The organism is Methylocaldum sp. GT1BB, assembly GCF_051027545.1.
Taxonomy (GTDB): Bacteria; Pseudomonadota; Gammaproteobacteria; order Methylococcales; family Methylococcaceae; genus Methylocaldum.
The window spans coordinates 925,001-982,671 of record NZ_CP194902.1 but is presented as its reverse complement, the minus strand read 5'-3'; the positions used below and the strand labels follow the sequence as shown (position 1 = coordinate 982,671).

Below are 57,671 nucleotides of genomic sequence, written 5' to 3'. Positions count from 1 at the left end.
ACAGCGATCCGGTGAAGTATGAGATCGATAAAGAAACCGGAGCGCTTTTCGTCGACCGCTTCATGGGCACGGCGATGCAATATCCCTGCAATTACGGTTACGTTCCGCACACTTTGTCGGAAGACGGCGACCCCGTGGACGTACTGGTGGTCGCTCCCTGGAAACTATTGAGCGGATCGGTGGTTCGCTGCCGGCCGATCGGTCTATTGAAAATGACCGACGAAGCCGGCGGCGACTGCAAGATTATCGCGGTTCCCCACGACAAATTGACCCCGCTTTACAGCAAGGTCAACTCCTTCCGCGACATTCCCGACAGTCTGCTCGCCCAAATCGCACACTTCTTCGAGCACTATAAGGACCTGGAACCCGGCAAATGGGTCAAGATCGACGGCTGGTACGACGGCGAGGAAGCGAAGCAGGAAATCACCAGCAGCATCGAACGTTACAACTCGGCCAAGAAAAAGCCGAATTTCTGATCAGTCTCCGACCGAGAGCCCGTCTTCCCATTAAACGTCGTAATCCATGCTGAGCTACCGCCACGGCTTTCACGCCGGCAATCATGCCGATGTATTCAAACATCTGGTTTTGACCCTGCTAGTTCGCTCGCTGCTGCGCAAGGAAAAGCCGTTTTTCTATCTGGACACCCATGCCGCGGCCGGGCGTTACGATCTCGGCTCGGCGATAGCCCGCAAGAATCGCGAGTACAAAACCGGTATCGGTCCATTGTGGGAGGTTAAAGACGCGCCCGAGGCGATCCTGAACTATCTCGGAGCCGTGCGCGCTTTGAATTCCGACGGCAAACTGCGCTTTTATCCCGGCTCTCCCCATATCGTCCGGTACTACCTGCGCCCAGGCGATCGGATGACGCTTTCCGAACTTCATCCCAACGAAGTCAAGGTACTCGGCGAGGAATTCGCCGGCGACAAGCAAGTCAAGATCCATCATCTCGACGCCTATCAGGCGCTCAAGGCGTTGCTGCCGCCTTCCGAACGGCGGGGCCTGGTGCTGATCGATCCGGCCTTTGAGCTCAAAGACGAGTGGCGGCGTCTGCTGGACGCCGTGAAGGAGGCTTATCGGCGTTGGGCGACCGGTATTTTTGCAGTCTGGTATCCGATCCAGGATCGCGCCACGGCGGACGATTTTCTACGCCGTTTCAAGAAATCCGGCATCCGCAAGGTGTTGGTCGCGGAATTCTCGATACTCGACCCTGACGAAACCCTCCGCCTGAACGGCAGCGGCATGGTCATCATCAACCCGCCCTGGAAACTGGAAGAGGAACTGCGCAGTCTGTTGCCTTGGCTGTGGGAAAAACTGGCGGTGGATGGCCAAGGGACGTGGCGGGTGGAGTGGTTGGTTGGGGAGTGAGCCAAGGGCGAAATATCGTGCACCGTATGCAGACGTTCCATTCGGCGCATTACGTCAACGCTAATGCGTCCTACGCGGTCTGTTGGGCGGTCAGGTTGAGGGAAGCGTCAGACCGAATTATGAATCCGGGTGCGTTTCAGCCCAAGGCCGAATATGTGCGAGGGTTTCGGCCATCGTCTCGCGCGCGATCATAGTGTCGTAATGAGCTTGGGCGCGGAGCCAATAACCATCGGACAAGCCGAAAAAACGACACAATCGAAGATCGGTATCCGCGGTAACGGAGCGTTTTCCAGCGACTATTTCTCCGATGCGGCGTTGGGACACGCCGATCTCCTTCGCCAACCTGTACTGGGTGATACCCATCGGATTCAGGAACTCTTCGAGGAGCAGTTCGCCGGGAGAAACAGGAGCAATATCGCGCATAAGTATCCTCTCAATGGTAATCGACTATCTCGACGTCGAAAGCCTTGCCGCTCTCAAAGCGGAAACAAACGCGCCACTGGTCGTTAATGCGAATGCTCCACTGATCCTTTCGGTCACCTTTCAAGGCTTCCAGCCGATTTTGGGGAGGTACTCTCAGGTCCTCCAAGCGCCCCGCGACATCAAGCTGCGTCAGTTTTCGGAGCGCCACTCGTTCGATATTGACGAAACGTGGAACTCGCTCACCTCTGAACAGGGCCTCCGTTTCGCGGCATTTGAACGATTCGATCATGACAACAATGCTGACGAGAGGCGTTAGTATTGTCAAGCGCCACTATTGCTGGGTTGGATCTCGTAAGATTCGTAAGATAAGAGCACCAGTTACCCGGAGCCCGCGTAGGATGTGCCGACGTAGGAGGCGCATCGATCGCGAATTTGAACGATGCGGTTCCTGCGTCACGGCATCCTACACGTGCTATGCGGACTGATATCCATAAAAAACGTCCATGACGTATCACGACTCTGGAATGATGGGTTTCGCTTGGCTCTACCCATCCTACATGGGCTGCAATCCTTGCAGGTAAGTTATGCACCTATCAGCGACATTGCTGCTTTTGATAGGGCGACGACACCGCCAGCGCAGGCAAGGAATGCAGAAAGCCCAACAACCCAGTTGAACACCCTCAGTGGCATAGGCGCGTTCATAATTTCAGCGCCGGCCCGGCTGTTCCTAAGCTTGGCAGAGAACTTCAAGCCGACAGCGATCATCGCAAAAACCTGCCCGAGCATAAACAAGAGTGAAAAGACTATGCTTGCCGACAAGAGCAACCATCCGTTTTTCAGAAGCGAGATAGCTTCCGATGGGAATTGCGGCGGTATTCCGTTCAGAAATGCACCGATAGTGATTGCCTGAACGCCGCCGCTTAGGAAAAGAACTTGTCTTACCAAAGCATCGATCTTAGATCGGACTTCGACTGAGTATGTATTAAACATGCCCAGTGATTCGGTGAGCGGAATTTTCTCTTCGTTCATCCGACTCTCCCCCAGCCTAACTAGAATTGGGCGCCCCGAAAGGGCAAGACCTTACGCCTTGAAGGTGTATAAACCGCGTTCCTAAAGCCGACGCGCTGTTTGAAAACCATGAAGCCATTTTTACAGCTCAAATTTCAAATCGACTGCCCCTTTTGTGCCCGGATTGGGACGCTATGCCCGAGGCTGTTACTCCAGAAAGGCCGGATTTCGAGCATACGGAGAACCGAGGCGGCGCGATGGTGAATCGTTATTGCGACATACGTCAAGTCAGCTAAAGCTTACAAATCGGGCCGGTATTTGATCCGATACGACATTGGGAATCCGGCGCCACACATCTTCGCGTCTAGTCTAGGTCGGCGGTGGCGAGGAGATGCATCGGGCGGCGAGAAGTGTCCTGGCCTGAAAGCTCTTCCAGGATTCGCGATCAGGAAGACTCAATGGGACTCCTCGGTCTTCTCGCTCTCATCGCCGACGGGCTCCAGGCTCAGATTCATCGTGCCGAATGGCGACTCGCCGGTTTGAGCGCTCTCGGTTTTTTCGCTGCTCTGATCTTGAGGAGACTCCGTATTTTCCGGCGATGTGTCCTTGGGAGCACGCTGCTGGCCCAGGCTGATTTTCAATCTGACGTTGTTGGCCGAGTCCGCATTGCGGATGGCTTCTTCGGCGGTAATCCGGCCGGCCTGGTACAGCTTCACCAAATGGCTGTCGAAAGTTTGCATGCCCAAACCTTCGGATTTCTCCATGACTTCCTTGATCGCGTGGACTTCGCCCTTCCGGATCAAATCGCAGACCAGGGGCGTTCCGAGCAGAATCTCGATGGCGGCGGCTCGCTTGCCGTCCACCGTCGGCACCAGGCGCTGCGAGACGAAAGCCCTCAGGTTGAGGGACAAATCCAATAACAGCTGATTCCGCCGCTCTTCGGGGAAGAAATTGATGATTCGGTCGAGCGCCTGATTCGAGTTGTTGGCGTGCAGGGTCGACAGGCACAGGTGGCCGGTTTCCGCGAAATTGATGGCGTACTCCATCGTGTCCTGGGAACGGATTTCGCCGATCAGGATGACGTCGGGCGCCTGCCGGAGCGTGTTCTTGAGAGCGTCTTCGTAAGTCTGGGTATCGACGCCGACCTCCCGCTGATTCACCAGGCACTTTTTGTGGGGGTGCATGAATTCGATCGGGTCTTCGATGGTGATGATGTGCCCGGCGGAGTTGCTGTTGCGATAGTCGATCAGTGCCGCCAGCGAGGTCGATTTGCCGGAACCGGTGGCGCCGACGAAGAGAATCAGTCCCCGTTTTTCCATGATGACGTTTTTGAGGACTTCCGGCAGACCCAGATCATCGACCTTGGGAATGTTGACCTTGATATTCCGCACCACCATCGCATGGGCGTTGCGCTGCTTGAAGATGTTCACGCGAAAACGCCCCACGCCTTCCTCGCTGATGGCGAGATTCATTTCCGGACGCCGCTCGAAATCCCGCCGCTGGCCTTCATCCATGACCGAATAGGCGGTCTCTTTGATCATGTCGTCGGTCAGTTCAATGGTATCGACAGGCGTCAGCTTCCCCTGAAATTTGGCTGCGGGGGGAGCGCCAGCGGTGAGATAAAGATCCGAGCCGTCCTTGTAGACCAGGAGCTTGAGGTAATTCTTGAACTTCATAGGCATTCTTCCTCGGCTGAAAGGGTAGTTTGATAACGACCGCGGATTTGCGTCCCGCATCATCGAAACGCTGTCGTTACGCCGAGAACCTCGTTTCATGTATCGCAGTCCGGCGCCGACACTCCAGTGATCCAAGTATAGATACCGAATCCTGCCCGACCGTGAACTGAGCCGCACAAATCAAGCGGCTTCGCGCCTTGTTTCAAAAATCAATTCGTAACCGGAATACGGGGGTTGACACCGAAATGAGAACGATTATCATTTGTGGCGTGTTCATTAGTTTCGGGAGTCGTGCCGTGAACTCCGTCGACCGTACGGTTTTTCAATCAGTCCGCCGACGGCATGCGGCTGCAAAGTCCGCCATCAAACTGGTCAGACTACTCGAGAACGGAAATCGGCACGCCGAGGATTTCCACTGTCTGGATCTGCCTTCGAAAGATTTTTCCAGACGCCTGTTGCAGTCGGCCGGCTTGAATACGGGTCGGCACATTTGTTGAAACGCCGGGGAGAGATACATGATCGTCGAAAGTCGCGCATGCGCCGATGCGGCGCCATCACCCGATTTGCTGGAGGAGAGTTTGCGTTTTCTGCTGATGCGGTATGCGAGAAATCCGTCGCCATCGACAGCCGGGCATATCGCCGCCTGCTTGGACGGACTGCTCACTCATCCCGAGTTTAAAGCGGCTCCGGACGACCGCTGCACGTATCGTCGGATGCGGTGCTATTGGCGGTTGGTCGAGCGCCTGGGTTGAGACAGGCGATACCCTTTTGGCGGACTGTAACGAACGGTGTTATCGGCTTAGATAGGACCGATTTCGGGGGTCCGAGATTTTTCCGCTACGGTGGCCAATAAGCCGGCCAGCGCATCGGGATCTACGGGTTTGACCAAGTGGCAGTCCAGGCCGGCTTCCTCCGAGGCGCGGCGATCGTCTTCCGTGCCATAGCCGCTGATTGCTACCAAGAGCGCCTTTTCCATGCCGGGCAAGCTCCTAAGACGCCTCGCCAGTTCATAGCCGTCCATTCCGGGCAATCCGATGTCCAGTAACGCGACCTCGGGTTTGAAGTTTGCCGCGATATTCAGCGCCATGGGCCCGTCGTAGGCGACCTCGACCGTATGTCCGGAGGCGCTGACGATCAGCGCGGTACTCTCGGCGGCGTCGTGGTTGTCGTCGACGATAAGAACCCTGCGCGGCACCAATACCATTTCGGATTGCAGCGCGGTGATGTCTTGGGGGCTTTCGTCGATTCCCTGCCATAACGGCAGATACACCAAAAATTCACTGCCGAGGCCGAGTCCGGCGCTTTTGGCTTCCACCCGGCCGCGGTGCAGTTCGACCAGCCGGCGCACCAGCGTGAGCCCGATTCCGAGCCCTCCCTCCATGCGGTCCAAGCCTCTCTCCGCCTGCACGAAAAGGTCGAAGATATGCGGCAGCGCCTCGGGGCCGATGCCTCTGCCGTCGTCGCGGACCCGCAGCACGGCTTCATCGTTGACGATATGGAGACTGACCTCGATGTGGCCGCCCGGCGGAGTGTATTTTGCGGCGTTGGCGAGCAGGTTTTCGACGACCTGCTCCATGCGGGTGGGGTCCACTTTGACGAACAACGGACGCCCCGGCAGATCCAGGGCGAGCTTGTGCTGGCGCGAGTCGAGCTGATATCTGACGATTTCCAGAACATGAACGATCAGAGGCACGAGATCGATCGTTTCTTCGCGCAGCTCGATTTGGCCGCGGGTAATGCGCGCCACGTCGAGCAGATCGTCCACGATGCGGGTGAGCTTGGTGAGCTGCCGGTCCATCATCGCGTGGATCTGCTTGACGGGAGTCTTGTCGGGGTTGGCCCTCTGCAGGATGTGAAGCCCGTTACGGACCGGCGCGAGAGGATTGCGCAGTTCGTGGGCGAGCATGGCCAAGAATTCGTCCTTTTGCCTATGGGCTTCGCGCAAGGACTCCTCGATATCCTTGCGCTCGGTGATGTCGCGATTGGTCTCGAGCACGAGCGGCGGCTTGTTGCGCTGGACGACGACGGTGTTGCGGCTGTCGACGATGATGCGTTTTCCGGTGCGGGTGGTATGGACCACTTCGCCGACCCATTGCCGGTCCCGGGCGAGTATGCGTTCGAATTCCTCGGAGCTGATGCCGCGTTCGGTTTTCAGCAAGGTGTGGCTGATTTTCCCTATCGCCTCGGAACGCTTGTAGCCGTACAGTTCCTCCGCGCCCCGGTTCCAATACCGGACCGTGCCGCCGAGTTCCCACATCAGGACAGCTTCGTGGGCCTGGTCCAAGATTTCGCTCCGCTGCCTCAGGGCCGCTTCGATACTGCGACGCTCGGTGACATCCTGAATCGTCAGTAGGATCAGATCGTTCAGATGATCCTCTCCGAGCAGTTTGTAGGCGCTCAGGTTCAGGATGCGTTCGCCGATTTCGGGATGCGCCTGGATGATCTCATAATCCTCCAGGGTTCTCCCGCCCTGCGACACGATCTGGAGCGACTCTTTGATCTCCCGCCTATCCCACAGCCCGTTGCCGGTGTCGTAGAGGCAATTGTTCTGGATGGCCTCCGGTTTGGTCCGGAACATTTCGAAATAGGCCCGATTGGCGCGTTTTACCCGGAGATCCCGATCGAGCACCACCAAGGCGTCGCGCATGGTTCCCAGAATGGCCTCGTTGAATTCCTGCGCGTTCTTCAAGGTGAGATTGACCTGGCTCAACTCGTGATTGCGGACCCTCAGCTCTTCATTCGCCGTGGCGAGTTCCTCGTTGGCCGACTGCAATTCCTCCTTGGCGGTTTCGAGCTCTTCGTTCGTGCTCTGGAACTCCTGGTGAGCGGACAAGAGTTCTTCTTCCAGCGACCTCAGTTTTTCCTGGCCGGCTTTGTGGGCCTCGATAACGGATTGCAGATGGCGTTGCGTGGCATCGAGTTCTCGTCTCAACTCCGAGAATTGGAACTGCCCTCCAGCTTGCGCGGACTTGAAAAGCAGGCCCACTTGTCGCGTCAGAACGGAGGAAATTCGCCGAAGCCAATCGGCCGGGGCATGGATTGGAAGCCGGGACGGCGAATTTTCGAAAAGAATCAGGAAGAATTGCGCGGTGCCCTCGGCGTCGTTGAGCGGCAGGACCTCGAATTGAACATACCGTTCTTTCCCGTCGGTGCGGATGCGGATGTTTTCCCGTCGGACGGATTGTCCGGTCGACCGCGTCTCCTGAACGGCCTCCGACAGTTCGATGAAGAGATAGGTTTGGGTCAGGCTTTTTAGGTTCAGGCTTGCCGAACCCTGTTGATGCTCGAGAAACTGTCCGGTATGGCCGCGAAACTGGAGAACGTTCAGATCGTCATCGATCAGCACGCCGGCCGGCGCGTAACGTGCGAGCAGGATGTTGTCGGCCTGTCGCTGAACCAATCCGGGGTTTTGCAGTGGCGCAGCCGTTTCTGTCAGCGTTTTTTCAGGCTGAAGTGTCCTTTGTTCCTTCCCGCCGAAGTTCAGCAACATTCGGCCGGGAACGTTCTTCCTCACGTAGATGCTCCAATTTTTGTTTAAAGGTTCGAAGAGATGCGAACCTTGGGGACCGATATTTTCGGATGGCCCGAGCGCGAGAAATTTACCCGGATTGAGCGCGTAATGAAAGGTCGACATGACATGTCTCTGCAGTTCCGGATCCAGGTAGATGAGGAGATTGCAGCAACTGATCAGATCGAGCTTGGAAAAGGGGGGATCTTGCGCCACGTTATGTTCGGCGAAGACGCACGATTCCCGGATCGCCGGAATGACTTGATAATGAGCGTCGGCTCGGATGAAGAAGCGTCTGAGCCGCTTTTCCGAGATATGAAGCCTGATGTTTTCGGGATAGCGGCCGGCCCGTGCCAGGCTGATGGCCTGCGAGTTGATGTCGCTGCCGAAAATCTGTATCGGGATACTGACCTTCTTCTCGTCCAGAAACTCGATGAGCGCCATGGCGATGGAATAAGCCTCCTCGCCGGTCGCGCAACCGGGCACCCAAATACGAATCGGATCGTTCGGAGACCGGCCTTGCAGCAGCCGCGGAAAGACTTCTCTCGTCAATCCACGGAATGTCTCCGGGTCCCGAAAGAACGCGGTAACGCGGATCAGGAAATCCTGGCACAGCGCCTCGACTTCGGTCGGTTGATTCTGCAACAGGGCGAGATAATCGGAGAGGCTATGGATCTTGTTAAGCGCCATTCGGCGCATGAGCCGCCGTAAGATGGTCTTGCGTTTGTACTGGCTGAAATCGAGCCCGCAAGTGACGAGAACGACACGGAATATCTGCTTCAGATCCTGTTGCCGGATGGCCAGGGTCTCCAGATCGCCGGCGGCGGTCCCGGCTCGCTGGCCGAGGTTTGTGAGCTCCCGTGCGATCTCCTTGGGCGGCAATACGTAGTCGACGCATCCCATGCTGATGGCGCTGCGCGGCATCCCGTCGAATCTGGCCGAGGACGGATCTTCCGCAAACGCGATTCCGCCGCCGGTCTTGATCGCCTTGAGCCCCTTCGCTCCATCCGACCCGGTCCCCGACAGCACGATTCCGATTGCCTTTTTCCCCAGCTCGCGAGCCAGGGAAAGAAACAGATGATCGGCCGGCAGATGAGGCGACGGACGTCCGTGCCGGCGCTGAAGGTTCAGGCAACCGACCGAAACGCTTATATCCGCATCCGGAGGAATGACATAAATATGATCCGCCTGTATCGCCATCCCCTCGCGTGCCTCGATAACCGGCAATCTGGCGGTATTGGCCAGGATTTCCGCCAGCTTGCTGTCATGATCGGGCGATAAATGCTGGGCGATCAGGAAGGCGAAGCCGATGCCGGGCTCGATGGCTTGGAAAAGATCCAGCAGCGAGTTCAGACCTCCCGCCGAAGCGCCTATACCCACCATGGCCGGAATAGTCTCGGGCGATCTCAAGCAGCCACCGTCCGGTCTTGTCGTGTCGTGTCGTTTCCGGCGTTCATCCGTCGTATAGCGCACTCACTCACGGCCTAGAGCTTGTACAACGGCTCCAGATCCGCGGCTACGGACGGTTTGCCCGCCTTGGACGAGATCATCGGGTCGGATCGAAAAGCCGCCCAAAGGGCCTGCCCTTGCCAACCGGGTTCCGGGTGTCGGTAAAGTGTGCGGTTCAGCCGCTCGATTTCACGACCCAATTCGCCTTTGCAACGCCGCTCCAGGTCCTCCAAACCCATAACGCGAGCCGAAGGCCAACGCTGTCTCGCCCAATCCAAGAGAGCCTGCCGCGCCGCGGCGGGGTCGTTCTTCCGGCAGGCTATTCTCAAGGCGTTTGCGGCCGAGCGCTCGGACCGACCGTCGTCGTATGACTGCGGGACCGGCGTCTTCCGGGGCCTGCCGCTGAGCCACCAGGCCGCGGCGGTTCCAATCCAGCCCAGCCCGAATAACAGAGCCAGCCAAAACCAGAGCCCGCTTGCAGGACCTGCAGGTAGCGCCTCGCTCGGCAGCGAAGATTCCGGTCGTGCCGGAGCGGCGGACGATCCCGAACGTGTCGTGGGCAAAGCGGGTGGGGTGGATTCCGGCGATTGGGCTCCCGGCAGCACGGTCAGGGTGCGCTCGGGAACCCGCGCGGCCTCCATCCGCTCGGTCTTGGTGTTCCACCAGGGGATTTCGATCGGCGGAATCCGGTAGGTTCCGGAACGCGCGGGAATCAGGGCGATTTTTTCCTGCCGGACGCTGGCCAGTCCGGTCGTCAGTTTTTCCTCGTTCAGCAGCGGTTGATCCGGGTAACGCTTGATGTCCGCCGGGGATCGTCGAGAGGCTTGCGGCTCCAACTCGGGCAACAGGCCGACCGTCGTTCCATCGGCCCGCACGGTGATGGTCCGGGTGATCGGTTCGCCAACCGTGGTTTGAGGGGCATTCTGCGACCAGGAATCGTCGATTTCCAGGTGTTCCGCCGGCAGCCAGTGTTTGCCGGAAAAAGCCGCCGGAATCGGCCGGACGTCCAATCTCACCGAATCCGAATGCGCGCGCAAAATGTGAGTCGAGTGATTGAAAAACTGATTGAAGAGGGATCGCCCGCCGGCCGCGCTTCGGGCTTCGAGCGTCAACGGTTCCAAAAGGAGAGTCCCGCTCTTCTGCGGAAAAATCGCATACTTACGTTCAATTGCCGTGTACTGGAGGCCGCTGCGATGGGTGGTATAGCGCCGGTCGTCGCCCAGCCTTTGAATCAAGGCATCCTCGGCCGAAGGCTCGCTGAGATTTGCAGCGCTGAAATGGACGCGGCTCAACACTCGAACCGTGTAGATCACCTGGGCCTGGACATAGGGATTCTTCGGTTCGGCCTCGACTTCCAGGAAAAAATCCTCGCCGTTGCCACCCGCCAATGGCGGGGGCGATCCGGCGACCTGGAGAGTCAAGGGTTGGGATCGGTCGGTTCCGAAGGCGATGGGCGGGACGGTCAGCGTGCCCGTCCGTTTCGCCATGACCGTGACTTGCCATTCCGTCCGCTTGCTGAAACGGCCGTTGATGAGCGAAATCTGGCTGCTTTGCGATTGACCGAGGACATGGAAATCCTTTTCCAGTGGCGCGAAGTCCGGATCGTCGTCCGGCGTTTTTTCCGCCGAAAAGATGAGCGTGAAGGATTCGCTCACCGGTACCGGGTCGCGGTCGGCGGTCACGCTGATCGCCGCGGCCGAAGCGCTTCCCGCATGGAACAGAAAGATCAAGGGCCATAGGCGAATCAATCGGCGCAGAACGGATAACACCCGATTGGAATCCGGGTTCAACCTTGGGTCAGAGCGATGCGCCCAGAGAAAACACGAATATAAATAAAAGAGTTCGCTCATGGTCTAGGCTCCGCGCCTTGAGTCCTTTGTCGTTGACGGTACTGGTAATAAAACTTGCGTTTTAGAAGGCCGCCGGGATCGTCCGGGATACGCCGCAGCCATTGCTCCTCGGCCTGGCGGGTTTCATCGGTCTTACCCGTTTCCGCTGTCGCCGCAGCGGCCTCCCGCTCACCGCTTTCGTCGGGCCGTCTATCCTGTGCTTGGCCGGCGGTCTGTTGCGGGTCGGACCCGTCGTCGGGCGTTTTTTCGCCATTCTTATCCGGCCGATCTTGCGCCTTGCTTTCCGATCCGGAGGCGGCGTCGGCGCTTTCGGGCGAATTGTTTTCACCGTTCGAGCCATTGTTCCGCGGCTGGGCGTCCTGTTCCTTGCCCGCTTGTTCGTGTGGTTTTTCCTCTTCGTTTTTTCGATCCTGACCGTCCGATGGCCCTTGCGGCGATTGCGAAGACTTGGATTCGGATTCCGAGCCCGAATCCTTCTGACTTTTCTGCTGTTCTTCGTGCTGCTTCTTCTGCTGTTCCAGGGCTTTTTCGACGAGTTCCTTGTTGTAGCGGGCGTCCGCATGGCCAGGATCCAGCTCCAGGGCTTTCTGGTAAGCCTTGATGGCCTCGTTGTAACGTCCCTGCCGGGCCAGGGCGTTGCCGCGATTATAATGGCCGGTCGCCGAATGCGACTCCTCTAAGAGTTTGGCCGCGTCCTCATAGCGTCCGGCCTTGTACTGGGCGGCCGCTTTCCATTCGGAATCTTGAAATTTTTTCGCCGCCTCGTCGTAATTCTCGGCTTGAAAGGCTTGCCGAGCCTGTTGGTCGGGCCTTTGCCACAGGTTGTGCCAGTCCAGCGCCTGGGCATCGTTCGGAACCGGGGCTGCCAGAACCAACAGCCAGGCGGCGAGCCATCCGCGCCGGAACGACAAGGCCGCGAGCGGCAGTAGGGCCAGCAGCAGCCAGACACCCTGTTCCTTCCATTGGTCCACGTTCAGGGTCTTTTCGTTCTGCGTATCGGCGGCGGCATGCTGTTCGAAAAATCCCAATAGCGCATCGAGATCGCCCGCAGTGGCGGTGAGATTCCGATAGATGCCGCCCCCGGCTCGGGCCAGCTTCCGCAGCGCGTCGGTATCGAGCCGTGGAACCACGATATTGCCGGTATCGTCCTTCAAGAATCCGCCTTCGGGCATGGGAACCGGCGCGCCCTCCTCGGTGCCGACGCCCAGCACGGAAATGCGATAACCCTCGGTTTTCAGCCGGTGCGCTGCCTCCTCGGCCTCCGCCGCCCGTTCTCCGGCGGTGACCAGCAGGATATCGCCGGACCGCAGGCCGGCTTGCCTCAAGAGCCGCGCAGCGGATTCCAGCGCAAGATCGATGCGAGTTCCCTGTACGGGCATCAGGCCGGAGTTTAGGGCGAAGAGTTGCGCGGCGATGGTGGCCGCATCGTCGGTCAGCGGCGTGACGGTGAACGCATCGCCTGCATAGACGACCAAAGCGGTTTGACCGTCCTTGCGCGTCTTCAGGATATCGGCAATCTTGTAGCGGGCACGCTCCAGACGGGTCGGCTTGAGATCGACCGCCTCCATGGCCGAAGAAAGGTCGAGTACGATGACCACGGCCGCGATATTGCGAAAAGCCGGTGCGGGCAGACGCTCCCAAACCGGCCCCGCCAAAGCCATGATGGCGACGATGCCGCCCAAGGCCGCGGCGAACAGCGGATGGCGGCTCGCTCGGCCGTCCCCGCCGATGAGTACGTGGGGCAGCAGCGCATCATCGCAGATGCCCTTCCAGTCTCCGGTGCTCCGGCGCCGCCGGTACAACCCCCAAAGTATCGCCGCGAGCGGGAGGACGGCCAAAAGCCACCAGGGCCTCAAGAAATGAAACTCGTTCATCGGCAATCGTTGTCGCGATTCATGGATTCAGCGTCGCAGCCCATCATCTCCGGCCCAAGCAGTCATTCCCGCAATTTGCTTACCCCCAGCACAGCCGCCAATAGCAGCGCGGCGGCCAGGGGCCAGTGATAGAGCTCGGTCCTCGGCCGGTAAAAATGCTTTGTCCGTTCCACCGGCTCCAGTTCGTCCAACAGTGCGTAAATATTCTCCAATTCGTTGGTATCCCGCGCCCGGAAGTAGCGACCGCCGGTTTTTTCGGCGATGGCGTTCATGGTTTCCTCATCGAGGTCCTGAGACGGATTGACGCGCCGTGTGCCGAAAAGATCGTTGACGATCATCTGATCGGCCCCGACGCCTATGGTATAGATTTTTAGCTTCTCGCGCGCCGCGACTTCGGCCGCTTGCAGGGGGGAAACCGCGCCGGCGGTGTTGGCCCCGTCGCTGAGCAGTATCAGAACCCGCTGTTCGGCGGGATTGTCCCTAAGGCGCTTGGCGGCGAGGCCGATGGCGTCGCCGATGGCGGTCTTGTCGCCGGCGAGTCCGATGACCGCTTCGTCCAGCAGGATGTGCACCGTGGTGCGGTCGAAGGTCAACGGGGCTTGCAGGTAGGCCTGCTCGCCGAACAGGATCAGCCCGATGCGGTCGCCCACGCGCCGTTCGATGAACTGGCCGGCCACCCATTGGGTTGCGGTGAGGCGATCCACTGCCCGGCCATGGAGGAAGAAGTCCTCGATTTCCATACTGCCGGAAAGATCGACCGCCAGCATCAGATCGCGGCCGCTGACCGCCTGCTCGATAGGCTCGCCGAGCCACTGCGGGCGGGCCGCGGCGCTGACCAGCAACACCCAGCCGGCGACGGCGATCCAAATGGCATGCGGCTTGGTTTTCGTTACGCCCTGGCTTGACGGAAGGCTATCGAATTCCTCGAGAAACGGCGTCCGCAGCGCCGCGCCGCCCGGCTCCGGCGCGGCGGGCAGCCAGCGGCGCATCAGCCAGGGCAAGGGCAAAACCAGAAAGACCCAGATCCAGGCGAATTCGATCATGGTTCGGCGGCGGCCTGCTGAGGCGCGGAATTTTTCCGGGGCGGCACGACGGTTCGAGGCAGGGCCTTAAGCCAGTCGCGGCAAAGCGCGATCAGGCGATCCATATCCGCATCGCCCACCGGGCGGTACGGCGCATCCAGCAACGCCCGGCCGACACCCCGAGAAAAGCGGGGCGTTCCGAGCGGTCGGTCCAGCCATTCGAGCCAGTCCTCGCCGGTCAGCCCCGCCACATCTTCTCGAGGGTAGGCGCTCAAACCGGCCCGGCGCAGCAGGATGGACAGTCTTCTCAATTTTTCGGTCATGCCCAGCGTCGAATCCTTTTGCAGCGCGTCCAGCTCCCGCAAGGCGAGCTTCGCCACCGTGACCTGCCGCCAGCGGCGAATAAGCCATATCGCAGTCGCGATCAGCAAAACCGCCGCGACCGATACGATCCACCAGCCGATCGCGGGCGGCCACCAGCTTATCGGGTCCGGCAGATGAATATCGCGTAGCGGCAAGGTTTCCATGATCAGGCGTGGAAAAGCGACGGGCGGCTGCTCTGCTGCAAGACGAAAAAAGGCTCGTCCGTGGTGCGGCAGGCAACGAAGCGTATGCCGTGCCGGCGGGCCAGCTCGCGCAGCCGTTCCTCGCGGACCCGGAACGAATGTTCATAGACGTCGGCGGTCCGCGCATCGGCATTCAGCAAAACATCGCGGCGGCCGTTGCTGAACCGGTGAGGTCCCAGAGGCAGGCGTTGCTCCAACGGATCGAAGATGAACACCAGCACCAGATCGCAGTGGCGGGACAACCGGCTCAGGCTCGCCTCGCCGGCGGCGGTCAGATGCCGGAAATCGCTGAACACGAACACCAGGCTGCCCGGTCGCGCGTGGCGCGGCAGACGAATCAGTGCGTCTTGCAAGGCAGTCTCCGGCGTGCCGTCGCTTCGGGGGGACGCTTGGTCGACCAGCATTTTGAGGAGTCTCAACACCGCACGGTGGCCGTGCTCAGGTTTGAGCTCGATGCTTTCCGCCTCGGAGAAAATCTGTCCGCCGACGCGATCGCCATGCCTTCGGGCGCTCCAGGCGATGAGCGCCGAGAGCCTGGCCGCCATCGCCGATTTGAACATGCCACGGGTTGCGAAGAACATCGCCGATCGGTAGTCCACCGTCAGAAAAACCGGCCTTTCGCGCTCTTCGCGGAAAAGCTTGGTATGCGGCTTGCCGGTGCGCGCCGTGACGCGCCAGTCCAGGTTGCGGACATCGTCGCCCTGGGCGTAGAGCCGCGTTTCGTCGAACTCCATGCCGCGCCCCTTGAAAGCCGAGAGATACTGCCCGCTCTGCAAGGCGCGTACGGTCGGCCGGGCCAGCGTCAATCCCGCCGCGGGCTGGCTGAGCCGGATCAAATCCTCGAGCGTCGGCCGGACCAGCGAGTTGTCGGGCTTCGTCGTCGCCACCGAGCTTCCGGATGATGGGGTGGGCATGGAGGTAAAGGGTTAATTCAGAAAACGCTGCAACACATTATCCAGGAAATTCCAGCCGGTGTCGGTGCAGCGAATGGCACCGTCGCGCCGTTCGACTAATTCGGCGGCGATGCAGTCGGAAAGTTCCGGTTCCAGGGCAGCCAAGGGTAACCCGGTGTATTTGCCGAACGCCGCTTCGGCGAAACCTTCCCGGAGGCGGAGGTGATTCATCAGAAATTCGAACGGCAGGTCTTCCCTCGGGACCGCGGCCCGCCCGCCCTGCCGATCCGGTCGGCCGGCGAACTCGAGATAATGCTGCGGGTGTTTGATCTTCCAGGTCCGCATTATGGATTGCTCCGCCGCGTTCGTAATCTTGCCGTGAGCGCCCGCGCCGATGCCCAAGTAATCTCCGAAACGCCAATAATTGAGATTGTGCCGGCAGCGGTACCCTTCCCGAGCATAGGCGGATACCTCGTACTGGCGATAGCCATGATCCGCCAAAAGCGCCTGACAGCTTTGCTGCATGGCCCAGATGCGATCGTCCTCCGGCAGGCGTGGCGGGTACTTGTGGAACACGGTGTTGGGTTCCAGGGTGAGCTGATAGAACGAGATATGGGTCGGGTTCAGGCCCACCGCGGTTCGAATGTCCGTCAGCGCCTCGTCCACGGTTTGGTTCGGCAGCCCGAACATCAGGTCCAGATTGAAGTTCTCGAATCCCGCTGAGTGCGCGATTTCGGCGGCGAGCCGCGCCTCTCGGCTATCGTGGATGCGGCCCAGTTTTTTCAGATGCGTGTCATGAAAGCTCTGGATGCCGATCGACAAGCGGTTCACCCCGGCCTCGCGAAAACCCTGGAATTTGGCGATCTCCGCAGTGCCGGGGTTGGCTTCCATGGTGACCTCGGCATCAGCCGCTATGTCGAGCCGTAACCGAATCCCCTCCAAAAGAGCGCGGATCGCGGCCGGACTAAAAAGGCTGGGGGTGCCGCCGCCGATGAATATCGTTTCCACCCGTCGCCCTGCGACGGAAGGCGCTTGTTGTTCGAGATCGCCGAGCAGCGCCTTTACGTATTCGTGTTCGGGCAGCGCGGTGTCTGCCGCGTGCGAATTGAAGTCGCAATAAGGGCATTTTCTTACGCACCAAGGCACGTGGATGTAAAGGCTGAGCGGGGGTGTCGAAAGCATGGTTTGGGGGTATTTTAACCCGAGATCCGAAGAATAAATGGGCGGGAGGCTGCGTCGGCACCCCGGAATTCGCTGTGCCGACTGCCCGGATCAAGTCCGCAGTGCGTAATAGGCAAGCAGTCCGTAGCAAGTGGCGGCGGTTCCGCCGTGCAGCAGAATCAAGGCCCTAGGCTGAATGCCTTTGGCCCGTTGAAACGAAATGTACAGTCCGGCGGCGATAATGACCAGCGCCAGGCCGATAATCACGTAGAGCCGGGTATCGCCTTTCAGGGCGACCATGATCACCAGAGTCGATCCCAGCAACGCCAAGCCGCCGTGTATCAGGGCGTACAACCGGGAACTGCCCCTTCCCTTGAAGGCGTCGATTCCCATGCCCGCCCCCATGAACGCCACCAAAGTAAAAACCGCAACCGACAACATCAGCATGATCTTCTCCTTGACAACCGGATGTTGGACAAGGTTTCGATTGTAGGGAGGGGACGATTGAACGGCAAGTCGCGCCGGCCGTTCAAATTACTTATTCCGCGGAAAGCCCCGTGAGTCGGTCTTCGAGACGGCGGACGATGGTCTCCACGATCGCTTCCGGCGTTTGCCGAATATCGATCGTGATGGCGTCGGAGGGTTCCTCGAGTGCCGCGAACTGGCTGGGAAGAAGGTCTAGCGGCATGAAGTGCTCCTGCCGGCGCGCGAGTCGTTCGCGGATGAGTTCGAAAGAACCTTTCAGATACACGAAGACCACTTCGCGGTGTCCTCGCGCGAGGCGCTCCCGGTAGGAATGCCGCAGCGCGGAGCAGGCGATGACGGCGGAACGCCCAGTCGCTATGGACGTTTCTATCAGCTCGGCGAGCCGGTCGAGCCAGGGTTCCCGGTCGGCATCCGTCAAAGGCTGGCCTCGCGCCATTTTCTCGATGTTTTGCACGGGATGGAAATCGTCCCCGTCGAAGAACGGCCAACGCAGGCGCTCGGCGAGCCGCTGGCCGATGGTCGATTTTCCGGAGCCCGAGACTCCGAGGAGTACGACGATGGCGATTGGACAGTCCATTATTAAGCTTGACGAAGCACGATGGCCATCGACGGCTCGACGAAACCAGCGGTAAAGGAGTCCACCGTTCTTGCCTCAGTTCGCCTGCGAACCGGAGTCCGGAAGCGTTTGCAGCACTTTCCCATAGCGTTCTTCCAGATCGGCGCGGTCGCTGGCGTCCGGCAGATTGGTCAGCGTGTCCTTATAGATCAAGCGCGCGTGCCGTGCCAGAGCGTTACGATAAGGCTCGGGTAGTTCGGCCTCGGCCAGAACGGCGATCATGTCCAGGAGGCGAATCGCCACGGCCTCGTTCTTCCTGGCGTGCTGGCGCAACTGATTGAACGCTGCATCGAGGATGCCTTCGTAGGTGTAAGGATCGGTCACAACGCAGATGCGCCCGTCTGCACCGCGGCAGAGCGGGGAAGTCAGCTTCCGGCCGGCGAGAAACGACAGCGCCGCTCCCAGCCAATCGATACAGTTGACGGCGGTGAAGGGATCGTTGATGCCGGGCGAAAGAGCGCGGACCGCCACTTCCACCAACTGGTCGACGGCAAACTCGGCATCCTGGATCAACGTGCGCTGAGGTCCTAAAAGAAAGCATTCTCCGATCTCTTCGACGATCGCCTCCGTTACCGCTTCGCGCGGCGAAGCCAAAGCCAGCACATGGCCTTCGATGATGAACTGGCCCGGCCGTTTGAGCAGATGCACGAGCAGATTGTGCCGCTCGGCAATGTCCCGAATCCGCTCCAGTTCGATGGCGTCCAGGTAGCCGTTGCCGGGCGCCGGAATGCCGGAGGCGTGCTCCGCAAAATCGGTCGGCAGTTGCCGCTCCTCGTCCGCGGGATTATTCCGCCCGCCGGGATCGGAAGCTTCCGGAAACAAGTTGCCGAAAGTCTCGATCAAGCGTGCGCCGACATTCTCGACGATGTTCGGCGCCTGTATGAATGTGGCGACCCGGTGGATGAAATAGATCAGCAGCCCGAAACTGAGCACCCCGAGCACCAGAGCGACGCTGACCGAAAGATGGGGAATTTCCGCCCCGTCATCGGTCGAACGGACTCGGGTCAGCACCAGAATGGCGTAGATGAAGGTCGCGATGAACCCGCCGAAAACGATCTGCGTACCCCCTTGCCGCATGAAGTTCGGCAGCAGGCGCGGGCCGAATTGCGACGAGGCGTTGGAGAGCACCAGCATGGCGATGGAAAACACCACCCCCGCCACCGTGATCGCCGAGGACGCCAACGTGGACAAAATCGCTTGAGCCCCCGGTGCGTCCATCACGTAAAGATCGGAGAGAAACGGCAGATATCGCTCGCGGGCCTCCTGATCGACCAGAAACAGCAAGACCGCCAGGATCGCGGCCGTAACCGACATCAAGGCGGGGACGAACCAGTAGCTCGAGCGGAGCGTCTCCCAGAGCTGGACCAGGCGAAGTTTCATGGTTGTTTGGACCGCGCGGGAGCGCCCGCGATTCCGTAACGGTCTGGCAAGCGCTTCATCGGATGCATCGATACGTCCCGGTTTCGTTGTATCCCATACATGGTACGATCAGACTTTTGTCCTTGTCTTCATCGCAAGGAGCTCGATAAGCGCCGGATCGACCGCCAATAAACGATCCTTCCGAAGATCGCGCGAACCAAGCGCGCCGTTTCCTGTCCATCGAGTGGACTTGCTCGCCGGGTCCAATTCCTTGCTGAACAACAATAAACGAGACATCTGATGGAAATTGCCGGAATCTTCATGTTGCTCATCCAGATCGGATTCGCCGTTCACGCGATCCGCCACGGCCATCCGATTTTCTGGGTATTTCTAATTATCTTCCTGCCCTTGCTCGGCTGCATTCTTTATTCGGTGATGGTGCTGCTGCCCGAAGTGATCCAAAGCCGCACCGCCCGGCAGGGTTCCAAGGCCCTGCTGAGAACGCTCGATCCACAAAAGGAGCTCCGAAAACGCCGCGAAGCATTGGAGGTCTCGGACACCATAGGCAACCGGAGCGCACTGGCACACGAATATCTCAGGCATGGCATGCTCGACGAAGCCATCGAACTTTACGAGAGCTCCCTCACCGGGATGTACCGCACCGATCCCGACCTCTTGCTTGGCCTGGCCAAGGCGCTGGTGGAAGCGAACAATTTCGGACGGGCGCGGGAAACGCTCGAAATGCTGTTCGGGGCTAATCCGGAATTCGAAAACCAGGAGGCGCATCTGCTTTACGCCCGCTCGCTCGAAGCGCTCGGCGAACTGGATCGGGCCTTGGACGAATACCGGGCACTGGCTAAATATTCCGCAGGCGCCGAAGCCAAATGCCGCCATGCCCTGCTGCTGAAACGCATGGGAAAAACATCGGAGGCGCGGGCGCTGTTCGAGGACATCCTCAAGGACGCAAAGATCGCATCCAGGCACAGCCACCGGTTGAACAAGGAGTGGGTGGATATCGCGAAGCGGGAGGTGGCGTAGGTCAATCCGGTTCGAGGGCTCGAACGATGCGTTTCGTGCCTCAGGTCATAGGATGCGCTTCCTTCGTCAGCACATCCTACGCAAGGTGGTTTGAATTGCCACCGCCGCTTCGTTTCCCTCACCGACCTGAGGCCTAAAGCCTCCGATTCGATCGTCACGCTTCCTCGCGTACCGGCAATACTGACGGCAACCGACACCTTGCCATCGACCGATTGCTCCGATGAATAAGCGTTGCGCTCGATCGGACATGATGGTTTATTGTTAGGCCGGGCTGATGCGGGTTGACCGCGGATGTAACAAATAATTAACAGATCGGCGCAAACCCGCTCCGGCTGGGTACAATAGCCGATTTTCGGCTTGCAACATACGCGACATGAAAGTCCTGCACTGCACATGGATTCCCGAGTGTACCGACGAGTTCGTCCAGCCGGGCGATTTTTGGCTTTGGATAGAGCATGACGGCGAACCCGCCGACGTCTCTGGAGCCGCGAACCGTCATCCTCGGCACCTCACCAAAGCGGAGCTGGTGGCTTTTCTCGAAGGCGAACTCGGGCTGGACGTTTCACCTTATGAACGCCGGTTTCATTTCGCGCCGCAGACGGTCCTTTTGCCGACGGTCGACGGTCGGCCGCTGCCGGGCCTAGAGTTGGAAAGCGGAGTGGACGAAGAGCCCATCGAAGCGGCTTTGACGGGCTGGGAAGTGGACGGCTATCGCCTGGCCCACCCTTTCAAGCAGCTCGGCGAGTTGCGTTTTCTGTCGGCTTACCGGACCTCGCAGACCAAGGCGGGCATCGATCTGCTGTTTTGGCATTACTTCACGCAGTCGCTGAAGTCGGTGATCGTGAAGGATCGCTATATCCCGGCGCTGCTCTATCGAACCATGCCGCCCGAAGGCTATGAAATCTACGCCGGCTGGGAAATCGTTTCCGACAGTTATGAACGCCTGATTCGGGAGGCCGTCGAGCGGATGCCTCCGGTTTGTGCGTCGGCCGGCGGTTTTTTTTACGAGAGCGCCAGTCTGCTCAAGCATTGCGCCGATGTCCTGGTACATCGCACTATCGTCCAGGCGGCGTCTGCCACCAAGTTGGGCCGCAAGATCGAGGGCACGCTGTTGAATGCCTGCCGCAACGGCGCGCCGGCCGGGCATCCGTGGAAAACCGACGAGGGTATCGAGCTCTACCGGCAATGGCTCGGCTGGCGGCGCAATCTGCTCGGGCGCCGAGAGGAAGCGGACCTGGAGTTGGTGTTCCGCTTGCAGGAAGCAGCCTCCGAGGACGATGCCTGGCGATTGGAAATTCTCCTCTCGCCGCGCCGCGATCCCGCCCTGCGCCTGCCTTTGGCCGAATACTGGGGGCTGCGCGCCGAGGAGAAACAGGCTTTCGCCAAGCCGGTCGGTCCGGAGTTCGAGAAAAACCTGCTGCTCGGCTTGGGCCAGGCGGCTCGCATCTATCCGAAATTGTGGGAAGGCTTGGACGAAGAGCGCCCCACCGGGGTCGATCTGGCTTTGGAAGAGGCCTTCGCGTTTCTCCAAGAGGATGCCTGGGTATTGGAAGATGCCGGGTTTACCGTCATGGTGCCCACCTGGTGGACTCCGCAAGGGCGGCGACGTACCAGAATCCGCCTTTACGCCAGCCGCCGCAGCCCCTCGGATGCGGGTACTCGGCGCGATTTGGGCTTGCAGAACCTGATCGCATACCGTTACGAGCTGGCACTGGGAGCGGAGACCATCGACGAGGCCGAATGGGAACGCCTGGTCGAAAGCAAGACGCCGCTGGTTCGCTACCGCGGTCAGTGGCTGACGCTGGATCGGGAAAAGATGCGCACGATGCTGGAGTTCTGGCGCAAGCACCGGAGCGAGGACGGCGGCATGAGCCTGCCGGAACTGATGCGGAAGACGGCGGAGGATTCGGATCTTTTCGAGATCGATCCCCAGGGAACGTTGCTGGAAATGCTGGGGAAGCTCCGCGATCACAGCCAGCTGCAGCCGGTGGACGATCCGCCGGGCCTGGTCGCGCGGCTTCGGGATTACCAGCGGCGCGGGCTCGCCTGGCTCTGTTATCTCGAAAGCCTGGGGCTGAACGGATGCCTGGCGGACGACATGGGCCTCGGGAAAACCGTGCAGGTAATCGCGCGCTTGGTTCACGAGCGGGTCGAGACGAATCAGCATGCCCCGACCTTGCTGGTCGTGCCCACGTCGGTGATCGGCAACTGGAAGAAAGAGCTCGAGCGTTTCGCGCCCGGCCTGCGCGCCATCGTCCATCACGGCGGCGGACGTTTTCGGGATGTCGGACGTTTTCGGGAGATCTGCGCGGAGCACGATGCGGTTATCACGTCCTATGCCTTAGTGCGACGGGACGAGAAACTGTTTTCCCAGATCCGATGGGCGCGGATCGTGCTCGATGAGGCCCAGAATATCAAGAACCCCTTGTCCGCCCAGACCAAGGCGGTTTTGAGGCTCAATGCGGAGCATCGCCTGGCCTTGACCGGAACCCCGGTGGAGAATCGGCTGCTCGACCTGTGGTCGATCTTCAATTTTCTGAATCCCGGTTATTTGGGCAAGCAGACCCAGTTCCGCCAGCGTTACGAGCTTCCGATCCAGCGCGATAACGATCCGGCTCAGACCGAGACCCTGAAACAGCTGATCGAGCCGTTCGTCCTGCGCCGCGTCAAAACCGATCCCAATATCATCAAGGACCTGCCCGACAAGGTCGAAAACAAGCAGTTCTGTCATCTCTGCAAAGAGCAGGCCTCGCTCTACGAGGCCGTGGTGCGGGACGTGGAGCAGCGCCTGACGATGGCCGAAGGTATCGGTCGGCAGGGCTTGATGCTGTCGGCACTGATGAGGCTCAAGCAGGTGTGCAACCATCCCGCCCAATTTTTGCGCGACGGCAGCGAGTTCACGCCCGAGCGTTCTCCGAAACTCGATCGGTTGCACGACATGTTGACCGACGTGATCGCCGAGACCGAAAGCGCTCTGGTGTTCACCCAGTTCGCCGAAGTCGGCGAGAGCCTGTACAAATATTTGCGCGATGCCTTGGGCTGCCCGGTATTTTACCTGCACGGCGGAACGCCGCCGGCAAAGCGCGAGCGGATGATTTCCGAATTTCAGGATCCGGATACCGAGCCCGGCGTGTTCATATTGTCCTTGAAGGCGGGCGGGGTGGGCATCACGCTAACCAAGGCCAACCACGTTTTTCACTTCGATCGCTGGTGGAATCCGGCGGTCGAGGACCAAGCCACCGACCGCGCCTTTCGAATCGGGCAGTGCAAGAATGTTTTCGTCCACAAATTCATCACCATAGGGACGCTGGAGGAGCGTATCGATCGTATGATCGAAGACAAGAAACAGGTGGCTTCGCTGATCGTCGGAAATGATGAATCCTGGCTGACGCGACTCGACAACGAGGCCTTCAAGGAACTGATCGCCCTGAATCGTCAAGCCGTTATGGAGTAGCCCATGAGCAAGATCGGCAAGACCTGGTGGGGCCAGCGGTTCATCGAAGCGATGGAAACATTCACCGACCCGAAGCGGCTGATGCGTGGGCGCCAGTATCTCAGCACCCACCGCATTCTCGGATGGCGGGTGGAGCAGAACAAAGTCCTGGCGCGGGTGCGGGGACGGATGAGCCCCTACCTCGGATTTTACGAGGAGCCCATCTATGAGATTCACATCGAGTTCCTGTCCCTGCCGGCGTCCGCCTGGGATAACGCCATCCGGCTCATCGGGAGTCGTGCGGGATTTCTGGCCCGCTTGCTTCTCAACGAAATGCCGGACGAGATCGAAAAGCCGTTCGAGAATCTGGAAATCGATCTCCTGCCGCGGAGCCGCAAAGACATCAAGACGCGCTGTTCATGTCCCGATCCGGAAAATCCGTGCAAACACATTGCCGCTTTGTATTACCTGCTCGCCTCGCGGCTGGATCACGATCCCTTTCTATTGTTCGAACTCCGGGGACTTCCCCGCGCCGAACTGGCCCGGCGACTTCAGAGCACGCCCTTGGGGGCGGCGCTAGCTACCGCCTTGACGGAGAACGGGGGCGAATTGTACCCGGCGGAGTCCTACTTCAGTCGTCCCTTGCCCAGCACCGTGCCGGACACAGTCGTTCCCAGGGACTACTGGCGCGGCGCGAAAAAACTGCCCTCCGGCGTGGAACCGCCGGAACCCGCTCCGGTTTCGGGCATTCTGGTCAAAAAAGGCGGCGATTTCCCGCCGTTCTGGCCCAAGGACGTGTCCTTCGTCGACGTGATGGAGGCCTTTTACGAGCAGGTCAGGAAAAAGGCGAAGGATTGGATGTGAACGAAGCGACCGGCAATCGGGAAAATCCATCGATGTTGTCGGCCGTCCACGCAAGTTCCTCATATGCTTCTTCGTCAGCCGGGGCATTCAAGTCGCCGGCGAAATCATGGAAGCCTGATCCCATTTGCCAAGCGGGCTAGCGGCAGTTTGACCCGAAGCGTTTGCTAGAGCGTTCTCATCTCGCTCGTACGGCAAAACAGGCCTGCTGGAGTCGTTGGCGCCTTCGGCCAGGGTAGCTCGACTCAAGCTTTCGTAGGTCGGCAATCCTTTCCCAATCGCAAACGGTCGCTTTAGTCGCGACCCTTCCGACGAAGACGCTCGGCGGGGACGTGTCGTCGGGAAAGGATTCCCGACCTACGCGCGAGTGCCCGTACAGTAGGTATGAAAATGCTCTAGCTCCCAAGCCTCGTCCGGAATCGATTTCGCTTGCCAATGCATGATCCTAGAAACAGCAGTTGACCGCTTCGATGCACCAGAAAAACCCGATGAATCCTGAACGTCCCGCCCTGCATCAATCTCACCTTTTGGGTGAAGCCGCTACGCACCCGATTGCACGGCGGGCGGGCCACCTGGCGGCGTTGCTCCTTCTTGCGGGGGACGGCCCCATAGCGGCGTCGCGCCCCTTCGACCGAGCTCAGGACAGGCCCTTCGACGGGGCTCAGGACAGGCTTGCCAGCCGACCCGCCCGCCGCACACTCCGGCACGTCCAACTGCCGTTTCTAGGATGATGCGATTCCAACATGGTCGATCCAGCTCAAATGCTCGCACGCGTTCTCTACGATCGACAGGCCCGCCGCCGCGGCTTGGTCCCGAACGGAGAGCCATAAGCCGGCCGGTCTTTCAGAATCAGTGTGGATTCGCTCCCTGCCTAACCGGATGCCGCGCATCCCGCGATATTCTCCGATGGAGTACTTCAGCCAGGCTTTCGGCCGACTGCATGCCCGAGAGGGGGATGCCTTGGACGATAAAGGAAGGCGCTTCCTCGAAACCGAATTCGAGCGCCTCCGCGGTGTCCCTGGCGATGGCCTCGCCGATCTCCTCGGAGGAAAGGCACTGTACCAAGGCGGCGGGATCGATACCCAGCCCGCGAGCGAGTACCGGGAGGGTTTCGTCTTTGTACCAGGCTTCTCCGAAAGGCGGCGGATCCCGCGTCAAAAGCTCCTTGCGCATGCGCTGGAAGGCGCCCAGCCGGCTGGCGCAGCGCGACAAGCGGGCCGCCTCGCTCGCCACGGGATCGTACACCGGAATGAAATCGCGGAAGGTGACGCGCACTTTTCGGTCGGCGGCCAGAAGCCGATCGATCTCCCGATGGTTAGCCCGGCATGGCGTGCAGCGGTAGTTGATGTAGACGACGAGACGCAGTCCTTCCCGTGCGCCCAAGGCGGGGGCATTCGCCTCGATCATGGGTAGACGGGGTGGGGAGGGCTCCTCAAGCAGGATCTCGATGCGCGCCGAAGCCCGCAGCCTCTCGACCAACGCGGTGCGACGGGCATGGGCTTTACGGAAAGCCAGGTATTGTCGGGCACGTTCGGGGTCCGATACCGGCCGGCCCGCCGCGCTTTCCGACTGGATGAATGTATTCAACTCCTCGTCGCCGACGGCCGCGTCCTGTGTCGCTTTTGTCAAAAGATTCTCGGTGGTAATGCCGCGTCGCCGGGCCTCCTCGCTCAGCAGCCGATTTTCGATGGCCGTCTCGACATTGCGCCGGCGCTCGAGATGGATCTCCTTCCTCAGCCGATAGAGGCGAAGCGCTGCGGCTTGCTCGAGTTTCCCGGCCGGGATGGGGACACCATCCACCAGCGCCACGGTTCGCTTAGCGGGCAGCGGCTGTTCGAGGTCCCGCGCTTCCGGGATCAGGATTTTAATGGCATGGCCTTTCCGGAGATCGCGGCGCGTCTCGGCGCTTCTGGCTTCGAGCGCTTTCTGCTCCAGATAGTGCCGGATCGCGGGCCGCGCAGCACTCGGATGGCGCCTGGTCTCGGTGGGCGCGAAAGGCCCCTCGAAATCTTCCGCCCGTGACGAACGAAAGTCGCGGATCGCTTCATCCGTGACCGGCTTGGACGAAGGGGATTTCATCGCCGCCGAGGACGTCCGAAGGTGCCGGTCGATCAGCCGATCAAGCGTCCGGGCAGCCTGGTCGACCAAGGCTTGGTGCAATCGGACGATCTTCGGGCGCGAAGGCGCGTCGATCTCGGATAACAAAAGCGTCTGTCCGTTTATTCTGGCCGCCGCCTCGTCGCCAAGAGCGGCCGGGCTTCCGACCAAGAAGAGCATCAGGAGGATGATCCACATTGGGCGATGTTATCGACGCGATCCGCCAGGCTCCGCCGGATGGACTTCCTCGACGGGATTGCCGTCGAGTCCCCGCAGGAAGTCCGAGAAGCCGATGCCGAGCTCTTCGCGAAAAAGGCGATCCGATTCCACCAGCACCAGCGTGCGCGCCAGGTGATCGCGCAGGGAATCGGGATTTTGGGGATCGAGAAATTCCGAGCGCAATCCGACCGAGGCATCGCGCAGCCGTCGTAGAGCCTCGAGCAGCCGCGCCGTCCGATCGGGGCTGAGCCTTTGGCCGAGGCGCTGCTCCACTTCGCGCTCGAGCGCGCCGCTAACCAGGGCGTCCCATTGCTCGTGGCGCACGGGATCAAACTCGACATCGGGATCGGGAGGCGGCGGAGGGATTGTTGGCGAAGAAATCGGACCAGGGGTTGTGACGGGAATGGATGTGGAGGAGGCTGTCGAGTGCCGCGCGGCGGAAGATTCCAGCTGAGTCCGCAGCACCGCGAGTTCCTGTTCCGCCTTCCGGGCGCGCGCCTGCCATTGGTCGACATCTTCGCCGACCGGAACCGGCGGCGAATGAGTAGACAGAAGTACCGCGATCGCGCCCACCACTCCCGCGCCTGATAAGAATGCGGCGACCCGGCTCATAACGGCTTAGTCAAGTTCCTGATGTTCCCTGAACGGACCGCTATTCCAGGTCTCCCTCGATAGAGCCTTTTGTCCTTCCCAGGAACTATGGAAACAGTCGAGGTTTGAGAGTTCGCTCTGCGTGAACGGATAGGTGAAGCTCACATCGGTAAACGAGATGAACTTGTCCTGATGCTGTGCGGCCTTGTTCTCGGTGATTTCCCGGAGCATCTGGTTGTACGCCATGATCCGGGACAGCGCAAAAGCACGGTCCGAATCGGTCGCATCGGGCGAAAGCACCGAGCCGCAACTGCCCGACGTCGCCCAAACCTCCGGGCAATCGACCAGCCCCAGCGATTGTTTGACTCGGCCCTGGTTATAGACCTCGACGATATTGGGGATTGCCACTACCTGCACGGTAGCGCCCGCAGCCAAATTCGCGAGCAGGGTATCCATGCCGCCCTCGAATCGCGTTCTGAACTGCTCGTCGGTGGGAAGATCGGCGATCGAGTCCTTGCACACATCGTTCGAACCCAGCAGCACCGTGGCATAGGTTACGTTCTTGCCGGCCGTGCCGGACGCTTGAGCGGCCAGATTGCCCATCGTCGCACCGTTTTCGGCCGCCGTCTGATTGCTGCGATCGCTGTCTCCGAAATTGGCATCGATGCGCTGGTTATGCGACTCGACATCCGGCAAACCGAAGAGATCCTCCCAAAAGCCGTGATAACCGTTGACCCAGCTCAGGTGCGGATTGTCCAGGGGAGTGTTGGCATTGAAACCCCGCGTCATGGAATCGCCCGTCGAAAAGAGCCGTTTCGGCTCGCTTTGGCCCGGTTCCAGGGCGAGTAACGAGCGCGCCATGAGGAGTGTCGCCAATATTGTCCCTAATGTGACCAGGCTATGAATTTTCATAGCGATCTCCTATCCGATGAGGTTTCCTATTAACCCGGCCTATAAATATAGGCCGGGTTAATCCGGGGCAGGGTTTCCTTAGCGCGGCGACAAGCGAGTGAGCTAAGGCCTAAGCGTGTACCGGCCTGGGCGGCGACCCGAAATACCTGGAGGGTATTTACGGGCCTGATTAATAACTGACTAAAGGCAGGCGAGGAAGTTCATAAACGGCTCGGTCTGGCGCGACATCCGGTTTCTTCGCCGTCCCGGCTCGTTTCAAAGTCGGTCCAGTAAAGCTACTGCCCGGCCAAATTACTTATCCAATCGGAAGGATCTTTTCGTCGGGCACGGAAGATACGAACTTTGGAGGCGGGGCGCTATCGAATGCAATAAATAGCAGGTGCCGCGTGTCGTAGCAGACAGCAGGGAAAAGGCATGGCAAGCAATCAACAGACAAGTGACCCGTTCCTTTGTTGCGGCGATACCTTGAACCGCTCCTACGCACATTGGCGCGGGACGAAGAAAGTCGGAAGGTTTGCTTTCCGAGGCATTGCTTGGCGCGTTGGTTTACCAGCACTGCTGTCGCTCGGTGCGACACTCGGTTGCAACGATGTCCAAGCGCAGGAATGCGAAGATACCCCGGAAGGTCGCATCTGCCGAGTACGACAGCCGATTGGTGCGGGAACGGAGGTTGATCTCGAGACCCAGCGCCAACTGGGGCTCGTGGCGATTAATAACGGCTGCTCGGGCACCCTGCTTAACCAGTATTGGGTATTGACCGCGCGCCACTGTGTCACTCAGGACGGCCTGATTTCCGGCGCCCTTGTGCCGCCCGACCAGGTGCGCATCACTGCCGACTGGGCACCCGACCGCGTCGGCATCGCTTCGCGCATTCATGATTTCACTATTAACGCGGCTCCAGGTTCGGTGCCTAGTCGCGACATTGTCCTCGTCTACCTAGGGGCCGCCGATCTCGGCCCGGTGGACAGCCAGCGGATCCACGTCGTCGCACGTGACCAAGGTGGCGGATCGGTCGTGCTCAGCGGCCGACTGACTACCTCCGATACGGTCACCCAATATGGCCAGGGCTTTTCGACTTTCGCGACCGGCGTATTCGGCACGCCCACCGCACAGCCATCCGATGGCCAAGGTACCTATCGCAGCGCGCCCTTCATGCCTTCGTCTATCACAGATACTGGTTATGAGCTTGTCATGAACAGCGCGAACCAGGTGGGTCACGGCGGTGACAGCGGAGGTCCGACTGTGGTCACCGTCAACGGATTCGGCGTCGGCATCGCGGGGGTCCAGTCCACCTGCACACCGAGAGGATACATTCCCAACACGCCTGCCACCTCGCAAAATTGGTTTTGGGCGACGGGTGCCAGCGCGTGCCAATACGTGTCGACCGAGCCCTTCGTCAGCGAGATCAGCAACGCCGTCAAAGAGACGGCGGAGTGCGCGCTCGGCCCCGCCTGCGCCATTACACCCATCGTTCGCGGCGCCATGCGGACGGCCGACTGACACCATCCACCCACCTCAACGGAGGACTACATGCGCCCTATAGCCATAATGCTCGCCGCGGTCGCCGCCGGATTATCCGCGCCAGCCGTCGGTCAGCCAGTTCATCAGCCCGGATCGATCACCATGGTACGCACCGGCTGGAACGCCGATAGCTTCGCCGTCGTAACCGCCGAGCCGATCGTCAACCCCGCCGGTTGCCCCACTCCGGACGGCTACATCTCGGATAAATCGTTTCCCGGCTATGAGACGTTTTATTCCGCCGCGCTTACTGCGTTCGTTGCCCGCCGCCGCGTGATAATGGTCGTGGACGAGGCTCAATGCTTCAACGACCGGCCGAAGATCGTCGGTATCAATATTACTTCGGAGTAGCGCTGCGAACGCCATCTTCCGGGACCTTGACTGCACCGCGTGAGTCGCATCGCAAAGAATGCCAAGGAGCGGTGGGGCGAGGCGCACGCGTGCGTAGGGGTCGGGCTTCGATAGAGCAAAGTAGGTGCCGCTTCGTCAATCTTTCCGAGGTCTATCTTCGTCCGCCGTATTCTCCCGATTATTGGTCGGCACCAAACTATCAGCTGCCGGGCGAGAGGCATCGAGGAACCTCGCCCAAATTTCGTTCGGTTCCCATACGCGTCCGATATGCGCCCGGGCCTGATCCCGAGACCAGCCCAGCCGCGCTTGGCCATACAGCGCGATGAAGCAGGAGACCCGATAGTTGCGGGCGCAATGGACAAACACTTTCCGGCCTTCCGATTTGTCCATAAGCTCGAGGAACTGCCGGAAGTCTTTCCACTCGGGCACCTGAAAATCGACCGGAATGTGGTGATACGTCATGCCCAGTGATCGGACGAGACCGGCCTCGTCCGCCAGGCAGTAGCGCGGGTCCAGCAACCCGAGATTGATGACGGTCTCGAAGCCTGCCTGCGCCAGCAGCCGAAGTTGCTCTTCCGTCGGCTGACCCCCGGTTGCCAGTTCGTCGGAAAGAGCGACATAGTTTTTGATCTCATCGATTGCCATTGATGATACCTACGTGTCTTCCATTTTGGCGGCAGACGAGTGTTTGTCGAACTCCTCGACCAAGGCAGCCATCTCCTGGGCATCATGGTTTCCATATTCCCTGAGTCCCCGGATCACGCCCGCCCGATTAGGCTCAGGCTGATTCTGGCTTACCTTCCATTTTCCCACGAGTCTGGTGATGACGATCTCGACGCCGACGATCGCTTCGATCAGACGGTCGGTGAATTCGCGAGGAGCGTCCGATACGGACCACGGTTCGCTGAACGAGGCTTCATGCCGGTCGGTGAGCGCTTCGAGCTGGCTCCGCAGCCAGACCGGGTCATCGATAATGCGAAGCGGACCGTAGGCATGCACGGCCACGTAGTTCCAGGTCGGAACCACCTTGCCATGCTCCCGTTTCGTGGCATACCAGGATGGGGTGACGTAGCTGTCGGGGCCGTGGAATATCGCCAACGTCTCGACATCCGAAACCAAGTCGCGCCATATCGGGTTCGAGCGCGCGACATGGCCGCGTAAGGTGCCGAATCGGCTCTGCTCTTCGGAGAGATGTAAAGGAATGTGATTCGCGTCGATTCCGCCGGACGACAATGTGACAAGCGTGGCGAGCGGATGAGTGCGAATCAGTTCGTGCAGGACCTCGACTCGCGATTCTTCGAAATGTGGTGGAACGTACATGGCCTTGTTCGTTGATGTGCAATGGACGGCAAAACGCGCCGTTTCCTAATCGGTCCACGCCAATGAACCGTTCTAGGCCGGAAGCGCATAAGAAATCCTGGTGTTGTTGACCGTGACCAGGCCTTGCTTTTGCAACTCCTGGAGCAGGGACGCCAGTTCTTGTTCAGAGAGTTGCTTCTGAAAAAGGGAGTTGATCGTACTCGATAATGTCTGGGCGGTTCTCGGCTTTGAAGCACCGCGCCGCTTAAGATCGCTGATGATGAGGTCGAGTTTCTCGGTCGCGGGCATCGGATTGACTGCCTTTATGATCGGTATGTCGGTGACGTCCCGCGATCGGCACACCAAGATCTTCTTGCTCTTGAGATGCTGAATCAGCGGATCGAAGCCTGTGTCCTTAGAGACGATGTGAAAATACGCGTCTGGCTCGGACACCGCAAGCCGGCCGATGTAATAAGCAATGTGGAAATCCAGCGCATTCGAGCCGTTGCTGGCGATCTTGACGTACTCCGCTCGATCTCCCATGCGCTGGAGCGTGGCAGCGATCTCGAACGCAAGCTTCGACTGATTGGCTCCGACGAACACGATAACCTTGAAATGCTCCTTGTCGAGAACGGAGATCGCCTCCGGTTGCACATTCTCGTAGTCTATGAGTACGTAATTCGTCTTCACGTGGCGGCTTCCCCCCGAATTTCCAGATGGCTTCATGTCGGCCTTCCCGCGTCTCGTTATGGGGTGCCGGCAAGCTCCATGACTAAAGCGTAGATGAAAACGCCGGAACGTCGGTTCGGCTCCGTGCCTGCGGGAACTTTTCCGGAATAAATCGACCCTGAGCAATAAGCGCTGCCGAGTTGCGCTGCATAGGCAGGATATTCGAAATCCAAGCCACATACTTGGGGAGGCGGTATGCACGACTGGAATGTCGTCGTTTCGGTGTTCGAGCATGGGTTCAGGCGTGCCCGCGATCTGCTCGAAACGCTCGGTCCTGTCCACAAAACCGATTATTTCAATGTGCTGGTGATGAAGGTCGACGATACGGCAGGATTTCTCAGGACCTTAAAGGAGTGGTCCGACAGAGACCCCGAAATCTTCACGCAGTGCATTTCCCGCGCGATTCCCCTCACGGCTCTGTTCGGTTTTCAGACCCCGCCGGAGTTCGAGGCAAAAGCGCGCGAGGCCACCGCCCGCTGGCTGCGAGATCTAGCTGGCGCTCGATTCCATGTGCGCATGCACCGCCGCGGATTCGCCGGGCGCCTGTCCAGCCAGAACGAGGAGCGTTTTCTCGACGAATTCCTGCTGACCAAGCTGGATGAAGCCGGAATGCCGGCCTCGATCGACTTCCAAGATCCCGATGCCATACTGGCCGTCGAAACGGTCGGACAGCGAGGCGGGCTTTCGCTGTGGACGCGCGAGCAATTGCGGACTTATCCGTTTCTGGGTTTGGACTGAGCAAGACCTGCCGTTGGCCGTCAACATTTTTGCCTGCCTCGTGATACGAAGCCGCTCGATGCGTGTCAAAGGCGGGTAATGGGGCGATGTGCCGATCGGCTTGGCGGATCGGGAAGCCCTGAGTGCGGTAGGTCGCCAATCCCTTCCCAATCGCAAACGGTCGCTTTAGTCGCGACCCTTCCGACAAAGCTCCTCGCCGACCCAATGTGTCGGCAAAGGATTGCCGACCTACGAATTTCCCGATTCTTACCGCTAAACTACGGTGAAAAACGCTTTAGCCAGCAAATTTTTTCCCGCCTCGTGATGCGAAACAGCCGGATGCCTGTCAATGGCCAATGGTGTTATCTGCTGATCGATTTTGTGATCGAGAAGCCCTGAAGATTATTTTTAAGTCGCATAGCCATGAATCCAGCGGAAAACCTCCCGGAAGGCTTTCAAGCCGGTTATCTCACACTGCTCGAAAGCGGCGAATTGGAGCAACGGGTCCGCATCGCCCGTCAGCATCTTAAATCCTGCGATCTCTGCGCGCGCTATTGCCGGGTAGATCGGCTGCGTACGACCCAAGGCGCGGTGTGCCGGACCGGAGAGCGTGCCGTCGTCTACAGCTACGGTCCTCATTACGGGGAAGAAGACGTCCTGCGCGGCTGGAACGGCTCGGGAACGATTTTCTTCAGTTGGTGCAATTTGCGCTGCGAATTCTGCCAGAACTGGGAAATCAGCCAAAAAGGCGAGGGCCGCGAAGTGGAGCCGGACGAACTGGCGGCAATGATGCTGGACTTGCAGGCCCGAGGCTGCCACAACATCAATTTTGTCACCCCCAGCCATGTGGTGGCGCAGATTCTCGAAGCGACGCTGATTGCCGCCCGGCGGGGACTCACGCTGCGCCTGGTCTACAACACCGCCGGCTACGACAGTCCCGAAGCTCTCGCTCTGCTGGACGGCATCATCGACATCTATATGCCGGACATGAAATACGGCGATTCCGTCATCGCCCACCGATATTCGCATGTGCGGAATTATTGGGAGGTCAACCGGGCGGCGGTCAAGGAAATGTACCGACAGGTGGGCAACCTTCGGTTGGCCGAGAATGGCTTGGCTTACAGGGGGTTGTTGGTTCGACACCTGATTCTGCCGGCCGGCTTGGCCGGAACGGAAAAGGTTCTGAAATTTATCGCCCGCGAGATTTCCACGGAGACTTATGTCAATCTGATGGGACAGTACTATCCCGGCTATCGGGCCAGCGACCTGCCGGAGCTATCCCGCCGCATTGCCGCGACGGAATACAGAGAAGTGCTGGATATCGCCCGGCGTCTAGGCCTGACGCGGCAGGACCGACCGTCACCCGTGAACCGTTTGCTCTGAGCGTCATGTTACTGATCCAGCTTCCGCGCATGCGGAAGCAACATCCGGTGCAATGGCCGGCAGCCATTGCACCCGAATGTCGGCATTTCCTCTATTTGGCTTTACATATACCTGGACAATCCGCGCCGCCCTGGGTGGGATCGCAGTCGTCACTCGGATCATCGACACAGACTTGATCATCGGGGCACTTGGTTCCCGCGATCCCGCCACAGGCTACGGGTTCAGTTTTCGGGCACTCGCCCTGATGGTCGATGGAAACTCCAGCGGCAGCTGCCTCACAGGCATTGCCATAAGTTTTGCCGTCGCAACCGCAGACGGGATCGAATTCCTTGGTGCAAGCGGTTGGTTTGGTTTTGCAGACCCCTTGTGCATCTGCAACTTTGCACTGGCCGACGCCAAGATCACAGTATTGTCCCTCCGGACAAGACAACCCGCGGATAGTACCGCATACGGTTTCGGGTGGTTTGGGCGGAGTCTCGCGATCGCAACCAGCAAGCAAAGCAAGTAAAGAAAAATAAACCAGCAGTGTGACAAGCCTTTTCATACTCTAATCTCCATGATGTTCAACATCGTTCGATGTTGTCGTAAGGCATGTGAATAGCGCGGTTTTGCGGCGCCGGATTCCCTGAATTTCCATCGAGTCCTCCTTGCACACCCTCGATGAGGGCCGGCTAAGTATATGTACGCTATGGAAAAGGCGTAAAGCTCTGGATGTGCAAGGCATATGGTTGGTCGCCGGTCTATCGGCTCCAGACTGAGAGAATGTCTTAGAACCACCCGAGATCGGAGCATCGTAGATTAGGCAGGAGTCGCATTATACGGTGCTCCCAACAGGCCTGACCGGGATGGAAAGGATTCTGGTATTCACGGGATGCGAGAATTTCGATGAGACTCAATTCGAGATTTTTCCCTCTGCTTCGATACGAAATCGGTGACTAGACAGTTACACTGGCACTGGCAAGCAGCGGGTCCGCCTCGATCCGAATATCGTGATAGCCAAGCAGACGGATATTAGCCGTACAGCCAAAATCTCAGCTGAATGCGGCGCAAATCTCTTCTTCGGATGTTCGAAACACCGCGTCGGCATTAGCTCCAAACCACAGTATCGGCTTTAAGGTCGCGATAGAGACATGCGGGCTCGGCATTTCCTTTCGAGTAGCTGTCGAGGAAATCCGTGACTGCGGCCGGTGTCAAAGCCTATACGCTCCACGCATCGGTGTCGGGATTCTTTTGTACAGCCATGGCGCATCACTGGATTTTTTCGGCCTTCCATAAGGACTATACTGTACAAGTTTTTACCATCCGTACTATTGTCGAACTGTGACAACGCTCGCTTCCCGTACGATCCTGCTAGTTCTCTTGACGCTGATGCAAGTCATCGCGCCGTGGGTTCATGCGCACACCGGGGGCGAAACGGGCGGCTTTCTGCATGTTCCGGGGCTGGAATTCCTCTCGAAAAGCGGAGAGACATCGGTTCAAGCCGATGCGCCGCCGCTCGATCAGGACGTCATTATCAGCGTTCAGGCCGGATTCTGGGGCGAGGCCGGCAAAGCCAAGTTTTCGCCGATCGCCGATGATCAGCCTTGCCTTCCCTCCATCGCCGCGTCGATTCGGCGATCACAACTAATCGCGACCCCATCTCTTGTCGAGGAATCACCCTCGCCGGATTCGTGTTTCTACCGCAATACCGCCCCGCGCGCCCCACCGTTAAACGCTTGACCAAATTCGCCTTTTAAAGGACTTTCGCTCTCTGTTCCCGGCTTTATCGGGGGCCTGCCCTGTGTGGGCGGGTGGCCTTTAACGAAAAGAATTCAGTGGGGACATCGGGCAATGGGCACGGGAGCGTTTCCCGTCCAGCTTGAGCAGCGGTCACCGTCGTCCCGGCTCGTGACTTTGGGAGAAAAATACCAATGAAGCTTTTAGTGTGTGTGGCAGGCGCGGCTTGTTTTTTCGCGATCGCGCCCGTCGCCTCCGAAGAGCGCTTTGTCGATCATTACGATGAGCTGGTGTTCGACGAATCGCTGAGCCTTGGCCAGGTCATCGAGGCCACTTTCGAAAAATACCCGCAAAGCGCTCTCATCGCGGCTTTCGAGAATGAGGCTAAGGCTCTGGAGCGCCGCAGTGCCAGTTGGATAGCGGGTTACCCTGCGGTCTATCTGCAATGGATCGACGATCGTGCCTTTAACGATCGCGGCGCGGTGGAAATACAGACCGGCTATCAAATTCCGGTATGGATGTGGGGCCAGCGCGCGGCGAGCAGGGCCGTGGCCGAGGAAGCGACGCAGAGCACCGCTTTGCTCGCGCGGGCGATAAGGCACGAGGTGGCCGGCCTAGTGCGCGATGCCCTATGGAACCTTCGGCTGGTGGAAAACCGATATGAGCTTGCCGAGCGTATCTACGAGGTTTCCAGGCAGTTGACCGCCCTGGTGCAACGGCGTGTCGATGTCGGCGACCTCGCGCGGGCAGACTTGCTGCTTGCGGAAAGCGACGAGCTGGAGAAAAAGACCGCGGTTGTTCAGGCCGAAGCGGAGGTGATGCATGCCCGCAAGAGCTATTCCAATCTGACCCGCCTGGAGCGTGCGCCGAAATTTTTCGAGGAGGAGCAAAGCCCCCGCAGCACGTTCGACGAGAGCCATCCGGCCCTGGCCGTCGCCAACGCATTGATCGAGCGCGCCCAGGCCGAAGTCGAGTTCACCCGCAAGTCCAAGCAGGGCAACCAGCCTTCGATTCTGGTCGGTACCCAGCACGAACGGGGCACCCGAAAAGAAGGCTATAACAACGAAACCAACTTCGTGCTGCAAATCCCCATCGGCGGTGAGGCCTATAACGCGCCGTTCGTGGCCGAGGCCAATATCGTCCTGACCCAGCGCCTGACTGATCGGGACATCTTGTTGCGGCAGTTGGAGAAGGCGCTGCATGAGGCGATACACAATCTCGAGGTCGATCGCGCCGCCCTGACGATCGCCGAAAGGCGGCGGGAAATCGCCGAGTCCCAGCTCAAAATGAGCCGGCTCGCGTTCGAGACCGGGGAGATTTCGCTGATCGATTATCTCAAGATCCAGGCCACCGCCCAGGCCGCCATTCGCGATGCCGCCGAACGGGCCATCCTGTTGCAGCGGGATATCGCGGTCTACAACCAAGTGGTCGGAGTCACGCCATGAGACTCGTCTTTTTGTCCATGCTTTTATGCTTTTGCGCGACGGGACTCGCGGCCGAGAATGCGGTTCAGGTTACGGCGGAACAAGCGAAACATTTGGGAATCCGCACGGTGAAGCCGGAAGAGGTTGCAGCCATGCCGCTGGCGCGGGCGCCGGCCCGTGTCGTTTTACCGCCGCAGAACGAATTCGTCGTCAGCGCCCCGCAAGCGGGAGTGATCAGCAACGTCGCCGTACCCCTGGGCGTAAGGGTGAAACAAGGCGAAGTGCTCGCCCGTATTCAGAGTCCCGATTTGCTGGCCCTGCAACGGGAATTGCTCGATGCCGCCTCCGAATTCAATTTGGCCCAAGCGCGGCTGAGACGGGACGAGACTCTGCTTAAGGAGGGCATTATTTCCCGGTTGCGCTGGCAGGAAACCAAGAGCGATTTCGACAAGGCTCAGGCGGCGCTGCGGGCAGCGGAACAGACCCTGGCGGCGTCAGGGCTGGGCCAAGGCGAGATTCGGCGCCTTAAGACTAATCGGCAGCTGAGCAGTCTGATAGAAGTGCGTTCCCCGATAGACGGCGTCGTGCTCGAACGCATGGCCGTGGTGGGGCAGCGGGTGGATAGACTCGCGCCGCTGTTTCGGGTCGGCAGACTGGACGAATTGTGGCTGGAGGTCGACATGCCTCAGGAACGGCTGCACGAGGTGAGAATCGGCGACCGCATCAGCCTGGAAAATTCTCGGGCCACCGCCCGCATCATCGAGGTCGGTCAGCACGTGGATCCCAAGAGCCAAAGCGCTTTGGTACGGGCCGTGGTCGACAGCCCAGCGGAGGATCTGCGGCCGGGCATGCACATAAACGCGCAACTGATGCACAAAAGCACCGACCTGATTTTCCGCCTGCCCGTCGCCGCGTTGGTCGGCCACGAAGGCCGAAACTACGTGTTCGTGCAAACGCCTGAGGGTTTTGTCGCGCGCGAAGTGGCGGTGGCCGGTCTGGAAGCCTATAGCGTCGTCATTCACGAAGGCTTGGACGCGGGCGAGGAAGTGGCCGTGCAAGGCGTGGCCGCGCTGAAGGCCGCCTGGCTCGGCATGGGAGAAGAAGAGTGATCGCACGCTTGATCCAGTTCGCGCTGACCCAGCGCCTGTTCGCCTTGCTGAGCGCCCTGCTCCTGGCCGGCGCCGGCTGGTTCGCCGCGGCCAATCTGACCATCGACGCCTTTCCGGACGTTTCGCCGACTCAGGTCAAGATCATCATCAAGGTGCCCGGCATGACCCCGGAAGAGGTGGAAGCGCGCGTCACGGCGCCGATCGAGGTGGAAATGCTCGGCATCCCCAGGCAGACCATGCTCCGCTCCATCGCGAAATACGCGCTTACCGACATCACCATCGACTTCGAGGAGGGCACCGATATTTATTGGGCGCGCCAACAGGTGGCTGAGCGCCTGAACGAGGTTTGGGGAAATCTGCCGGGCAACGCGGAAGGCGGTATCGCACCCATGACCACGCCTTTGGGCGAGATGTTCATGTTTACGGTGGAAGGCGATGGCTTGAGCCTCTCCGAGCGGCGAACCCTACTGGACTGGGTGATTAGACCGGCGCTGCGCACGGTGCCGGGCGTCGCCGACGTGAACGCATTGGGCGGGATGGTGAGAAGCTTCGAGGTCATTCCCGACAACATGCGGATGGCGGCTCGCGGCGTGAGTATCGGAGAACTGGCCGAGGCGCTCAAGTCCAATAACCGCAACGACGGCGCCGGCCGTTTGGCCCAAGGCGAGGAGGCGCTTCTGGTGCGTACCGAGGGGCGGATCGTCGACCTGGACGACGTGCGCACCATCGTCGTCGCGGAGCGGAACGGCACGTCCATCACCGTGGGCGATGTGGCCGACGTCCGCATAGGCGCCCTGACCCGCTACGGCGCCGTGAGCCAGAACGGCCAGAGCGAAGCGGTCGAGGGCCTGGTGCTGAGCCTCAGGGGAGCGAATGCCCGGCAGGTGGTGGAAGGAGTCGAGAAGAAGCTCGAGGAAATCCGCCCGGCTTTGCCCAAGGAGGTCAAAGTCAGCGTGTTCTACAACCGCGGCGACTTGGTCGGGAAAGCAATAAACACCATCGTCCGGGCCTTGGTGGAGGCTACCATTCTGGTGCTGATCCTGCTGGTTCTGTTCCTCGGCGATCTCCGGGCCGCGCTGACCGTCGCCTTCATTCTGCCCATGGTGGCCCTGTTCACCTTTCTGCTGATGAACCACTTCGGCCTGACGGCCAATCTCATGAGCCTCGGCGGGCTCGCCATCGCGATCGGCAAGCTGGTCGACCCGGCGGTGGTGGTGGTGGAGAACATCACCACCCATCTCGCTGAGCAGAGCAAGACGAATCGAGTGCCGCGACTGCACGCGATCTACCGCGCCATGCGCGAAGTCACCGCGCCCGTGGTCTCGGGGACGATCATCATCGGCGTCGTGTTCGTGCCGCTGTTTACCCTGGAGGGCCTGGAAGGGAAGATGTTCAAGCCCTTGGCCTTCACCAACGTGTTCGCCATGAGCGGATCGTTGATCTTCTCCTTGGTCGTGATCCCGGTCGTGGCCTCTTTCCTGATGAAGCGCGTCAAACACGAGGAGCCCTGGCTGGCGCGGAAGCTCTCGGAATGGTACCGCCCGGTCCTGATCTGGTCCCTCGCTCACGGCCGCACCGTGTTGCTCGGCGCGGGACTGCTGCTGCTGTCCACTGTGGGCGTTTATTTCCAGATCGGCAAGACCTTCATGCCCACCATGGACGAGGGCGACATCATCGTGCAGGTGGAGAAACTGCCGTCCATCACGCTGGAGCAGTCGGTGCGGCTGGACCAGCAAATCCAAAAGGCTATCCTGGAGCACGTGCCGGAAGTGACGCGGGCCGTATCCCGCGTCGGCGCGGACGAGATCGGCCTCGACCCCATGGGACTCAACGAGACCGACAACTTCTTCGTCCTCAAGCCGCCGGACGAATGGCGCATGGACAGCAAGGAAGCCCTGATCGACGAAATCCGTAAGGTTCTGGATACCATTCCCGGCATCGCTTACGGCTTCACTCAGCCGATTCAGATGCGGGTCACCGAGATGCTGACCGGAGTGCGCGGCGACGTGGCGGTCAAGCTGTACGGCCCGGAACTCGCTGTGCTCAACGCCAAGGCGGAGGAAATCGCCGCCGTGATGCGGAAGATTCCCGGCGCTTCGGACGTGTTCACCATCCGCAACGAAGGCATGCAGTACCTGGTGGTGAAAGTGGACCGGCTGGCCGCGGGACGCCTGGGGTTGGATGCGGATTCTCTGGCCGACACCTTGCGGGCCCAGATCGAGGGGCTCAAGCTCGGCATCGTCCAGGAGGGCATCCGCCGCACGCCGTTGCTGCTCAGAGGCTCCGGAGAGCCGGCCAATATGTCCACCCTGCAGATCGCCTTGCCCGACGGGCGCCGGGTGCCATTGTCGGTAGTCGCCAAAATCGAGCCGGTGGAAGGCGTGGTGGCGGTCAACCGCGAGCGCGGCCAGCGCTACACATCGGTGCGCAGCAATGTCGAGGGACGGGATCTGGTGGGCTTCGTGGAAGAGGCCAAGCAGGCCGTGGCCGGCCAGGTGCAGTTGCCTACCGGCTATTACATCGAATGGGGCGGCCAGTTCGAAAACCAGCAGCGGGCCGCCGCCCGCTTGGCCGTGGTTATTCCGGTGTCGATCGGGCTGATCTTCCTGCTTCTGTTTTCCACCTTCGGTTCGGTGCGCCAGGCCATTCTGGTCTTGGCCAACGTGCCCCTGGCGCTCATCGGGGGCGTGTACGGCGTCTGGATTTCCGGAGAATATCTCTCGGTGTCGGCCTCGGTGGGCTTCATTTCCCTATTGGGCATCGCGGTGCTGAACGGCGTGGTGATGGTGAGTTATTTCAATCAACTGCGGGTACTGGGGCTACCCATGGATGAAGCGGTGGTGGTAGGCGCAATGCGCCGGCTTCGGCCGGTGCTGATGACCGCCGGCATCGCCGCCTTCGGACTCATTCCGCTGTTGTTCGCGACCGGCCCGGGCTCGGAAATCCAGCGGCCGCTGGCGGTGGTCGGCGTCGGCGGACTCTTCACGTCGACGCTGCTGACCTTGGTGCTGCTGCCCATTCTCTACCGTCGCTACGGCGAATCCAAAGTCGGGTCCAATCTCCTCTCCCTCTGGGAGAAGATTAGGGTGGGGGAGCCAAAACAATGATTTCCTCCTTATTCCATTCGGCATTCGAGTGAACATTCATCGTAGGATGGGTAGAGCGAAGCGAAACCCATCGATGGCGGGATAGCCCCTCGGCTCCGCTCAGGACAGGCTCCGCGTAACCCGCCGATTGGAGGTCGCTTGGTGGGTTACGGCGCACGCGAAGCACAGTGATCGGCAGTCGGTCAGTGCTGATGTGCGCCTAAGCCACCCTACGAAAATGAATGCCTGATTGAAAGCGATTTGGAATTACCCATTCGGAGCATCCCATGAGCGAATTCTTTCTCCTTACCTTGATCGCCCCACCCGGTCACGAGGAACCCATAATCGATTGGCTATTGCAGTACGAGCATCCGAGCGGATTCAGCAGCTTTCCGATCAGCGGCCATTCGAGCCATCCGGAAAGCTTGACCCTGGTTGAGCAGGTGACCGGACGCAAGCGGCAGGTTCGCTTCGATGTGCAGCTCGCCGGCTCCGACCTGGAGGTGTTGCTGGATCGATTAAAGACGGATTTCGCAGGATCGGCGATTCACTACTGGGTTTCGCCGATTGTCGATGCGGGGCGGCTTTGATGGACGGAGAGCGGCTCCGGGCCGATTAGAACAAACGATCGTCCGATCGCGGCGGCGGTACCGGATGAACAGTCTTTTGGTAAGTCGCCAGAATGCGCTGAACATAGTTGCGGGTTTCCCGATAAGGGGGAACACCCTGATATTGTTCAACGGTTCGCTCGCCCGCGTTGTAAGCGGCCACCGCCCATTCGACGTTGCCGCCGAAATGCCGCAACAGCCAGTGGAGATAGGCGGTTCCGCCCTTGATGTTTTCCACCGGGTTCCAGACATCCTTGATGCCGAAACGCTCCGCCGTGGCGGGAATGAGCTGCATCAGTCCCTGGGCGTTCTTGCTGGAGAGTGCGGACGAATTGAAACCGGATTCCGCCTGGATGACGGCCAATACCAGTTGCGGATCGATGGAATATTGCGGTGCGATCTGGCTGACCCAGCTTTCGACGAGTTTCCGGCTTGGATTTGAACTGGGCTCGATGCTGGCTGTAACCGGTGCCGGTTCGGGCTGGCAGTCGGAGTCGTCCGCAGGGGTTATGCCCTGGTAGCGCACCAGCATCCGCGCCGCATAAACATCGCCGGTCTTGGCCGCACGCATGAACCAGCCTACGGCGACGTCCGCCTTGCGGGAAAGGCCTCGGCCGTTGAAGTACATCCAGCCGAGGTTGTACGCCGCTTGCGCATCCCCGAGCAACGCCGCTTTGCAGTAAAGGCGGTAAGCCTCGGCGTAGTCCTGTTTGACGCCTCGGCCGTGCTCGTAGCGCAGAGCCAGGGTGCGCAGATCGCTTGCCGTGTCGATGCTGTCCTGCGCCAGGACAAGCGTCGCGCTGATACTTAGCAGCCAACCAAGCAGGAGTCGAATTGCAATCAAATTGGGCTCTCCAAAACCGACGGCACTGGTTAAGCAGCGTATGTGCCAATCGTTTGGAATGCGTGTGTCGCCTGCAAACTTGGGGCAAGCCCGCGGCTCGGACGCCGCAACTGTAAAATTTTTCGACAAATGAAGTGTGTCGTACAGGGCGACACCCGATACGGTTCAGACGCGGACCGCACGGTTATGGCTATAAGTCATTGAAGGGCTGGCAGAAACTGGAGATCTCCCGCCTCCGATACGTAAAAGCCCCTGGAATGGCGATAGCCTCGAAGGAAGCATTTCGAGGCGGAAAGAGCGGGAAGATTAGTCCGGGGAGTGTAAAGCAGGTTTTACGGCGACTCGGCCGGATGCAAATGCTTCCAGCGGAAGCAATCGACGGTGTGGTCGTTGACCATCCCGATCGCCTGCATGTAGGCGTAACAAATGACGGAGCCGACAAAACGAAATCCGCGTTTCTCGAGGTCCTTGCTCATCGCGTCGGACTCGGGCGTTCGGGCCGGCACGTCCGCCATGCTCCGCCAGGCGTTTTGCCTGGGACAGCCGTCGACGAAGCGCCAGACAAAGGCGTCGAAGCTGCCGAATTGCTCCTTCACGTCCAGAAAACGGCGGGCATTGTTTACCGCCGCGGCGATTTTGAGGCGGTTGCGAACGATGCCGGGATTGGCCAGCAGTTCGGCGGTCTTGGCTTCGTCGTAGCGGGCCACGTGTTCGGGATCGAAGCCGTCGAAAGCCGCGCGGTAGGCGTCTCGTTTACGAAGAATCGTGGTCCAGGAAAGGCCGGCCTGTGCGCCCTCCAGAATCAGGAATTCGAACAGCAGGCGGTCGTCGTGGACGGGCGTTCCCCATTCATGATCGTGATAAGCCTGCTCCAGCAGGCTGCGCTCGGCCCAAGTGCAACGAGTCAATGGTTCCAATGGGTCCATACCGGAGTCAGATCGGACGGAAGCGGGGGTAATCGGCCCAGTTTCACCCAGGCTGTTTCCGGGCTGTGAAAGTCGGAGCCGCTGGAGGCGCGCAATCCGAAACGCCGCGCGTATTCGGCGCTGGACTGGGTATCGCTAGGAGAGGCCGTTCCCGAGACGACCTCGATCGCCTCGCCGCCGCATTCCTTGAATTCCCCGATCAGCCGTCGCATCCAACTGGCGGTGAGTTTGTAGCGCTGCGGATGGGCCAGCACGGCGCCACCGCCTGCTTCGCGAATCCAAGCGATGGCATCCGCCATTTCGGCCCACCGGGTCGAAACATAGCCCGGCTTGCCGCGGGTCAAGAAACGCTCGAACACGTCTTTCATGCTTCCTGCCAGACCTAGCTCCACGAGATGGCGAGCGAAATGGGTGCGTGTAATCATGCCGTCGCCGGCCATTTCCCGCGCCGCTTCAAAGGTGCCAGGAACACCGTAGCGGTCGAGGCGCCGGCCGATCTCTTGCGCCCGTTCGAGGCGCGTTGCCTGGAGGCGGCTCAGTCCCTGTTTTAGGACGTTGCAGTGACGGTCGATGCGCAAACCGACGATGTGGATGGTTTTGTCCGCCCAGGTTACCGATATTTCGACGCCGGGAATCAGTTGAATGCCGGCATCGAGGGCGGCGGTCTCCGCCTCGTCTAGGCCCGCGGTGGAATCATGATCGGTAAGGGCGAGCACGTTTACGCCGGCTGCTGCGGCCTGGCGAACCAATTCGGACGGCGAATAGGCGCCGTCGGAAGCAGTGGAATGGGTGTGGAGATCGTACAAAGGCACGCCCGAGGTTTGAGTCCGGAAAGCCGGGTATTGTACCCGATTTACGGCTGGCGATTTTCGGCTTCCCTCCGGCGAATCGAGCCGTAGGGCACGGCTTAGGAGGTGAACGATAGATCCCGTGCGCGCCGCACCGCGGGTTTCTGGCCATAGAGCCGCGCGTACAAACCTTTGCCGGAAACCAGGGTTTCATGATCGCCCTGCTCGCAAATGCGCCCGTCCTCGAACACGTAAATGCGGTCGGCGTGTTTGATCGCGCTCAAGCGGTGGGCGACGATGATCGTCGTGCGGTCCGCGAGGAATTCGTCCAGACCTTCGTACAAGCGGGTCTCGGTTTCATTGTCGATGGCCGAGGTCGCTTCGTCGAGGATCACCACCTTGGGATCGGCCAGGATCATGCGGGCGATCGCCAGCCTTTGGCGCTGACCACCGGAAAGCCGCATGCCCAGCCGGCCGACGACGGTATCCAGCCGGTCGCGGCTGTCTTCCACCACGTCCCTGAGTTGGGCGATTTCGAGCGCGCGCCAGAGTGCTTCGTCGGGCGCCGGACGGCCCAGGGTCAGGTTGGCTCGGACGGTGTCGTTGAACAGCACCGGGTGCTGCAATACCGTGACCACATGTTCCCGTATCACGTCCATCCCGATTTTGTCCATAGGCGCGCCGTTGAAATAGACCATGCCCGAAGTCGGGGGATAAAGGCCGATCAATACTTGCACCAAGGTCGATTTGCCGCCGCCGCTTGCACCGATCAACGCGACTTTCTCGCCGGGGCGGATGTCCATGGAGATGCCGCGCAAAACCTCGTTGCCGTTCGGATAGGCGAAGTGAAGATCGTCGATGAAGATGCCCACTCTCCTATCCTTTTCGAAGGGATCGATCAGATGCGGGTACTTCGGCTCCTGCTTCAGGTCATTCAATTGGTTGATCCGCTCCAGCGCCGCCTTCGCGCCGAACCAGGCGTACTGTATTCCCAGAATCTCCTGCACCGGGGTCATCATGAACCACAGGTAGCCCGAGACCGCCATCATCTCGCCGACGGTGAGGTCGGAGTAGATCACCATAAAAAAAGCCAAGGCGCGGAAGACGTCGAACCCGAACAGGAAGACCAGAAAACTGACCCGGTTGGCGGCGTCGCTTTTCCAGGCGTAGGCGGCCGAATTCTCGCGAACCGTCCGTGCCGCTTCCATCAGCCGCCCCATGTAGTGCTTCTCCCGATTGCTGGCCCGGATTTGATGGATGGCATCCAGGGTTTCGGTGAGTGCGAGCTGAAAGGCGCCGATCGCGGAATTTTCTTCGCGCTTCAGATTTTTTACCCGTTTTCCCAGCGATTTGGTGAAAAAAATCACGATTGGATTCAGGAACAGGATGAACAGCGCAAGCTGCCAATGCATCCACAGTAGAATGACGGCGGTGCCGGTCAAGGACAGTAACGCCACCACGAAGCGCGCGACGGTTGTGCCGATGAACGTATCGAGCGTATCGAGGTCGGTGACCAGATGGGTCACGACGGAGCCGCTGCCGAGATTTTCGTATTCCGCCATGGAGATGCGCTGCAGCTTGCCGATCAGCCGGCAGCGGATGCGATAGATGGTGTCTTTGGCAATAAAGCTGAACTGCCGCGTCTGCCACACGTTGAAGATCGCCGCGATCAGGCGCAGGAGCAAAGTAAGCCCCAGTATGGCCGAAATATACAGGGCCGGCCCATGCCATTCGGCGGGAAAAAGCCGGTCGAGCAGGCCGACGGCCATGCCGGGCTTGTTCAACAAGACCTCGTCCACCAGCAGCGGCATGAGTAAAGGCACGGGGACCGCGCTCAAGGCCGCGAACACGGCGATCAGGTGAGCGGTGAACAATTCGCGCTTGTGCTCCAATGCGACGGATCGGATATAAGCCCAGGTGAAGCGGTGGGAATTCTGAGGACTGGAATCGGAAACCATTTCTAAGTCGTTAGGCCCTAAGAGCGGGATAAATCAGCGGCACGCTTTCGGCAGGCAATCCAGGACCGGGTGGAGAAAAGCGTCCGTAGCCAGCGAGCGTTTTCGCCGGCAGCGGGCCGACGATACGCTCCAGTTCGGACAGCCGAATGCCTTGGCGGACCAAATAACTAATATAAGTGTGGCGCAGGGCGGATGCATCGATCGTTTCGGGCTGCGCAAGGCCGGAATCGACGACCGCGCAGGCGATCAACGATGCCGGGTCGTCTGTTTCCAAGTTGGGAAAGTCTTCGCTTTCGGCCAACCAAAGTTTGACGCGCCGAGGGATGGGCACGGCCCTAGGATTTTTGCCGTCGATACGCAGCGTATCACCGGCGTGTTCGAACTGCTCGGCACGCAGTTCCACGATTTCCTCAAGGCTCAGGCCGGATAGAAGCAGGCCTATCGTCCATTTGGCTTTGCGATTGGCCGCTTCCAGCAATACGCGGGCCTCCGGTTCGGTCAGTTCTCGTATCATCGGGCTTTCCAAAGCGGGAAATTGTTCCGCGGGAAGTGCCGACGGCGTTGTCATTCGACGCTCAATCAAAACCTTTTCCGGCACCGAATAAACGTGGATATCGGGTAAGACTGTCGCAGACGGCGGGGTTTCCCTGCGCGTGAGGTATTCGTAAAGCCACACGGTGATCAGGGCGAGGCCGAGGCTGCCGCCGAAGGCGATTCGGCTGTCGCGCCAATAATTCGGCCAGATAGGTCGAACCGGGGCATAGCCCCGTTCCAAGACCTGGAGTTGAGGGAGGTTTTCGTAAGGTTTCGCTTCGACCTGTGCCAGCCGGATTTCGGCGTCGCGGTAAACCTCTTCGAGCTTTTCGAGGTTTGCGCGCATAGCCTCATGCTCGGCGAAACGGCTTGTGAACTCGGTCGCCTCCTGCTCATGCGCCTCGATTTGACGGCGTATTTCCCTGACGGTCTGTTGAGCGGACGCATAAGCCTGCTGTGCTTCGCTCAATGCGTTCTGTTTCCCATATTCGAGCTTTTTCTTGATCTCGTCTTCGGTTTGTTTGAGCTGTTCCGGAATAAGCTTGAACTGAGGCTGTAGCGAAAGGTATTGAGACGTGTAACGGCGTTTCAAATCCTTGAGCTGCTGGCGCAGGTCGTGCGCTTTCTTTTCCAGATTCGCCAATCCTTGCTCATCGCTGGGCGGCACCACGGGTTCGCCTCGGGCGATGGCCTCTTTGATGGCGTCGAGCTGGGCTTTCGCTTTGACCTCATCCTCGGTGGCTTTGTTGAGTGCGGTGTTGAGACCGGAAAGCCGGGCCATGGCGCGGTTGTCCGCGTCGTTTTTCGAAACGATGCCGTGTTTACGGCGAAATTGATCCAGTTCCCAGCGCTTTGCCTCGATTTTTTGGGCGAGCTGTTGAAATTCGAGCTGCAAGGCCGTGGCGGTGCCGTCTTTCGTTTCGCGGGTCTGTCGTTCACGGCGCGCTTGATAGGCATCGATCCAAGCGTTAATGACCGAAGCCAGAACCTTGGGGTTCGATCCTTTGGCGTGCAGCTTAACGATGTTGGTCTCGGTTATGACATCGACCGAGAGCAAGGCCTGAAGATCGCCGACAGTCAAGTCGGACAATTCGGATGCGTCATCGGCGGCTCTCAAGTTTCTCAAAGTTGCTTCAAGCAAAGGGACGCCGAGCAGGATCTCGCTTTGTACAGTAACGTGCTGGACGCTGGCTTTCGCCTCTGCTTCGTCTATGGCGGTAGGCGCTACCGTAAGCAATGCGGCCGTGCTCTCATAGACCGGCTCGCGCAGCCACACAAAAGTCGCGCCGGTCACGAAGGCAAGCAAGAACGCACAGCTAAACACCATGAGACGGTGGGATCTTGCGGGTGGCAGGTCTGCGCCGGAATACCCAAAGAAATCCCGTGGCGGCTGTGAGCTGCGCAAAATTTCGATCGACGGTAGATCCTGCATGGCTGATTTCCCGCGAAGGTTGCTCGTTGTCGTTTACACGCTCGGTATTCTAGCCCGTGTAGGCTCGGGCCGGTCTATAAAAGCACATCACCGATTGGATCAGCTTCCGGGAATGATAACCCGACCGGTATGTCGAACCGTGTTCTCTGTGTCGGCCAACTTTGACGAGATGACGGCCGATGGCCAAAGCATCGGCTGTGAATTCCGCGTTGGCGGACGTGTGGATAGATTTCATTTCTTGTTGGGAAATATGACGGTGTCTCAATACCGACTTTGCCGCACGCTGCTGGAATTCATGTTTTCCTGATACAATAAGCCTTTTCTTTGCTAGGCCTTGACGGGAAATAAACTTTCGTGCGTTCCGAGGGTGCTATCCGGAAGTTCTCATCGATAAATGGATTTTCGCCCACGATAAAGTTTGGCAATCGGCTTGGAATTTTGGTACGGCCTGGTCGCCCTCGGTAACCAGTGGGTGCCGAGAGGCAACATAAAACAACAGCGATATCGGGCACTTTTATGATTGTTAAGGAATCTAGATTACAACAGAGACAGCACAGTTACAGTCGGGACGAATTGATTCAATGCGGACGCGGTGAAATGTTCGGCCCCGGCAATGCCCAGTTGCCGCTTCCTCCGATGTTGATGTTCGATCGCATCACCCGTATCAGTTCCGATGAGGGGCTTTACGACAAAGGTATGATCATCGCCGAGTTGGATATAACGCCGGACCTTTGGTTTTTTTCCTGCCACTTTCAGAATGATCCTGTGATGCCGGGCTGTCTCGGCCTTGACGCCATGTGGCAGATGATCGGATTTTACCTCGGTTGGATGGGCGGGTTAGGGCGCGGGCGCGCGTTAGGCGTGGGAGAGGTCAAGTTTCGCGGCCAGGTACTGCCGCATCATAAGCTTGTGACTTACCGTATTCATCTCAAGCGGGTGATGATGCGCAAGTTAGTCATGGGGTTTGCCGACGCGGAAATGGAGTGCGATGGCAAGGTCATCTATGAGGCTAGCGATCTTCGGGTCGGCCTGTTTACCTCTACAGATGCGTTCTGAGCGAGCTATACAGATATGAGACGCGTTGTTGTAACCGGCATCGGTATCGTTTCCAGCATAGGCAGCAATCAACAGGAGGTAACCGAGTCTCTGCGACAGGGGCGTTCGGGTATTCGGTCCAGCGAAGAATACCGGGAGATGGCATTCCGCAGTCAGGTCTACGGTCCGATCGATCTGAATTTGGACGATCTTATAGATCGCAAGATTCGCAGATTCATGGGAGATGGCGCAGCGTACAATTACCTCGCCATGCAGGAGGCGATCGCCGATTCGGGCTTGGACGAATCCGAAATATCGCATTCTAGAACCGGCTTGATCATGGGGTCGGGCGGTCCTTCCACGGCGAATCTCTTGCTTGCGTTCGACAACTATCGTGAGAAGGGCGTTAAGAAAGTTGGGCCTTATATGGTGCCCAGGACCATGTCCAATACCAATTCCGCCTGCCTCGCGACGCCGTTCAAGATCAAGGGGGTCAATTACTCCATCAGTTCCGCATGCGCGACCAGTGCCCACTGCATAGGAAATGCGGCGGAACTTATTCATCTGGGCAAGCAGGACATCATTTTTGCCGGCGGCGGCGAGGAAGTGCATTGGACGATGACCGTGCTCTTCGATGCGATGGGAGCGTTGTCTTCGCAATATAACGACAGGCCCGAGATTGCATCGCGTCCCTATGATGCCGACCGGGACGGATTCGTTATTTCGGGAGGCGGCGGGGTACTGGTTCTTGAGGAGCTGGAGCATGCCAAGGCCCGTGGAGCCAAGATTTACGGCGAGCTTATCGGATACGGCGCGACCTCCGACGGTTTCGACATGGTGCAGCCTTCCGGCGAGGGGGCTGCGCGTTGCATGAGGCAAGCCATGGAAAGTGTGCGCAACAAGATCGATTACATCAATGCGCATGGAACGAGCACGCCGATCGGCGATATTAAAGAGCTGCAGGCCGTGAAATCCGTTTTCGGCGATGAGGTTCCGCCCATTAGTTCGACAAAGTCGTTGACAGGCCATGCTTTGGGCGCTGCGGGCGTGCACGAAGCGATTTATTCCTTATTGATGATGAATGGCGGTTTCATTTCCGCTTCGGCCAATATCGAAACGCTGGACCCGGGCGCGGAAGGCGTTCCCATCGTGCGGAAGCGGATCGACGATGCCCGCATCGACACGGTCATGTCGAACAGCTTCGGGTTTGGCGGGACTAATGCTAGTTTGATCTTCGGGCGTTATGGTGGATAGGGCGGCAGGCGCTCTGACCGAAAAGCAGCGTTACGAATTCAATAAGCTGCAAAAGAGATTGCGCCGTTTAGTCGGCGAGGCCATCGCCGACTATCGAATGATCGAGGACGGCGACAAGGTGATGGTTTGCCTCTCGGGAGGAAAGGATTCCTACACGCTTCTGGATGTCCTGCTCAGTCTTCGGCTGAATGCCCCGGTTCAGTTCGACATCATTGCTGTTAATCTGGATCAGAAGCAGCCGGGATTTCCCGAGCACGTGCTGCCGGAGTATCTCGCCGGTCGCGGGATTCCTTACCATATCATTGAGCAGGATACCTACAGCATCGTCAAGCGGGTAGTACCGGAGGGCAAGACGACATGCGGTTTGTGTTCCAGATTACGACGCGGGTTGCTTTACCGATATGCCGCTGAGCACGGCATTACCAAGATCGCGTTGGGTCACCATCGCGACGATATCCTTGAAACCTTCTTTCTCAACCTGTTTTACGGCGGCACCCTTAAGGCAATGCCGCCCAAACTGTTGAGCGATGATCGGCGCCATATCGTTATTCGGCCACTTGCGTACTGCCGGGAAAAGGATATTGAAGAATACGCGCGCATCAAAGCGTTTCCGATTATCCCGTGTAACCTCTGCGGCTCGCAGGAAAATTTGCAGCGTAAGGCGATGAAGGAAATGCTGCAGTCATGGGAAAAGCAGTTCCCAGGGCGCTTGGAAACTATTTTTACAGCGCTGCAGAATATAGCGCTATCTCAGCTTGCGGATCGCAATTTGTTCGATTTCATCGGGCTCGATCAGGTACGAGGCGATGTGACTGGTAATCAGGATGCTTCCGTCTCCGCCGGGCTGGAAGTGCTTTTTCTCTGAATGATCCAATCGGTACCTCGTGTTTTCTGCCCGTGCTAGGCGGGTGCGTGGGTTCAAACGTTCCGCCCTTTCTGCCCCTTGCATTTTCGGGAAATCTTCTTTATAAAAGATTCCGTGCTACATGCACTACCAACTAAAAAATCTTAAAGCTTTGGAAATTGAGGAGGATCTTATGAAAAAATTGGCATGCGTTATCAGCTTGGTCATGGTAGCTCTGGGAGTGATTGCTTGCGGTAACTCTCCTGACGGTGACAAACAGAAGATCTCGACCACCGTATCCCCGAGCCTTTAATTTTTATTTTTGATAAGTCTTTCTGCCCTTTGTACGAAGCGGCAGTAGCTTTTAATAATTAGCTTTTAGCCTTTAAAGGCACCGATATTAACCTGGATGAAGGTTTCTTCATCCAGGTTTTTTTGTGTCACTGAATCATAAAGGCGCGGCTGGTTTACGTACCGTTTTTGTTGCTACGATTAACGGATCGATCCGTTGGGCCGCTCGTGACAGACGTCCAGCGACTTGACAGCGCTAGCTCAGACGGTAAGATAACCGGCGCGATAGCATTGTTCTGCTATTAAGATTTTCGATAAAACCAAATAAGGTAGGTTAAGAAATGGGAGCCATACTAGATTTAGTTGAAAAAATGAGAACCCCGATGGGTATGGTGGTCACTATCGTAGTTATAGCTGCTGCCGTCTTCTTCGTCCGTTGGGTTTTCAGCGACGACGACAAGAAATAGGCCACCAAATGTGGCAAGCATAGGCGTTACCTTATAAGTTTTTAATCTTAGTTAACAATCCTATCCTTGCCACTTCCTCGTAAGACTTCTCCTCCACCGCTCGTCTAGCTGGGCAAATAGCCTAGCCATTCCCGAAACCAATCGATTCTGGTGCCCCAAATCCACCACCCGTTATAATTGCTTGCCCTCTTTTTCTACGAGAGCTGTTTTTCGGGTGCGAAGCTCGCGCCCTCTGGGAAAGCAGTTCGTCGATAGGAAATAAGGGGTTGTTTACATCCTTGCCAAGGGAGGGGGAGGAAATATGCGAATATTCATCACTGGCGGAACTGGGTTTATCGGCAGGAGCTTATGTAAAGCACTGCTTGGCGCAGGTCATCAGTTGACCGTGCTTAGTCGAAAGCCTGAGACAGTGCCCGGAAAGTGCGGGATCGGAGTGGTCGCGCTGAAAAGTTTAGCCGAATGGACGTCGGATCAACATTTCGACGCTGTGATCAATTTAGCGGGAGAACCCATTATCGGCCCCCGTTGGAGTGAGCAACGAAAACAAATTCTATGGAATAGTCGAGTCACCCTGACCGAGCATCTCATCGACGCGATCCGTAATGCCAATTCCAAGCCGACGGTGCTTATCAGCGGATCAGCGGTTGGAGTCTACGGTGATCAGGGGAACGAAATCCTTGATGAAAATTCGCCCCCGGTACGGGGCGAGTTCGGCCAAGAACTATGCGAGGCATGGGAGCGTGTCGCATTAAGTGCAAGGGAATACGGCGTTCGGGTATGCCTGCTTCGGACCGGATTGGTCATCGGCAAGAATGGCGGATTTCTGCAAAAAATGCTGCTTCCGTTCAAGCTTGGGTTAGGTGCGCGGCTTGGCGATGGTAAGCAATGGATGTCTTGGGTTCACATAAACGATCACGTTGCGATGACTCAGTATTTATTGGAGTCGCCGGCTCTCGACGGAGCGTTCAACCTAACGGCACCTGAACCGGTGCGCAACGATGAGTTTACTCAATGTTTGGCAAACGTTTTGAGACGGCCCGCGCTACTAACCGTTCCGGCATGGCTTCTCAGGCTGGGTGCCGGCGAAATGGCGGAGTTGATGCTGGGGAGTCAGCGGGTGATTCCCAAGCGTTTTCAGGGCCAGGACTTTAAGTTTTTGTATAACACCTTAGGGCTGGCGTTGCAGGATACGCTTGCGTCAAACAAACCTCATGTTCCCTGAATTTTTGCACGCCGGTAGTAGTGCGAAACTGATTGGTATGCTTTTGATGCTGTAGTCACCGTTATCCGTTGCGAATGGTTATGGCTGGATTTGGGCAACGAAATCGATAAAACTCCGCGCCGGTAACGCGCCTTTATGTTGTCCTGGTCAATCTCGGCAGGCAGATGTATGACCCGCTCAAAAAAACCATAGGCTCGTTCCAACAGAAAATAACGTTCGCCAATGCTTCCCTCGTGCGCATTTCGCTTTTCGCCCCGGACGATTAGCTGATCTTCGAGGATTTGTATTTCGAAATCGTCGGCCTCCATTCCCGGGATTTCTATATCGATCGTAATCCGATCATTCTCCTCCCGCACTTCCGCTGGCAATAAACCCCATCGCGACGCTCCCTGCGTCAATTTTCCCCCTTCGTGAGGAGGCTCGCGAAGTGTAAAGCGCGTGAGTGCATGGGACGCTCGTTGTTTCAAGGCAGACCAGCCTTCGGCAAGCGAATGCAAAGTATGGTGTAGACCGTGGTGTATGTGGTTCAGCGTGTTCATAGAAGGCCCTAAAATGTCACTTACAGCGCGCGCCGGCGTAAAGCCTCGAGTTCTTCGAGTAAATCCAATGCCAGTGCCGCGCCGGGCAGGTTAACCCCGAGATCGCGTTGCAGATGTAACGCCGTTTGCAAGCGCCGTAACGCGGCGGTATTGAATTGCCAATTCATCGGCTCCGAGCCTTCTGGATCGACAATTCCTTCGTTAACCATTTCAAAAATGGATTCCGCGTCGACTCTGCATGCCTCGCATACATCTACCAGAGATAGTTTAATCGTTTCGTCCAATACCATACCGGACGAGGAGGTAGCGGTCCGATTCGTCATGTTCACGCTCCCATATGCGCCCGTGGATTCATCGGCATGACCTCGGCCATCTTTCTATAGAGAGACTTGGCCTCCGCGGTTGTGGCCTCCGGAATCACGATGCGCAGAGTTACAATTTGATCTCCTGGTGGAGTGCAGGGCAGCCCGCGGCCTTTTAAGCGCAGCCTCTGCCCACTTTGAGAGTTAGGAGGGAGCTTGAGTTCGACTTTGCCGCCTAACGTCGGTGTGGGAACCGAAAGTCCGAGAGCGGCCTCCCAGGGCGTTACTGGCAACTCCAGCGAGATATCCGCGCCTTCGGCGCGAAAGAATGGATGAGGCTTAAATCGTATTTCCAGATAAAGATCACCCGCCGTGCCGCCCAGCCGACCCGATCCGCCCTGCCCGGACAGGCGAATGCGTTGTCCTTCTTTGACGCCTTTCGGTATCTTGACGTTTAAGGTGCGGGTCTTGTTAACAACCCTGCCTTTTGCATCGATTTCCGGGCTCGCAAGAGTAACCGTTTGAGTCCCTCCCGAGAATGCCTCGTCGAGGCTGATGTAAATGTTGGCATATTGATCCTGGCCAGATAGAGGTCCGGTCCAGCCGCTACGGGGTTCTCGCCGCCCGCCTCGCGTAGCCCGGCCGAATAGGCTGTCGAAAAAATCGCTAAATCCGCTTGCGTCGCTCCCCGTAAAACCGCCACCACCAAAGTCGAAGTCAAATGCCCAGTCGGGTGGAGGCGTAAAACGTTCGCCGTGCTGGCGACCGGCCGCGATTTGATCGTAAGCCGCGCGCTTTTCCGGGTCTTTCAAAACTTCATAAGCCTCGCCAAGTTCCTTGAAGCGCTCCTCGGCATTACGTTCCTTGCTGACGTCTGGATGATATTTGCGGGCGAGCTTGCGATAGGCTCGCTTTATATCCTCTTGCGAGGCGTCTCTGGATACACCCATGATCTTGTAATAATCCTTGAATTCCATGAAACAGTGTTCCCTGTTAGATTTTGGATAAGGCTACCGCTGCGGGGTAAGTTATGACATTGAAAAGCCTTAGAAATCATAACAATGTAAAGCAAGCAAGCACAGCTGCGCCGGTCAGGTGGCATGCTTTGGAGCAGGTATCTGCGGCGTATCAAAGACGAACCCCGCTTTCGCGGGGTTCTCGGTTTGACAGATGAGCTAAATGGCTCGTTTAGAAGGCCAGGGAGCCACGCATCTGAACCGTGTCGAGATCTGACGGATCCCCTTCGAGAAGTGCTCGACTTGTCCCGGCGGTGCCGAGATCTATATCGATCACATGGGTGTAGTCCAGCATCAACCGGAACCACGGATTCAGATACCAGTTGACGCCGAGGGTCGCCGCTGTCTCGCGTCCGCCACGTTCGCCGGGCGTACCGATCTTGTTCATGTTGACTTGCGAAATGCGGCCTTTGAGTTCCCAGGCGCCCCAGCCGCCGGCCAAGTCAAAGTTTCGATTGGGCGTTAAACGCTTAATGACGGCATCTTTCGGATCGTAGGCGGCGGCCCGCGATTCGCCGGTCAGGCTATACATCACGTCGAAGTGCCAACCGTCGAACTTGGCGTCTTCGGTTCCATCCCCGTTCCGTTGCAAATAGGCCACGTTATATTCGCTTTCGAACGAAACGGGGCCGTAGGCGCCCGTTGCCTCGGCGTTGAAAAACACCTCATCGTCGATATTTCCGATATTCCCGGTATCGATCGGATAGAAGTGATCGATGTGAGTGGGGCGATTGCGATACCGAACGGTTTTGTCGCCCTGCTGCGGTACTCGGTAAGCGGCAGAAGCGCCGACATGGAACAGCTCGCCCGGTTTAAACCAGGGAGCCCAAGTAGCGCGCCCCGACGCGCCCCAGCCTTCGTCGTCCGCCGCGCTGTCAGCTTGCCGTGTTGCCGTATCGCCATAAATGCCAGCTGCGGCGGTCCATGTGCGACCGTAATGATCATAGCGGAGGCCAATCGCACGGTTCACAGAAACATCGGTGAAAGCATACTCCAACGAACGTTCCATAAACGGCATGTCGTTGGAACTCATCATCTGCTGAAAGCTGTACGGTTGCTTGCTTTGGCCGATGGTCCATTCGCCCCAGTCGAAACCGGTGTATTTTACGAACGCGTCCTTGAGTCTGACTTGCTCGTCGGCATAGTCCGGTTGCAGCTTGAATTTCCAGTCGTTGAAGAACTGGCCGGCGACCTCGATACGGACACGGCGGAGTTCGGTGCCGGAGTCGAGATCTCTCTTTGTCGCTTCTTCGTCGGCAGGATCGAAGCTTCCGTTACTAGGATCGTTGTCGTTATAAGTTACAAACTTGTCGCCGGACTGGATGGCGGCGTCCGCATGGAGGCGCCCGTTGATGGCGAATTTGAAGTTTCCGTCGTTCGATTGAAACTGAAGTCCCTTTGCGCCAAGAGTGACCTTGGCGTCATCCGGAGCTTTGGGCTTATTGGCTAAAGCATCGATTTTTTTATTAAGGCGTGCCTCTACGGCTCTAATCTGGTCGCCGTCCCCCTTGGAATTTGCGGCTTTCTTAGGCGTTTTGGGTTCTTCGGTCGCTTCTTCGTCGACTCTTTCAAAGTTGCCGAGTCGTACGCGCCCCGGACCGGGTTCTGCGTAAATTTGCTTGGTCTTGCTGTCCATATAAAGGTCGAGTGCATACGCGTTATTCGCGCCGACTCCGGTAAATGCAACGGACATCGCACAGGCTAAGTGTTTAAATCTCATTGTTCCCCCAATCGTAAAACTGTGCTCGAAGAATTGCGCCTCTAGAGCCGACGCAACTTTTTGGCATATGCCCATTTTTTGGGCTGTTGGTTACATCTCAACAATCGATCGCGCCAAAGCAACAAAAGATTAAGGGGAGACTATGACTATTT

General features: G+C 58.6%; 49 protein-coding genes (1 of these 49 cut by a window edge). 19 read left to right on the top strand and 30 right to left on the bottom strand.

Going from position 1 to position 57,671, the window contains the following annotated elements; all coding sequences use genetic code 11:
- Both ppa and ACR2TX_RS05585 read left to right on the top strand, forming a co-directional pair.
- Positions 1-476, top strand: the 3' portion of a protein-coding gene (ppa, locus tag ACR2TX_RS05590) for an inorganic diphosphatase (protein WP_077728186.1). The gene continues 73 nt to the left of window position 1, outside the view; the window shows 476 of its 549 coding nt (coding positions 74-549); the start codon falls outside the window, past its left edge; it ends in the stop codon at positions 474-476.
- A 46-nt stretch (positions 477-522) separates the two neighbouring features.
- Positions 523-1,365, top strand: coding sequence for a 23S rRNA (adenine(2030)-N(6))-methyltransferase RlmJ (locus ACR2TX_RS05585; protein WP_077728185.1), 843 nt, complete (start codon positions 523-525; stop codon positions 1,363-1,365).
- Positions 1,366-1,482: 117 nt separating this feature from the next.
- Here the strand turns inward: ACR2TX_RS05585 and ACR2TX_RS05580 are convergent, their stop codons facing one another.
- From ACR2TX_RS05580 to ACR2TX_RS05565, 4 genes are all read right to left on the bottom strand, one after another.
- Positions 1,483-1,788, bottom strand: a complete 306-nt coding sequence (locus ACR2TX_RS05580) for a HigA family addiction module antitoxin (RefSeq protein WP_077728184.1) — start codon at positions 1,786-1,788, stop codon at positions 1,483-1,485.
- A 10-nt stretch (positions 1,789-1,798) separates the two neighbouring features.
- A complete protein-coding gene (locus ACR2TX_RS05575) occupies positions 1,799-2,077 on the bottom strand; it encodes a type II toxin-antitoxin system RelE/ParE family toxin (protein ID WP_434131489.1) in 279 nt (92 codons plus the stop codon).
- Between the two features lie 293 nt (positions 2,078-2,370).
- A complete protein-coding gene (locus tag ACR2TX_RS05570) occupies positions 2,371-2,817 on the bottom strand; it encodes a hypothetical protein (RefSeq protein ID WP_434131488.1) in 447 nt (148 codons plus the stop codon).
- A gap of 434 nt (positions 2,818-3,251) precedes the next feature.
- The gene (locus ACR2TX_RS05565; RefSeq protein WP_077728181.1) at positions 3,252-4,472 is read right to left on the bottom strand and encodes a PilT/PilU family type 4a pilus ATPase; all 1,221 of its coding nucleotides are present in this window, start codon (positions 4,470-4,472) and stop codon (positions 3,252-3,254) included.
- A gap of 515 nt (positions 4,473-4,987) precedes the next feature.
- Between ACR2TX_RS05565 and ACR2TX_RS05560 the strand changes: the two genes are divergently transcribed.
- A complete protein-coding gene (locus ACR2TX_RS05560; RefSeq protein ID WP_133718966.1) occupies positions 4,988-5,224 on the top strand; it encodes a hypothetical protein in 237 nt (78 codons plus the stop codon).
- A 47-nt stretch (positions 5,225-5,271) separates the two neighbouring features.
- Here the strand turns inward: ACR2TX_RS05560 and ACR2TX_RS05555 are convergent, their stop codons facing one another.
- From ACR2TX_RS05555 to ACR2TX_RS05510, 10 genes are all read right to left on the bottom strand, one after another.
- The gene (locus tag ACR2TX_RS05555; protein ID WP_143735038.1) at positions 5,272-9,390 is read right to left on the bottom strand and encodes a chemotaxis protein CheB; all 4,119 of its coding nucleotides are present in this window, start codon (positions 9,388-9,390) and stop codon (positions 5,272-5,274) included.
- A 74-nt stretch (positions 9,391-9,464) separates the two neighbouring features.
- Positions 9,465-11,279, bottom strand: a complete 1,815-nt coding sequence (locus tag ACR2TX_RS05550; protein WP_434110660.1) for a BatD family protein — start codon at positions 11,277-11,279, stop codon at positions 9,465-9,467.
- Positions 11,276-13,153: a VWA domain-containing protein gene (locus ACR2TX_RS05545; RefSeq protein ID WP_434110658.1), complete on the bottom strand. Its 1,878-nt coding sequence runs from the start codon at positions 13,151-13,153 to the stop codon at positions 11,276-11,278. Before ACR2TX_RS05545 ends, ACR2TX_RS05550 begins: the two co-directional genes overlap by 4 nt.
- 62 nt (positions 13,154-13,215) lie before the next feature.
- Positions 13,216-14,196, bottom strand: coding sequence for a vWA domain-containing protein (locus tag ACR2TX_RS05540; protein ID WP_347257750.1), 981 nt, complete (start codon positions 14,194-14,196; stop codon positions 13,216-13,218).
- Positions 14,193-14,702: a DUF4381 domain-containing protein gene (locus ACR2TX_RS05535; protein WP_434110656.1), complete on the bottom strand. Its 510-nt coding sequence runs from the start codon at positions 14,700-14,702 to the stop codon at positions 14,193-14,195. Before ACR2TX_RS05535 ends, ACR2TX_RS05540 begins: the two co-directional genes overlap by 4 nt.
- 2 nt (positions 14,703-14,704) lie before the next feature.
- Positions 14,705-15,628, bottom strand: coding sequence for a DUF58 domain-containing protein (locus ACR2TX_RS05530; RefSeq protein WP_434110654.1), 924 nt, complete (start codon positions 15,626-15,628; stop codon positions 14,705-14,707).
- A 39-nt stretch (positions 15,629-15,667) separates the two neighbouring features.
- Positions 15,668-16,816, bottom strand: a complete 1,149-nt coding sequence (hemW, locus tag ACR2TX_RS05525; RefSeq protein WP_434110652.1) for a radical SAM family heme chaperone HemW — start codon at positions 16,814-16,816, stop codon at positions 15,668-15,670.
- A gap of 90 nt (positions 16,817-16,906) precedes the next feature.
- Positions 16,907-17,242, bottom strand: a complete 336-nt coding sequence (locus tag ACR2TX_RS05520; RefSeq protein WP_077728171.1) for a hypothetical protein — start codon at positions 17,240-17,242, stop codon at positions 16,907-16,909.
- A gap of 91 nt (positions 17,243-17,333) precedes the next feature.
- Positions 17,334-17,858: a gluconokinase gene (locus ACR2TX_RS05515; protein WP_434110650.1), complete on the bottom strand. Its 525-nt coding sequence runs from the start codon at positions 17,856-17,858 to the stop codon at positions 17,334-17,336.
- A gap of 75 nt (positions 17,859-17,933) precedes the next feature.
- Positions 17,934-19,277 carry a DUF2254 domain-containing protein gene (locus tag ACR2TX_RS05510; protein WP_077728169.1) on the bottom strand — a complete coding sequence of 448 codons (1,344 nt, stop codon included), beginning with the start codon at positions 19,275-19,277 and terminating at the stop codon, positions 17,934-17,936.
- A 279-nt stretch (positions 19,278-19,556) separates the two neighbouring features.
- On the opposite strand from ACR2TX_RS05510, the gene ACR2TX_RS05505 reads away from it, so the two are divergent.
- The 3 genes from ACR2TX_RS05505 to ACR2TX_RS05495 all read left to right on the top strand — a co-directional run bounded on the left by ACR2TX_RS05505 (position 19,557) and on the right by ACR2TX_RS05495 (position 24,591).
- Entirely contained in the window at positions 19,557-20,294 is a 738-nt protein-coding gene (locus ACR2TX_RS05505; protein ID WP_077728168.1) for a tetratricopeptide repeat protein, read from the top strand.
- Positions 20,295-20,667: 373 nt separating this feature from the next.
- Positions 20,668-23,748, top strand: coding sequence for a DEAD/DEAH box helicase (locus ACR2TX_RS05500; RefSeq protein WP_347259009.1), 3,081 nt, complete (start codon positions 20,668-20,670; stop codon positions 23,746-23,748).
- Positions 23,749-23,751: 3 nt separating this feature from the next.
- Positions 23,752-24,591: an SWIM zinc finger family protein gene (locus tag ACR2TX_RS05495; RefSeq protein ID WP_086134407.1), complete on the top strand. Its 840-nt coding sequence runs from the start codon at positions 23,752-23,754 to the stop codon at positions 24,589-24,591.
- 846 nt (positions 24,592-25,437) lie between these two features.
- Here the strand turns inward: ACR2TX_RS05495 and ACR2TX_RS05490 are convergent.
- Genes ACR2TX_RS05490 through ACR2TX_RS05480 form a run of 3 tightly spaced genes read right to left on the bottom strand, consistent with a single transcriptional unit; the run spans position 25,438 to position 28,407 of the window.
- Complete coding sequence (locus tag ACR2TX_RS05490) at positions 25,438-26,883, bottom strand: DsbA family protein (RefSeq protein WP_434131486.1); 1,446 nt, start codon at positions 26,881-26,883, stop codon at positions 25,438-25,440.
- A 9-nt stretch (positions 26,884-26,892) separates the two neighbouring features.
- The gene (locus ACR2TX_RS05485; RefSeq protein ID WP_434131484.1) at positions 26,893-27,516 is read right to left on the bottom strand and encodes a hypothetical protein; all 624 of its coding nucleotides are present in this window, start codon (positions 27,514-27,516) and stop codon (positions 26,893-26,895) included.
- Positions 27,517-27,522: 6 nt separating this feature from the next.
- Positions 27,523-28,407, bottom strand: coding sequence for an SGNH/GDSL hydrolase family protein (locus tag ACR2TX_RS05480; protein ID WP_077728162.1), 885 nt, complete (start codon positions 28,405-28,407; stop codon positions 27,523-27,525).
- A gap of 414 nt (positions 28,408-28,821) precedes the next feature.
- Here ACR2TX_RS05480 and ACR2TX_RS05475 point away from each other — a divergent pair, with 414 nt between their 5' ends.
- Positions 28,822-29,907, top strand: a complete 1,086-nt coding sequence (locus tag ACR2TX_RS05475) for a trypsin-like serine protease (protein WP_434110641.1) — start codon at positions 28,822-28,824, stop codon at positions 29,905-29,907.
- 30 nt (positions 29,908-29,937) lie between these two features.
- Positions 29,938-30,276 carry a hypothetical protein gene (locus tag ACR2TX_RS05470; RefSeq protein ID WP_143735037.1) on the top strand — a complete coding sequence of 113 codons (339 nt, stop codon included), beginning with the start codon at positions 29,938-29,940 and terminating at the stop codon, positions 30,274-30,276.
- A 135-nt stretch (positions 30,277-30,411) separates the two neighbouring features.
- On the opposite strand, the gene ACR2TX_RS05465 is transcribed toward ACR2TX_RS05470, so the two are convergent.
- The 3 genes from ACR2TX_RS05465 to ACR2TX_RS05455 form a co-directional block, all read right to left on the bottom strand.
- A complete protein-coding gene (locus tag ACR2TX_RS05465) occupies positions 30,412-30,921 on the bottom strand; it encodes a protein tyrosine phosphatase family protein (protein WP_434131483.1) in 510 nt (169 codons plus the stop codon).
- A 9-nt stretch (positions 30,922-30,930) separates the two neighbouring features.
- Complete coding sequence (locus tag ACR2TX_RS05460; RefSeq protein WP_077728158.1) at positions 30,931-31,596, bottom strand: FMN-binding negative transcriptional regulator; 666 nt, start codon at positions 31,594-31,596, stop codon at positions 30,931-30,933.
- Between the two features lie 72 nt (positions 31,597-31,668).
- A complete protein-coding gene (locus ACR2TX_RS05455) occupies positions 31,669-32,265 on the bottom strand; it encodes a PIN domain-containing protein (RefSeq protein WP_077728157.1) in 597 nt (198 codons plus the stop codon).
- Positions 32,266-32,499: 234 nt separating this feature from the next.
- Here ACR2TX_RS05455 and ACR2TX_RS05450 point away from each other — a divergent pair, with 234 nt between their 5' ends.
- Both ACR2TX_RS05450 and ACR2TX_RS05445 read left to right on the top strand, forming a co-directional pair.
- Entirely contained in the window at positions 32,500-33,042 is a 543-nt protein-coding gene (locus tag ACR2TX_RS05450) for a hypothetical protein (RefSeq protein WP_077728156.1), read from the top strand.
- A gap of 402 nt (positions 33,043-33,444) precedes the next feature.
- Positions 33,445-34,404: a radical SAM protein gene (locus ACR2TX_RS05445; RefSeq protein WP_077728155.1), complete on the top strand. Its 960-nt coding sequence runs from the start codon at positions 33,445-33,447 to the stop codon at positions 34,402-34,404.
- A gap of 91 nt (positions 34,405-34,495) precedes the next feature.
- Here ACR2TX_RS05445 and ACR2TX_RS05440 read toward each other — a convergent pair whose 3' ends face one another.
- Entirely contained in the window at positions 34,496-34,948 is a 453-nt protein-coding gene (locus tag ACR2TX_RS05440) for a Kazal-type serine protease inhibitor family protein (protein ID WP_086133210.1), read from the bottom strand.
- Positions 34,949-35,724: 776 nt separating this feature from the next.
- Between ACR2TX_RS05440 and ACR2TX_RS05435 the strand changes: the two genes are divergently transcribed.
- The 5 genes from ACR2TX_RS05435 (at position 35,725) to ACR2TX_RS05415 (ending at position 42,329) form a co-directional block, all read left to right on the top strand.
- Positions 35,725-36,123 (top strand): hypothetical protein, encoded by a 399-nt coding sequence (locus ACR2TX_RS05435; protein ID WP_077728153.1) that lies wholly within the window; start codon positions 35,725-35,727, stop codon positions 36,121-36,123.
- Between the two features lie 191 nt (positions 36,124-36,314).
- Positions 36,315-37,565 (top strand): TolC family protein, encoded by a 1,251-nt coding sequence (locus tag ACR2TX_RS05430; RefSeq protein WP_086133212.1) that lies wholly within the window; start codon positions 36,315-36,317, stop codon positions 37,563-37,565.
- Positions 37,562-38,653, top strand: coding sequence for an efflux RND transporter periplasmic adaptor subunit (locus ACR2TX_RS05425; RefSeq protein ID WP_077728151.1), 1,092 nt, complete (start codon positions 37,562-37,564; stop codon positions 38,651-38,653). The genes ACR2TX_RS05430 and ACR2TX_RS05425 overlap by 4 nt, the downstream gene beginning before the upstream one ends.
- On the top strand, positions 38,653-41,760 hold the full coding sequence (locus ACR2TX_RS05420) for an efflux RND transporter permease subunit (RefSeq protein WP_434132419.1): 3,108 nt from the start codon (positions 38,653-38,655) through the stop codon (positions 41,758-41,760). The genes ACR2TX_RS05425 and ACR2TX_RS05420 overlap by 1 nt, the downstream gene beginning before the upstream one ends.
- A 266-nt stretch (positions 41,761-42,026) precedes the next feature.
- A complete protein-coding gene (locus tag ACR2TX_RS05415; protein WP_077728150.1) occupies positions 42,027-42,329 on the top strand; it encodes a DUF3240 family protein in 303 nt (100 codons plus the stop codon).
- A gap of 25 nt (positions 42,330-42,354) precedes the next feature.
- On the opposite strand, the gene ACR2TX_RS05410 is transcribed toward ACR2TX_RS05415, so the two are convergent.
- The 5 genes from ACR2TX_RS05410 to ACR2TX_RS05390 all read right to left on the bottom strand — a co-directional run bounded on the left by ACR2TX_RS05410 (position 42,355) and on the right by ACR2TX_RS05390 (position 48,829).
- On the bottom strand, positions 42,355-43,191 hold the full coding sequence (locus ACR2TX_RS05410) for a lytic transglycosylase domain-containing protein (protein ID WP_434131481.1): 837 nt from the start codon (positions 43,189-43,191) through the stop codon (positions 42,355-42,357).
- 332 nt (positions 43,192-43,523) lie between these two features.
- Complete coding sequence (locus ACR2TX_RS05405; RefSeq protein ID WP_434131480.1) at positions 43,524-44,108, bottom strand: DNA-3-methyladenine glycosylase I; 585 nt, start codon at positions 44,106-44,108, stop codon at positions 43,524-43,526.
- Positions 44,096-44,929, bottom strand: coding sequence for a PHP domain-containing protein (locus ACR2TX_RS05400; protein ID WP_347257543.1), 834 nt, complete (start codon positions 44,927-44,929; stop codon positions 44,096-44,098). The genes ACR2TX_RS05405 and ACR2TX_RS05400 overlap by 13 nt, the downstream gene beginning before the upstream one ends.
- 95 nt (positions 44,930-45,024) lie before the next feature.
- Positions 45,025-46,863: an ABC transporter ATP-binding protein gene (locus tag ACR2TX_RS05395; RefSeq protein ID WP_086133214.1), complete on the bottom strand. Its 1,839-nt coding sequence runs from the start codon at positions 46,861-46,863 to the stop codon at positions 45,025-45,027.
- A gap of 10 nt (positions 46,864-46,873) precedes the next feature.
- Complete coding sequence (locus ACR2TX_RS05390; RefSeq protein ID WP_434131478.1) at positions 46,874-48,829, bottom strand: GumC family protein; 1,956 nt, start codon at positions 48,827-48,829, stop codon at positions 46,874-46,876.
- A 516-nt stretch (positions 48,830-49,345) separates the two neighbouring features.
- On the opposite strand from ACR2TX_RS05390, the gene fabA reads away from it, so the two are divergent.
- The 4 genes from fabA (at position 49,346) to ACR2TX_RS05370 (ending at position 53,942) form a co-directional block, all read left to right on the top strand.
- Complete coding sequence (gene fabA, locus ACR2TX_RS05385) at positions 49,346-49,885, top strand: 3-hydroxyacyl-[acyl-carrier-protein] dehydratase FabA (RefSeq protein WP_077728144.1); 540 nt, start codon at positions 49,346-49,348, stop codon at positions 49,883-49,885.
- Between the two features lie 15 nt (positions 49,886-49,900).
- Entirely contained in the window at positions 49,901-51,118 is a 1,218-nt protein-coding gene (gene fabB, locus ACR2TX_RS05380) for a beta-ketoacyl-ACP synthase I (RefSeq protein ID WP_077728143.1), read from the top strand.
- Positions 51,108-51,983: a tRNA 2-thiocytidine(32) synthetase TtcA gene (gene ttcA, locus ACR2TX_RS05375; RefSeq protein ID WP_077728142.1), complete on the top strand. Its 876-nt coding sequence runs from the start codon at positions 51,108-51,110 to the stop codon at positions 51,981-51,983. Before fabB ends, ttcA begins: the two co-directional genes overlap by 11 nt.
- Before the next feature lie 1,038 nt (positions 51,984-53,021).
- A complete protein-coding gene (locus ACR2TX_RS05370) occupies positions 53,022-53,942 on the top strand; it encodes a TIGR01777 family oxidoreductase (RefSeq protein WP_077728141.1) in 921 nt (306 codons plus the stop codon).
- Here ACR2TX_RS05370 and ACR2TX_RS05365 read toward each other — a convergent pair.
- The 4 genes from ACR2TX_RS05365 to ACR2TX_RS05350 form a co-directional block, all read right to left on the bottom strand.
- The gene (locus tag ACR2TX_RS05365; RefSeq protein WP_434131477.1) at positions 53,930-54,481 is read right to left on the bottom strand and encodes an Hsp20/alpha crystallin family protein; all 552 of its coding nucleotides are present in this window, start codon (positions 54,479-54,481) and stop codon (positions 53,930-53,932) included. The genes ACR2TX_RS05370 and ACR2TX_RS05365 overlap by 13 nt on opposite strands.
- Positions 54,482-54,501: 20 nt before the next feature.
- Complete coding sequence (locus ACR2TX_RS05360; RefSeq protein ID WP_347257548.1) at positions 54,502-54,771, bottom strand: chaperone modulator CbpM; 270 nt, start codon at positions 54,769-54,771, stop codon at positions 54,502-54,504.
- Between the two features lie 35 nt (positions 54,772-54,806).
- Entirely contained in the window at positions 54,807-55,760 is a 954-nt protein-coding gene (locus tag ACR2TX_RS05355) for a DnaJ C-terminal domain-containing protein (protein WP_156881346.1), read from the bottom strand.
- Positions 55,761-55,971: 211 nt separating this feature from the next.
- The gene (locus tag ACR2TX_RS05350; protein WP_166642736.1) at positions 55,972-57,519 is read right to left on the bottom strand and encodes an OprO/OprP family phosphate-selective porin; all 1,548 of its coding nucleotides are present in this window, start codon (positions 57,517-57,519) and stop codon (positions 55,972-55,974) included.
- Positions 57,520-57,671: the final 152 nt, after the last annotated feature.

Bases quoted from the DNA above. Each gene is read 5' to 3' on its own strand.
- ACR2TX_RS05585 (WP_077728185.1), top strand. From the start codon at position 523: ATGCTGAGCTACCGCCACGGCTTTCACGCCGGCAATCATGCCGATGTA.
- ACR2TX_RS05580 (WP_077728184.1), bottom strand. From the start codon at position 1,788: ATGCGCGATATTGCTCCTGTTTCTCCCGGCGAACTGCTCCTCGAAGAG.
- ACR2TX_RS05575 (WP_434131489.1), bottom strand. From the start codon at position 2,077: ATGATCGAATCGTTCAAATGCCGCGAAACGGAGGCCCTGTTCAGAGGT.
- ACR2TX_RS05570 (WP_434131488.1), bottom strand. From the start codon at position 2,817: ATGAACGAAGAGAAAATTCCGCTCACCGAATCACTGGGCATGTTTAAT.
- ACR2TX_RS05565 (WP_077728181.1), bottom strand. From the start codon at position 4,472: ATGAAGTTCAAGAATTACCTCAAGCTCCTGGTCTACAAGGACGGCTCG.
- ACR2TX_RS05560 (WP_133718966.1), top strand. From the start codon at position 4,988: ATGATCGTCGAAAGTCGCGCATGCGCCGATGCGGCGCCATCACCCGAT.
- ACR2TX_RS05550 (WP_434110660.1), bottom strand. From the start codon at position 11,279: ATGAGCGAACTCTTTTATTTATATTCGTGTTTTCTCTGGGCGCATCGC.
- ACR2TX_RS05545 (WP_434110658.1), bottom strand. From the start codon at position 13,153: ATGAACGAGTTTCATTTCTTGAGGCCCTGGTGGCTTTTGGCCGTCCTC.
- ACR2TX_RS05540 (WP_347257750.1), bottom strand. From the start codon at position 14,196: ATGATCGAATTCGCCTGGATCTGGGTCTTTCTGGTTTTGCCCTTGCCC.
- ACR2TX_RS05535 (WP_434110656.1), bottom strand. From the start codon at position 14,702: ATGGAAACCTTGCCGCTACGCGATATTCATCTGCCGGACCCGATAAGC.
- hemW (WP_434110652.1), bottom strand. From the start codon at position 16,816: ATGCTTTCGACACCCCCGCTCAGCCTTTACATCCACGTGCCTTGGTGC.
- ACR2TX_RS05520 (WP_077728171.1), bottom strand. From the start codon at position 17,242: ATGCTGATGTTGTCGGTTGCGGTTTTTACTTTGGTGGCGTTCATGGGG.
- ACR2TX_RS05515 (WP_434110650.1), bottom strand. From the start codon at position 17,858: ATGGACTGTCCAATCGCCATCGTCGTACTCCTCGGAGTCTCGGGCTCC.
- ACR2TX_RS05510 (WP_077728169.1), bottom strand. From the start codon at position 19,277: ATGAAACTTCGCCTGGTCCAGCTCTGGGAGACGCTCCGCTCGAGCTAC.
- ACR2TX_RS05505 (WP_077728168.1), top strand. From the start codon at position 19,557: ATGGAAATTGCCGGAATCTTCATGTTGCTCATCCAGATCGGATTCGCC.
- ACR2TX_RS05500 (WP_347259009.1), top strand. From the start codon at position 20,668: ATGAAAGTCCTGCACTGCACATGGATTCCCGAGTGTACCGACGAGTTC.
- ACR2TX_RS05495 (WP_086134407.1), top strand. From the start codon at position 23,752: ATGAGCAAGATCGGCAAGACCTGGTGGGGCCAGCGGTTCATCGAAGCG.
- ACR2TX_RS05490 (WP_434131486.1), bottom strand. From the start codon at position 26,883: ATGTGGATCATCCTCCTGATGCTCTTCTTGGTCGGAAGCCCGGCCGCT.
- ACR2TX_RS05485 (WP_434131484.1), bottom strand. From the start codon at position 27,516: ATGAGCCGGGTCGCCGCATTCTTATCAGGCGCGGGAGTGGTGGGCGCG.
- ACR2TX_RS05480 (WP_077728162.1), bottom strand. From the start codon at position 28,407: ATGAAAATTCATAGCCTGGTCACATTAGGGACAATATTGGCGACACTC.
- ACR2TX_RS05475 (WP_434110641.1), top strand. From the start codon at position 28,822: ATGGCAAGCAATCAACAGACAAGTGACCCGTTCCTTTGTTGCGGCGAT.
- ACR2TX_RS05470 (WP_143735037.1), top strand. From the start codon at position 29,938: ATGCGCCCTATAGCCATAATGCTCGCCGCGGTCGCCGCCGGATTATCC.
- ACR2TX_RS05465 (WP_434131483.1), bottom strand. From the start codon at position 30,921: ATGGCAATCGATGAGATCAAAAACTATGTCGCTCTTTCCGACGAACTG.
- ACR2TX_RS05460 (WP_077728158.1), bottom strand. From the start codon at position 31,596: ATGTACGTTCCACCACATTTCGAAGAATCGCGAGTCGAGGTCCTGCAC.
- ACR2TX_RS05450 (WP_077728156.1), top strand. From the start codon at position 32,500: ATGCACGACTGGAATGTCGTCGTTTCGGTGTTCGAGCATGGGTTCAGG.
- ACR2TX_RS05445 (WP_077728155.1), top strand. From the start codon at position 33,445: ATGAATCCAGCGGAAAACCTCCCGGAAGGCTTTCAAGCCGGTTATCTC.
- ACR2TX_RS05440 (WP_086133210.1), bottom strand. From the start codon at position 34,948: ATGAAAAGGCTTGTCACACTGCTGGTTTATTTTTCTTTACTTGCTTTG.
- ACR2TX_RS05430 (WP_086133212.1), top strand. From the start codon at position 36,315: ATGAAGCTTTTAGTGTGTGTGGCAGGCGCGGCTTGTTTTTTCGCGATC.
- ACR2TX_RS05425 (WP_077728151.1), top strand. From the start codon at position 37,562: ATGAGACTCGTCTTTTTGTCCATGCTTTTATGCTTTTGCGCGACGGGA.
- ACR2TX_RS05415 (WP_077728150.1), top strand. From the start codon at position 42,027: ATGAGCGAATTCTTTCTCCTTACCTTGATCGCCCCACCCGGTCACGAG.
- ACR2TX_RS05395 (WP_086133214.1), bottom strand. From the start codon at position 46,863: ATGGTTTCCGATTCCAGTCCTCAGAATTCCCACCGCTTCACCTGGGCT.
- ACR2TX_RS05390 (WP_434131478.1), bottom strand. From the start codon at position 48,829: ATGCAGGATCTACCGTCGATCGAAATTTTGCGCAGCTCACAGCCGCCA.
- fabA (WP_077728144.1), top strand. From the start codon at position 49,346: ATGATTGTTAAGGAATCTAGATTACAACAGAGACAGCACAGTTACAGT.
- fabB (WP_077728143.1), top strand. From the start codon at position 49,901: ATGAGACGCGTTGTTGTAACCGGCATCGGTATCGTTTCCAGCATAGGC.
- ttcA (WP_077728142.1), top strand. From the start codon at position 51,108: ATGGTGGATAGGGCGGCAGGCGCTCTGACCGAAAAGCAGCGTTACGAA.
- ACR2TX_RS05370 (WP_077728141.1), top strand. From the start codon at position 53,022: ATGCGAATATTCATCACTGGCGGAACTGGGTTTATCGGCAGGAGCTTA.
- ACR2TX_RS05365 (WP_434131477.1), bottom strand. From the start codon at position 54,481: ATGAACACGCTGAACCACATACACCACGGTCTACACCATACTTTGCAT.
- ACR2TX_RS05360 (WP_347257548.1), bottom strand. From the start codon at position 54,771: ATGGTATTGGACGAAACGATTAAACTATCTCTGGTAGATGTATGCGAG.
- ACR2TX_RS05355 (WP_156881346.1), bottom strand. From the start codon at position 55,760: ATGGAATTCAAGGATTATTACAAGATCATGGGTGTATCCAGAGACGCC.
- ACR2TX_RS05350 (WP_166642736.1), bottom strand. From the start codon at position 57,519: ATGAGATTTAAACACTTAGCCTGTGCGATGTCCGTTGCATTTACCGGA.